Consider the following 57,104-nt stretch of genomic DNA (forward strand, 5'->3'; position numbering starts at 1 on the left):
GGGGGGCGGGCCGCCCGCCGCTGCCCCCCCGGCGCGGGCGGGCGGGGCCCCGCCCGGGGTGAGAGGGGGGGGGGCCGGGGCGGTCGGCGCCCGGGACCCTCGAAAGCACGCCCGTAGTTCCGAGGGGGATGCATGGCCACCGTTGAACTCCGCTTCAGCGCGCTGCCCGAGCATGTCCGTACCGCCCGTCTCGTGGCGGCCGCGGTGGCACGCAGGGCCGGAGTGGACGAGGCCGTCCTCGACGAGGTCAGGCTCGCCGTCGGCGAGGCCTGCACGCGGGCTGTGGGCCTGCATCAGCACGTCGGCATCACGGCGCCGGTCAAGGTGTCGCTGATCGAGGAGGAGAAGCAGTTCTCCATCGAGGTCGGCGACGAGGCGCCGCACGCGGTCCCCGGGGACCGGGCCTCGGGCGCCGGGGCCGACGACCCGGAGGCCGAGGAGGACGAGATGGGCCTCGCGGTCATCAGCGGACTCGTCGACGACGTGGAGGTCAAGGCAGGCGAGGACGGCGGACTGATCCGCATGACCTGGCCGACCGCGCCGGCGGTGCTGCCGCCGGTCTGACCGCCCCCGCATCACCCTCCCGTATCACCCGAAGGGCCCTACCTCGTAGGGCCCTTCGTCATGTGCGGATCTACAGTGGTGCCGTGCGGGCGCCAAGTGAATTCATTCACGATCAATGGCGTCAGAAATCGATCACAAGGGAAGTCTGGGAAGTTAATGGCGGAAGGGCATTACTACTCCTCGGCTCCTTGTGGTTGACAGGTTAATTCCTTTTGTCGTGCACTGTTTTGATCAGCTTCCGGTACCTACAATCCCGTCCACATCTTGAGCTCAGCCCAAGCGTCAAGGAGGACGAATGGCGGAGCTTTCCAACCCTCATCAGTTGGGCGACCCCTCGACCCTCGCGGCCGCCGTGCTCACCGACGGAAACCGTGTCCTGATCGCGGTCATCGCCGTCGTCGCACTGGCCGCGCTGGTGCTCGCGGGCATCCTGGTGCGCCAGGTGCTCGCGGCGGGCGAGGGCACCGAGAGCATGAAAGAGATCGCGGCGGCCGTCCAGGAAGGCGCGAACGCCTATCTGGCCAGGCAGCTTCGCACGCTCGGCGTATTCGCCGTCGTCGTGTTCTTTCTGCTCATGCTGCTGCCCGCGGACGACTGGAATCAACGAGCCGGGCGATCGATCTTCTTCCTGATCGGCGCGGCGTTCTCGGCGGCCACCGGCTATATCGGCATGTGGCTCGCCGTCCGCAGCAATGTGCGCGTCGCCGCGGCGGCGCGGGAAGCGACCCCGGCACCTGGCGAACCGGAAAAGGATCTCACTCTCGTCTCGCACAAGGCGACGAAGATCGCTTTTCGCACGGGCGGCGTGGTCGGCATGTTCACGGTGGGGCTCGGCCTGCTGGGCGCCTGCTGCGTGGTGCTGGTGTACGCGGCCGACGCGCCGAAGGTCCTGGAGGGCTTCGGCCTCGGTGCCGCGCTGATCGCGATGTTCATGCGAGTCGGCGGCGGCATCTTCACCAAGGCCGCCGACGTCGGTGCCGACCTGGTCGGCAAGGTCGAACAGGGCATTCCGGAGGACGATCCGCGCAATGCCGCGACCATCGCCGACAACGTGGGCGACAACGTCGGCGACTGCGCGGGCATGGCCGCCGACCTGTTCGAGTCCTACGCCGTCACGCTGGTGGCCGCACTGATCCTCGGCAAGGTGGCCTTCGGCGACTCCGGGCTGGCGTTCCCGCTGCTGGTGCCGGCGATCGGTGTCGTCACCGCCATGATCGGCATCTTCGCGGTGGCGCCCCGGCGGTCCGACCGCAGCGGCATGAGCGCGATCAACCGGGGCTTCTTCATCTCCGCGGTGATCTCGCTCGTCCTGGTCGCGGTGGCCGTCTTCGTCTACCTGCCCGGGAAGTACTCGGAGCTGGACGGCGTCACCGACGCGGCCATCGCGGGCAAGAGCGGCGACCCGCGGATCCTCGCGCTCGTCGCGGTCGCCATCGGCATCGTGCTCGCCGCCCTGATCCAGCAGCTCACCGGCTACTTCACCGAGACCACCAGACGCCCCGTCAAGGACATCGGCAAGACCTCGCTCACCGGTCCCGCCACCGTCGTCCTCGCCGGTATCTCCCTCGGTCTCGAATCCGCCGTCTACACCGCCCTGTTGATCGGCCTCGGCGTCTACGGGGCCTTCCTGCTCGGCGGCGCCTCGATCATGCTGGCGCTGTTCGCGGTGGCGCTGGCCGGCACCGGCCTGCTCACCACGGTCGGTGTGATCGTCGCCATGGACACCTTCGGTCCGGTCTCCGACAACGCGCAGGGCATCGCCGAGATGTCCGGCGACGTCGAGGGCGCCGGCGCCCAGGTGCTCACCGACCTGGACGCCGTCGGCAACACCACCAAGGCCATCACCAAGGGCATCGCCATCGCCACCGCGGTCCTCGCGGCGGCGGCCCTGTTCGGGTCGTACCGCGACGCCATCACCAGCGGTGCGGCGGACGTGGGCGAGAAACTCAGCGGTGAGGGCGCGCCGATGAGCCTGATGATGGACATCTCGCAGCCCAACAACCTCGTCGGGCTGATCGCGGGCGCGGCGGTCGTCTTCCTCTTCTCGGGGCTGGCGATCAACGCGGTGTCGCGGTCGGCGGGCGCGGTGGTCTACGAGGTGCGGCGGCAGTTCCGGGAACGGCCCGGAATCATGGACTACAGCGAGAAACCGCAGTACGGCAAGGTCGTCGACATCTGCACCAGGGACGCCCTGCGGGAACTCGCCACGCCCGGACTGCTCGCCGTGATGGCGCCGATCTTCATCGGGTTCACGCTCGGCGTGGGCGCGCTCGGCGCGTTCCTCGCGGGCGCCATCGGCGCGGGCACGCTGATGGCGGTGTTCCTCGCCAACTCCGGCGGCTCCTGGGACAACGCCAAGAAACTCGTCGAGGACGGTCACCACGGCGGCAAGGGCAGCGAGGCTCACGCCGCCACCGTGATCGGCGACACGGTCGGCGACCCGTTCAAGGACACCGCGGGACCGGCCATCAACCCGCTGCTGAAGGTCATGAACCTGGTGGCGCTGCTCATCGCGCCCGCCGTCATCAAGTTCTCCTACGGCGCCGACAAGAGCATCGGCGTACGGGTGATGGTCGCGGTCGTCTCGTTCCTCGTCATCGCGGGGGCGGTCTACGTGTCCAAGCGGCGCGGGATCGCCATGGGTGACGAAGAGAACGCCGGCCACGAGCCCAAGTCGGCCGATCCGGCGGTGGTTTCGTAGCGGGCGGCGCGGAGCCCTCGTAGGAGGCGCAGCTCAAGGGAGGGGCGGACGGCGCGCGTTGACGCGTCGTCCGCCCGCCTCGTGCCCGTGCGCTCCCTTCACCGTGACCCTTCTCTCTCTTGGTGCAAATGGCTGCAATACGGTCTTAACGGATGTTCGTCCGGCGGATGTCCCCCATCCGGCGTGTATGTTCCGGGGCCGAGAGCCATGGAAGGGACCAAACCGGTGAACAAGAAGCTCGCGGTCGCACTGTCCGGCGGTGCGGTACTGGCACTGGCGCTGACGGGATGCGGTGGCAGTGACGACAACGAGAAGCTGAACTCCTGGGCGAAGGACGTCTGCGACGGGGTGCAGCCGCAGGCCAAGAAGATCGAGGCGGCCAACGCGGCGATCCAGAAGGAGACCTCGGACAACAGCACTCCGGCGGAGGTCCAGAAGACCGACGCGAAGGCGTTCCAGGACATGTCCGACGCTTACAAGGCGATGGGCGCCACCGTCCAGAAGGCCGGTGCTCCGGACGTCGAGGACGGCGAGAAGAAGCAGAAGGACGCGGTCACCGAGCTGAACGGCCTCTCCACGTCGTACGCCTCCCTCAGGAAGCAGGTGGAGGACCTCGACACCAAGGACCAGGCGAAGTTCGCCGACGGCCTCAAGGACATCGCCACCGAGCTGAACAAGCTCAGCAAGAGCGGCAGCGACGCGCTGAAGACCCTGGAGGAGGGTGAGGTCGGCCAGGCGATGGCGAAGCAGGAGAGCTGCAAGGCGGCCTCCGTGACGCCGTCGGCCACGACGGGCTGACGTCCCCACGCGAACACGCGCACACGGGGCGGAGGGCGGAGAGCGGGGCCACAATGGGGGTGTGAGTAACGCCAGCCTCTCCCCCCTGCCCTCCGCCGACCGCCCTGACGTCACCGCCCGGCTGCGGGACGCCCTGCTCGGGGCCTCCTTCACCGCCGACGGACTGCTGGAGCTGCTCGGCGCCCCCGCCTACGCGGCGCTGTCGCGCAGCGAGACCGTGCCCGCGCTCCGGGCCACCCGCGGCGACACGCCGCTCGAACTGCTCGTCCGGCTGTTCCTGCTCCAGCAACCCGTGCCCCACGCGCGCGTGACGGACGTTCTGCCCGTCGACGCCTGCCTGGAGACCGGCTGGCTGGTCCGGGCGGACGACGAGGTGGCGGCCACCGTGGACGTACGGCCCTACGGCGGACCCGGCGGCGAGGACTGGTTCATCGTCTCCGACCTGGGCTGCGCGGTCGGCGGCGCCGGAGGCATCGGCAACCACGCCGAGGGCGTCGTCCTCGGCGTCGGCGGCGCCTCCACGACCCTCGCGGGCCTCACCGTGCGTACGCCCGTCTCCGCCGCCCTCGACCTCGGCACCGGCTCCGGCATCCAGGCGCTGCACGCCGCCGCGCACGCCACGCGCGTGACGGCGACCGACGTCAACCCGCGCGCGCTGCACATCACCGCGCTCACCCTCGCCCTGTCCGGGGCCCCGGCCGCCGAGCTGCGCGAGGGCTCGCTGTACGAGCCGGTCGACAAGGACGAGACGTACGACCTGATCGTCTCCAACCCGCCCTTCGTGATCTCGCCCGGCGCCCGCCTCACCTACCGCGACGGCGGCATGGGCGGGGACGATCTGTGCCGCCGGCTCGTTCAGGAGACGGGGGAGCGGCTGAACCCGGGCGGGTTCGCGCACTTCCTCGCCAACTGGCAGCACGTGGAGGGAGAGGACTGGACGGACCGGCTGCGCTCCTGGGTGCCGCGCGGCTGCGATGCCTGGATCGTGCAGCGCGAGGTGCAGGACATCACGCAGTACGCCGAGCTGTGGCTCAGGGACGCGGGCGACCACCGCGGTGACGCGGCCGAGTACCAGGCGCGGTACGACGCGTGGCTGGACGAGTTCGAGGCGCGCAAGGTCAGGGCCGTCGGCTTCGGCTGGATCACGCTGCGCCGGACCGGGGTCGCCGAGCCCTCGGTCGTGGCCGAGGAGTGGCCGCACCCGATCGAGCAGCCGCTCGGCGAGACGGTGCGCGCGCACTTCGACCGCGTCGACTACCTCCGCGCCCACGACGACGCCGCCCTGCTCGAAGCGCACTTCACGCTGGCCGGCGAGGTCGTCCAGGAGCAGGTCGGGCTGCCCGGCGCCGAGGACCCGGAGCACGTCGTCCTGCGCCAGAACCGCGGCATGCGCCGGGCCACCCGGGTCGACACGGTCGGCGCCGGATTCGCGGGCGTCTGCGACGGCACCATGAGCGCGGGCCGCATCCTGGACGCCATCGCCCAGCTGGTCGGTGAGGACCCGGTGGCGCTGCGCGACCGCACGCCGGCCCAGATCCGGCTGCTGGTGGAGCAGGGGTTCCTCGAACCGGCATAGAACGAACCGGCGTAGGACGAACCGGCGTAGGACGAACCGGCGTGGCACGAACCGGGTAGGACGAACCGGCGAGGAGGCCCGTAACGAGCCACGCGCGGCGGCCGCCCGCCCGTCGGCTCCCCGTTCACCTCGGGTTCGCCTGCCCGCCGCCCACGCGTGACAGCGTCCCGGATGCTGCACACGCGCGGGCTGGAGAAAAGGGGCACGGGGACCATGGAGAGCGGGCCGGCGATCTTCGCGGGATTGGTGTTCGCCCTGTTCGGGGCCGGTCTGCTGATGTGGACCACGACGCGGGTGCGGCACGGCCGGCCCGTCGCGCACGGTGTGAGCCCCGTCGCATCGGCGACCGTCGCGAGTGTCGCCGCCGTGGCCGCGCTGGCCCTCGGCGCATGGTGCCTGACGCACGTGTGAGAGGCCGGTTCCGGTCCCCTGCCGCACTCTCCCCCTGGTAATCGGGGAATCGCGCTCCGGATACCCGGATCAGGGCCGGTGACCACTCCGGGCGGCAGGAACAGGGTTCGTCGGGTTACCGTTCGAGTGGCCGTTGCGGGCTTTTCCCGTTTGACACGGGGGCGGGAGGTACCGTCACACTCCGCAGCGTCACGACCGAAACGCAGCACGACCCGACCCCGGGACCACGACCTGGGGAGGCCCAGCGTCGACCGGAGAGAAGAGCGAAGTTGTCCCCGACCAGCGAGACCGCGAACGGCGGCCGCCGACTCGTCATCGTCGAGTCGCCTGCCAAGGCGAAGACGATCAAGGGCTATCTCGGCCCTGGCTACGTCGTCGAGGCGAGCGTCGGGCACATTCGCGACCTTCCCAGCGGCGCCGCCGAGGTGCCCGAGAAGTACACCGGCGAGGTCCGCCGCCTCGGTGTGGACGTCGAACACGACTTCCAGCCGATCTATGTGGTCAACGCCGACAAAAAGGCACAGGTCAGGAAGCTCAAGGACCTGCTCAAGGACTCCGACGAGCTCTTCCTCGCCACCGATGAGGACCGCGAGGGCGAGGCCATCGCCTGGCACCTCCAGGAAGTCCTCAAGCCGAAGATCCCCGTCAAGCGCATGGTGTTCCACGAGATCACCAAGGACGCGATCCGGGCCGCCGTGGCCAACCCGCGCCAGCTCAACCAGAAGCTCGTCGACGCCCAGGAGACCCGCCGCATCCTCGACCGCCTCTACGGCTACGAGGTCTCGCCGGTCCTGTGGAAGAAGGTCATGCCGAAGCTGTCGGCGGGCCGCGTCCAGTCCGTCGCCACCCGCCTCGTCGTCGAGCGGGAACGCGAGCGCATCGCGTTCCGCTCCGCCGAGTACTGGGACCTCACCGGCACCTTCGCCACCGGCCGCGCGGGGGACCAGTCGGACCCGTCGTCGCTGGTCGCCCGCCTCCAGACGGTCGACGGCCGGCGTGTCGCGCAGGGCCGCGACTTCGACTCCCTGGGACAGCTCAAGGGCGCGAACACCCTCCACCTCGACGAGGCGAACGCCCGCGCGCTCGCCGCCGCCCTGGAGAACACGCGCTTCGCCGTCCGCTCGGTCGAGTCCAAGCCGTACCGCCGCTCGCCGTACGCCCCGTTCCGTACGACGACGCTCCAGCAGGAGGCGAGCCGCAAGCTCGGCTTCGGCGCCAAGGCGACCATGCAGGTCGCCCAGAAGCTGTACGAGAACGGCTACATCACCTACATGCGTACGGACTCGACGACCCTGAGCGACACGGCCGTCAGCGCCGCCCGCGCCCAGGTCACGCAGCTGTACGGCGCCGACTACCTGCCCGCGCAGCCGCGGACCTACGCCGGCAAGGTCAAGAACGCCCAGGAGGCGCACGAGGCGATCCGCCCCTCGGGTGATCGTTTCCGCACGCCCGCCGAGACCGGACTGACCGGCGACCAGTTCAAGCTCTACGAGTTGATCTGGAAGCGGACCGTCGCCTCCCAGATGAAGGACGCGACCGGCAACAGCGTCACCGTGAAGATCGGTGGCTCCGCGTCCGACGGCCGGGACGTCGAGTTCAGCGCCTCCGGCAAGACGATCACCTTCCACGGCTTCCTGAAGGCGTACGTCGAAGGCGCCGACGACCCGAACGCCGAGCTGGACGACCGCGAGCGCCGGCTGCCGCAGGTCGCCCAGGGCGACGCGCTGACGGCCGAGGAGATCACGGTCGACGGCCACGCCACCAAGCCCCCGGCCCGCTACACCGAGGCGTCGCTGGTCAAGGAGCTGGAAGAGCGCGAGATCGGCCGCCCGTCGACGTACGCGTCGATCATCGGCACCATCCTGGACCGCGGCTACGTCTTCAAGAAGGGCACGGCACTCGTCCCGTCCTTCCTCTCCTTCGCCGTCGTCAACCTCCTGGAGAAGCACTTCGGGCGGCTCGTCGACTACGACTTCACCGCCAAGATGGAGGACGACCTCGACGCCATCGCCCGCGGCGAGGCGCAGGCGGTGCCGTGGCTGCGGCGCTTCTACTTCGGTGAAACAGCATCCGACAGCGGCTCCGCCGCGGGCGGCCACGGCGCCGCGGCGGATGCCGGCAACGGCGACGGAGACCACCTCGGCGGCCTCAAGGAACTGGTCACCGACCTCGGCGCGATCGACGCGCGCGAGGTGTCGTCCTTCCCCGTCGGCAACGACATCGTGCTGCGCGTCGGGCGCTACGGCCCCTACATCGAGCGCGGCGAGAAGGACTCCGAGAACCACCAGCGCGCCGACGTCCCCGAGGACCTGGCACCGGACGAGCTGTCCGTCGAGCTGTCGGAGGAACTGCTCGCCAAGCCGAGCGGCGACTTCGAGCTCGGCGCCGACCCGGCCACCGGCCACACCATCGTCGCCAAGGACGGCCGCTACGGCCCGTACGTCACCGAGGTGCTCCCCGAGGGCACCCCGAAGACCGGCAAGAACGCCGTGAAGCCGCGGACGGCCTCGCTGTTCAAGTCGATGGCGCTGGACACCGTCACCCTGGACGACGCCCTGAAGCTCATGTCGCTGCCGCGCGTCGTCGGTGCCGACGCCGAGGGCGTCGAGATCACCGCGCAGAACGGCCGCTACGGGCCCTACCTGAAGAAGGGCACCGACTCGCGGTCGCTCCAGGCCGAGGAGCAGCTCTTCACGATCACGCTGGAAGAGGCGCTGGCGATCTACGCCCAACCCAAGCAGCGTGGCCGGGCCGCGGCCAAGCCGCCGCTGAAGGAGCTGGGCACCGACCCGGTCAGTGAGAAGCCGGTCGTGGTCAAGGACGGCCGCTTCGGCGCGTACGTCACCGACGGCGAGACCAACGCGACCCTGCGCTCCGGCGACAGCGTCGAGGAGATCACGCCGGAGCGCGGCTACGAACTGCTCGCCGAGAAGCGCGCCAAGGGGCCCGCCAAGAAGACGGCGAAGAAGGCCACCAAGAAGACGGCCACCAAGAAGACGGCCGCCAAGAAGGCCCCGGCCAAGAAGGCGGCGGCGACCAAGAAGACGGCCGCGGCGAAGACGACGGCCGCCAAGAAGACCACCGCCGCCAAGAGCACCGCGAAGAAGACGGTCACCAAGAAGGCGACCGCCTCGCGGGCGTCGGAGGACTGAGTCCGGCTCAGAACCGGGAGCAGACCCAGAGCGGACCGGTTGGGCCGCGCACACCTTCGCAAAACGAACGCCCCGGCATCATTCGGATGCCGGGGCGTGCGTACGTGCGGCCGGGCATGCCGGACTGTCGGCGGCGACCGATAGGCTGAACGCATGACGCGAGCCGAGCAACCAACGGCCCCTCACCCCGCCCCGGACGACGCCCTGGTCGCGGACTCCCGCGAGCGCGCCGTCCGCGCCCTGCTGCGCCGGCCGCAGCTGCGGCGTTTGTGGAGCGCACAGCTCGTGGGGGGTGTCGGCGACATCCTCGCCCTGCTGGTGCTGGTCCTCCTCGCCGTCCAGGCGGCGATCGGCGCGGGCTCGTTCGGCGGGGGCTACCGGGGCGTGGCGTTCGCGGTGGCGACCGTCTTCGGCGTCCGCATCCTGGCGACGCTGCTCTTCGGCGCCGTCCTGCTCGGACCCCTCACCTCACTCACTTCGCAGGACGGCCCGCTCGACCGCCGCTGGACCATGGTCGGCGCCGACGGGCTGCGGGCCGCCCTGCTGATCGTCGCCCCCCTGTGGATCGACTGGACGCCGGACGACGCTCTCGCCGTCCTCCTGGTGACCACCTTCGTCACCGGCGTCGCCGAGCGCTTCTGGACGGTGTGCCGCGAGAGCGCGGCCCCCGCGCTGCTGCCGGCGCCGCCCCCGGAGGGCGCGACGGTACGGCCGCTGCCCGACCACATGGACACGCTGCGCCGCCTGTCGCTGCGTACGGGCTTCGTCGCGATCCCCCTCGCCGCCGCCGTACTGGTCGTCGCGGGGCTGGTGAACAACCTGCTGGGCGCCGGCATCGACTGGTTCGCCGAGCACCAGGCGGCGCTCGCCTCGTACGTTGCGGCCGGTCTCTTCGCCGCGTCCCTGTCCGTGGTGACCTTCCTGGAGCTGCCCGGCGTCCGCACCCCGCGCGCGCGGTCGCCGCTGGAGGGCCTGCGCCGCCCCAAGAGCGGCACCGGCGTCGACAAGGGTCGCACCGGCGTCCTGCCCCTGCTGGTGTTCGCCTGCGCGGCGGTCGCCGCCGTCGTGGCCGCCGCGGTCGCCGTGGCGGTGCTGCACGCCAAGGACCTGGGCGGCGGACCCGTGCTGTACGGGCTGATGGTGGGTGCGCTCACCGGCGGAGTCGTCGTCGGCATCCGTACGGCCCCGGCCCTGCTGCCCTCCCTGTCGCGCCGCCGTCTGCTCGCGCTGGCGATCGCCTTCGCAGGCGTCGCCCTGCTGGCCGCCGGGCTCGTCCCGGACGACACCACCGTGCTGCTGCTCCTCGTGCTGGCCGGTGTCGGCGCGGGCGTGACCGCGAACACCGGACACGCGCTGCTCGACCAGGAGACCGAGGACGGCCGCCGGGCCCGCACGACCGAGCACCTGCACGCGGTCGTCCGGGTCTACGTGGCGCTGGGCGCGGTCGTCGCGCCCGTGGTGGCGGCGGCGATCGGGCCGCACCGGCTGGAGAGCGGCAAGTTCGTCTTCGCGCACGGCGGCGCCGCGTTCGTCCTGATGCTGGTCGGCGCGCTGCTGCTGCCGGTGGCCGCGCTGGTGCTGGCCAAGGTCGACGACCGGTCCGGCGTACCGCTGCGGCACGACCTGCGGGACGCGCTGCTCGGCGGCGACGACCCGGTGCCGACGCCCGCGACGGGCGGCTTCTTCATCGCCCTGGAGGGCGGCGACGGCGCCGGGAAGTCCACCCAGGCCGAGGCCCTCGCCGAGTGGATCCGGGGCAAGGGGCACGAAGTCGTGCTCACGCGTGAGCCGGGGGCGACCCCGGTGGGCAAGCGCCTGCGCTCCATCCTGCTGGACGTCTCCAGCGCCGGTCTGTCGCACCGCGCGGAGGCGCTGCTGTACGCCGCCGACCGCGCGGAGCACGTCGACACCGTGGTCCGGCCCGCGCTGGAGCGCGGCGCCGTGGTCATCTCCGACCGGTACATCGACTCCTCGGTCGCCTACCAGGGCGCCGGCCGCGATCTGTCGCCGACCGAGATCGCCCGCATCAACCGCTGGGCCACCAACGGGCTCGTACCGCATCTGACCGTCCTGCTGGACGTCTCCCCGGAGACCGCGCGCGAGCGGTTCACCGAGGCGCCGGACCGGCTGGAGTCGGAGCCCGCCGAGTTCCACGCGCGTGTGCGCTCCGGTTTCCTCACCCTGGCCGCGGCCGACCCCGGGCGCTACCTCGTCGTCGACGCGGGCCAGGAGCCCGAGGCCGTCGGCACCGTTGTACGCCACCGGCTCGACCAGGTGCTGCCGCTGTCCGAGGCCGAGATCAAGGCCCGGGAGGAGGCGCGCCGCAAGGCCGAGGAGGAAGCCCGCCGCAAGGCCGAGGAAGAGGCCGCGCGCAAGGCGGAGGAGGAGCGCCTGGAGCGTGAGCGCCTCGAACAGCTGGAGCGGCTGCGCGCCGAGGAGGAGGAGCGCAAGCGGCGCGAGCTGGAGGAGGCGCAGCGGCGCGAGGCCGAGCGGCAGGCCGAGGAGGCCCGGCTCCGGGCCGAGGAAGCGAGCCGGAAGGCCGAGGAGGAGCGGGTACGGCTCCTCGCCGAGGAGAAGGCTCGGGCCGAGGAGGAGGCGCGGCTGCGGGCCGAGGAGGAGCGCCGCCGCAAGCAGGCCGAGGAGGAGGCCCGGCTGCACGCCGAGGCCGAGGCCCGGCGTCTGGAGAAGCAGCACAAGGCCGAAGAGGCCCTGCTGCGCGCCGAGGAGGCGCGCCGGGCGGCGGAGCAGGCGGCGGCAGCGGCCGCCGCGGGCCCGAGGACGACGGCGCCGCCCGCGGCGGACGCGCCCCGGCCGAAGCCGGCCGCGGCCCCTTCGGACGCGGCGACCGTGGCGACGCCGGTGGTGACTCCGACGAACGCCTCCGGTGGCCCCGTGGAGGACACGGCCGTCCTGCGTCCGGTGCGGGACACGCGGGACGGCGACGCCGAGGACGGATCCGGGGACGATGGGGCGTCCGGGGCATCTGGTTCCCGGGAGTCCGAGTCCGAGGTGACGACCGAGCTGCCCAAGCCGCCCGAGCCGGCCGGCTCGGCGGACGAGACGACGGTGCTGCCGGCCGTGGAGCCGCGGGACGTCGACGAGACGGCGGTCCTGCCGCCGGTGACGCCGGGCGCCGCCGACGACACGGCGGTGCTGCCCCCCGTACGCGATGACGACCCCGCCGACCGGGTCCCGCCGGGCTACTTCCGGGAGGAGGGCCCCGGCGACGGTGCCGACGACCGGACCCGCGACGGCCGGGACCGTACGCGCGAGCTGCCCCGGATCGACCCCGACCAGGCGCCACCCCGCCGGCGCCGTTCCGACTGGGCCGAGGAGACGCCGCTCGACGACCTGCCGACCCTGGCGGACGAACTGCTCGGGCCGCGCGACGACGAGGACGGCCGGGGCGACGAGGGCCGGGACGGCCGCGGTGGCGACGGTGGCCGCCGGGGCAAGGGCCGAGGGCGCCGCTGAGCACCGGGCCCCGGTCCGGGGCCCGGCCTCGTTGTCAGTGCCGCCCCGCACAATGGAAGGCGCGACGCGGACAGGTGCGGCGCGGTGCGACGGCGGAGCGTGACGGAAGGACGGCGTGACCCATGACCGTGTGGGACGACCTCGTCGGGCAGGAGAAGGTGGGCGAGCAGCTCACCACCGCTGCCCGGGACGCCGACGCCTTCGTCACCGCCGCCGCGGCCGAGGGCCCGCTGCCGGAGGCGTCGAGCATGACGCACGCCTGGCTGTTCACCGGCCCGCCCGGCGCGGGGGTGACACGGACGGCGCGGGCCTTCGCCGCCGCGCTCCAGTGCGTGAGCCCCGACCGCGCCCTCGGGGGCGTCCCCGGCTGCGGCTTCTGCGACGGCTGCCACACGGCGCTCCTCGGCACCCACGCCGACGTCAGCACGGTGTCCGCCGTGGGCGCCGAGATCCTCGTGCGCGACATGCGGGACACGGTCCGCAAGTCGTTCACCTCGCCGGCGAACGGCCGCTGGCAGATCATCCTCGTCGAGGACGCCGAGCGGTTGAACGAGAAGTCGGCCAACGCCGTCCTCAAGGCCGTCGAGGAGCCCGCCCCGCGCACGGTCTGGATGCTGTGCGCCCCGTCCATCGAGGATGTGCTGCCCACGATCCGCTCCCGCTGCCGCCATCTGAACCTGCGCACACCGTCGGTCGAGGCCGTCGCCGACATGCTGGTACGCCGCGAGGGCATCGAGCCGGACGTCGCCGCGTCGGCGGCCCGCGCCACCCAGGGCCACGTCGACCGGGCCCGTCGCCTGGCCACCGACCAGTCCGCCCGGGACCGCCGCGCCGCCGTGCTGAAGCTGCCCCTGCGGATCGAGGACGTCGGCGGCGCGCTCAGGGCCGCGCAGGAACTGGTCGACGCGGCGGCGGAGGACGCCAAGCAGCTCGCCGAGGGGATGGACAGCAAGGAGGCCGAGGAGCTGAAGGCGGCCCTGGGAGCGGCCCAGGGCGGCAGACTGCCGCGCGGCACGGCGGGCGTGATGAAGGATCTGGAGGACAAGCAGAAGCGCCGCAGAACGCGTACGCAGCGTGACAGCCTCGACCTCGCCCTGACCGACCTCACCGCCTTCTACCGCGACGTCCTCGCCCTCCAGCTCGGCTCCCGTGTGGCGATCGCCAACGCCGACGCGCAGGACGCCCTGGACCGGCTGGCCCACGGCAGCTCACCCGAAGCGACCCTCCGCCGCATCGAGGCGATCGCCGCCTGCGGTGAGGCCCTGGACCGCAATGTGCCGCCGCTGCTGGCGGTGGAGGCGATGACGATGGCGCTCCGATCGGGCTGAGCCGGCGTCCGTCTCGGCGCGGCATCCGGTTGACGGCGTAACACGAACGAGCCACACGGACCACGCACCGCATCTACTCCATCGCGGAGAGTTACGCTCGCTGAATGCACACAAGGCGCACTCACCGCAGGACCCGCATCGGCGGCACCCGGATCCGAGTCACGCTCCTCGCCGCCGCGCTGCTCGCCACCGCCTGCTCGGCAGGGGGCGCGCCGACGTCCGGTGGTTCGGCGGCGGAGGCGGCAGGCGCGACGGAGGCGGCAGGCGCGACGGAGGCGGCGACGGCGTCCCTGGCGCCGCTGCCGAAGGCCACGCCCGCCGAGCTGTCGCCGTACTACGAGCAGAAGCTCGGCTGGCGCGACTGCGGTGTCCCCGGCTTCCAGTGCGCCACCATGAAGGCCCCGCTCGACTACGCGAAACCGGCCGAGGGCGACGTTCGCCTCGCCGTGGCCCGCAAGAAGGCCACCGGCCCCGGCAAGCGGCTCGGCTCGCTCCTCGTCAACCCGGGCGGACCGGGCGGCTCGGCCGTCGGCTACCTCCAGCAGTACGCGGGCATCGGCTACCCGGAGAAGGTCCGCGCCCAGTACGACATGGTGGCGGTCGATCCGCGCGGTGTGGCCCGCAGCGAGCCCATCGAGTGCCTGGACGGCCGCGAGATGGACGCGTACACGCGGACCGACGTCACCCCGGACGACCAGGGCGAGACGGACGGGCTGGTCGACGCGTACAAGGAGTTCGCCGAGGGCTGCGGTGCGGACGCGCCGAGACTGCTGCGCCACGTCTCGACGGTCGAGGCGGCCCGCGACATGGACGTCCTGCGCGCGGTGCTGGGCGACGACAAGCTGACCTATGTCGGAGCCTCGTACGGCACCTTCCTCGGGGCGACGTACGCCGGACTCTTCCCGGACCGGGCCGGGCGCCTGGTCCTGGACGGCGCGATGGACCCGTCCCTGCCCGCACGCCGGCTGAACCTGGAACAGACGGCGGGCTTCGAGACCGCCTTCCAGTCCTTCGCGAAGGACTGCGTACGCCGCGCCGACTGCCCCCTGGGCGACAAGAGCACCACCCCCACCCAGGTAGGCAAGAACCTGAAGGCGTTCTTCGGCGACCTGGACGCCAAGCCGATCCCCACCGGCGACGCGGACGGCCGCAAGCTCACCGAGTCCCTGGCCACCACCGGCGTGATCGCGGCGATGTACGACGAGGGCGCCTGGCAGCGGCTGCGCGAGTCGCTGGCCTCGGCGATGAAGGAGAACGACGGTGCCGGCCTGCTGGTCCTGTCCGACAGCTACTACGAGCGCGAGGCCGACGGCGGCTACAGCAACCTGATGTTCGCGAACGCCGCGGTGAACTGCCTCGACCTCCCCGCGGCCTTCTCCTCGCCCGACGAGGTGCGCGATGCCCTCCCCGACTTCGAGAAGGCATCCCCCGTCTTCGGCGAGGGCCTCGCCTGGGCCTCGCTGAACTGCGCGTACTGGCCGGTGCGGGCCTCGGGCGAGCCGCACCGCATCGAGGCCGCCGGCGCCACCCCGATCGTCGTGGTCGGCACCACCCGCGACCCGGCCACCCCGTACCGCTGGGCCGAGACCCTGGCCGAACAGCTCTCCTCCGGCCGCCTCCTCACCTACGAGGGCGACGGCCACACCGCGTACGGCCGCGGCAGCACCTGCGTCGACTCCGCGATCGGCACGTACCTGCTCCGCGGCACCGCCCCGGAGGACGGCAAGCGCTGCTCGTAGCGGCCCCTCACCCACCCGTACCCGCCTCCGGGGCGGGTACGAAGCACCCCCGGAAACTGTGTAGACTTACCGACGTTGCTGATCGCACCATGGTGCCCAGCGCGCGCCGCCTTAGCTCAGATGGCCAGAGCAACGCACTCGTAATGCGTAGGTCTCGGGTTCGAATCCCGAAGGCGGCTCGGATCAACCCCAGGACCCACTCGCCGTGGCCTGGGGTTTTTTCATGCCCGGGGCGTTCTGCCTCCGAGGGCGGCGCCTCCGTTCGTGCCAGGAAATCCAAGGGGAGCGCAAGGGGAGCGCGCGAGCGCAAAGAGAGTGCCGGGGGTGCGCGGAGCGAGGAGCAGCGACGCGAGCCGAATGGACCCTGGCGGTTTCCCGACCGTAGCTTCGGTTTTGTGGAGATGCTCCAAGCCGTCCTTCTAGGGTGGACGTCGTGGCAGAGCCGATGGACACACTCCCCTTCAAGACCCTGGTGGCGCAGACGAGCGCCGTACTGCTGACGCACGGCGTCGAGGTCGAGACCACGTCGGTGCACGGCGTTGCGGCGCACTGCGTGGAGGTCATGGCCGGGCAAGTGGGCGTGGACCTTGAGGATGCCGTCCATCTGGTCACACCAGAGGCCGTGGCCGAACTCATCATGGCGGCGGCAGCGGAGGAGCACGGGGTCTCCCGTCCGCACGCCATGCGCCCGGTACGAGTCGACGACCGCACCGTCGGCGTCCCCGTCGAAGCTGTGGGGCACTTGGTCATGGCCGCGTCGCAGGCCGGCAAGTACGCCGGGGCCAACGGCGACGGAGCAGCCTCGGAGCACCTGCTGGACCTCGCCACCGAGTTCGGTGCCGCGCTGGTGACGGATCACACCGACGGTGCTGCCGAGATCCCGGTAGGGGTGCTCGACGAGGCGGCCGAACTGGTGGACACCGTCGCCGGCCGAATCGAATCCCGTGAGTGGAGCCTGTGCCCTTGTGGCGAGGACCACGGCCAAGGAGACGTGGACGCGGGCACTGTCCCGGTGATGCGCCACCACGCAGCCTTGGCCCGAAGTCTTCGCGCAAAGGCGTGCGGATAGCGGGCAGTTCGCATCCATGGGTGAACCTCCTCGCTAGCCGCCGGAAGCTCGATCGCGGCGCTGATACCGCTGGCCGAACCACACCCAGCCGAGACAGCTGCACGATTCGCGCGACACGCGGAAGTACTTGTGGAAGAAGTTCGACATCAACTAAAGTGCCCATCGTAACGGAATGCTCCAATGCGAAGTTCGACCTCAGGAGTCGCCCGCGTGAGTACATCCCTGTCGCCTTGGGCGACCGAAGTGTTCGGCGAACAGGCGCAGCCAGTACGCACATTGCTCGGGCAGGCGTTGCGAAACATGCAGGCCAACGCCCAGGCGGCGCATGCCCAGGCCGAATCCCGCACCAACCACACCTTCGGAACGTCCCGATGGCAGAACCAGTTCGAACGCCTCCAGGACGAGCTGATGGACCTGCCGGGCGCCACCCCCGTCAAGCCGTTCGGATTTCCTTTCGAGCTCATGCTCGTCCGCGGTGGGCTGCTTTTCCCCTTCCTCTACTCGAAGACCAAGGCCGACGTACGCAAGGCCCGAATCCCCAGCGAGTCCTTGCTGGTGAAGGAGCTGTTCACGTTCGCTCCCGAACCGCAGCACGTACAGGGCGAGTTCGATCTCGACCTCGGGGTGGCTGCCGACGTCGTGGAGCCTCGCGGTGGTCTAGCCACCCTGCCTGAAGGCACTCGCCTCGTCCTGGTGCCCTTCGCCTGTAATACGTCCGAGCTGCTCGAGGCGCATTGGGGTATCGCATCGCTGGGAGAGAACCGCCGTCTGATGTGGGCGACGGAACCGGAGACCCTTGAGCTGCCACAGAGCGTCACTCCCCACAGGACGCGGCTGACCGGCATCCCGGAGCAGGCTGGCGCCTCCGAACTCCAGGGCACCACCTTCGCCGACGGGAGCGAGCCCACGCTTACGCTGTCCTCGCGCGCTGCCTCGGACCGGCACAGGGCCGTTCCGCCGCAAACCGAAGCAGAACCAGTCGAGGACCAGACCAGCGAAGACGATGCGACCCACTAGGCAAGACCTCATCCCGGGACTGGAAGAGCGCGGAACGACCCCCCGCGCGATCGCCGATGGGTTCGATCCCTCTCGGCTGACACAAGCACGCCGGTTGGCGGAGATGACCAAGAAGGAGGTCGCAGGAAGGATCGGGGTGACTCCAGCTGCTGTCGGGCAGTACGAGACAGGGGTCTCACGTCCACGCCCAGACCTGATTCCCCGACTCGCGGAAACACTAGGTGTACCGGCTACCTTCTTCCTGCTCGGACGGCCGGCTAATCGCCTCGATGCCTCGATGGCCCACTTTCGAAGCCTGCGCAGCACCCCGAAATCTCAGAGGGAACGGGCACTTGCTCTCGCTGAGCAAGTCTGGGAGCTCACGTATGCACTGGAGCAGCGGATCCAACTGCCCTTCGTCGACCTACCCGGGTTTGCCGGTGGGGAGGTACATCCAGGGGCGGAACTTTCCACCGATCCGGCTTCTGCGGCTCGTGAGTTGCGGCAGCGTTGGGGGGTGGGGCACGGGCCGGTGACTCATCTGGTGAGACGTATGGAAGCCCATGGCATCGTCGTGGTCATGCCTTCTGCGGCTGATCCTTCGGCGGCCTCAGTGGATGCGTTCTCGACCCGCGCCGCCCGCCCACTGGTGATCCTCACTGCTAACCGCGCGGACGATGTCTACAGGCATCGGTTCACGGCTGCGCACGAGCTGGGGCACCTGGTACTCCACGGCGATGCCACGGGCGACAGCAGGCAGGAGAAGGAAGCCGACGCCTTCGCTGCCGAGTTCCTGACCCCGCAGAGCAGCATCTTGCCGCTGCTGCCGAAGCGGATGGACTTCGCCAGGCTCGCCGAACTAAGGCAAGTCTGGGGTGTGTCCATCCACTCTCTTATCTACCGATGCCGCGAGTTGGGACTGACGTCTGACGCCACTACCAGCCGTACGTATCAACGCCTCCGAGCATTGGAAGGCCAGCCCGGGTTCATGGCGGAGTCGGTGTCCAATTTCCCCGGCGAGCGACCTTCGCTCCTACAGCAAGCCTTTGCCATGGCAGTTGAAGAGGCAGGGCTGTCAGTAGCCGAGTTGGCTCGTGAACTGGCGTGGACGACGCCCCGTGTCCGTGAGCTGCTTGGGGTCCAGGAGCAGCGACCCGTGCTTCGCCTGGTGCCGTAAAGGGGCCTGGGGTAACACGAGCACGGAACTCGCAAGGCTGCCCCTATTGCGCCTGCGAGGGACGGGGGATCGCACCACAAGAGCACGTACAGGTGCACTCAGGAGCAGACCCCACGGCTACGGAGCGCACGGCCCGTTCCTCGATCACCGAGCGGATGGCGTGTGGAGCCCGAGGTACGAGTTTGACCACGGCTTCGGCGGCCGCGCGGGAGAGGTCGTCGAGGACGGCCTGGTAGACGTCCCGTGTGATGCGGGTGTCGCTGTGGCCCAGGGTTTCGGAGATCACCTTGATGTCGACGCCTGCGGCGAGCATCAGGGTCGCGGCGCCGTGGCGCAGGTCGTGCAGGCGGATGGGCGGGAGGCCGGCCTCGGTGGTCAGTCGGTCGAAGAGATCGGAGATCTTGCCGGGGTGCAGCAGGGCCCCGTCCTCCTCGGTGAAGATGCGGCCCGTGTCCTTCCAGGCATCACCCCACTCGCGTTTCTCGTCCTCCTGGAGGCGCCGGCGCACCTCGACCAAGTCGACGGTCTCCTCGTCGAGTGCCACGGAGCGGATGCCGCTGTTGGTCTTGGGGAGCCCTTCGAGTATTTCCCAGCCGTCCTGGACGAGCTGTGTGGCGATCTCCAGTGACCGGCTCTTCTTCGAGAAGTCGATCCAGCGCGGTGCGCATCCTTCCCCACGTCGCAGGCCGCGGAAGGCGATCAGGCGCCACATGGCCTCCAGGCGGTGGCCGGTGACGTGGTCCAAGAAGATGCCGGTCTGTTCCGGCGTCCAGACCATCACCGGACTGGGCTTCTCGCCGGTGGCAAGCCAGCGGGCGACGCGCGCCTCGGTCCAGATGAGGGCCTTGGGCTTGGTGCCGGGCCGCAGCTCGACGTGTTCGGCCGGGTTGTAGTTGGGGACGATGCGCTGCGCGATGGCCGTATTGAGCGCGGCGCGCAGGGTGGCCCTGATGTGGTGCTGCGTGTTGACGCTCGTGACCCGACGGAACGGCGGCATCTCGTCGATAGCTGCCTTCACCCACTTGCGGCGGGCCCGGTTCTCCGTCCCCTTCCATGGGATGGCCTTCAACTCCGCAACTGCCGACTGCCGTTGAGCGTTCTGTTCCTGAATCTCAATGTTCGCCTCGTTGATGGCATCGAACATGCGGTCCAGGTGCGGCACGTTGAGCTTGTCGAGACGTATCTGGCCCAGGTGGGGCTTGAGGTGGATGCGGACGTCGACCTCGTAGCGGGCGTAGCCGCCGGCGCGGAGCCGCTTCTTGCCGCCGAGCCAGAGGTCCAGCCACTCGGACACTGTCATCTTGGGGTTGAGGGCCTGCCCGGCGGCCAGACGGCGACGGGTCTCGTCGTAGTCGGGCAGGGGCTCCTTCGCCGTGGCGCACTTCTCCAGCATGTCGCTGATCGCGAGGTGGCCTGCCGGGTCGTCCTCGTCGGGGATGGCGAGCAGTGCGCGGACCGCTGCCAGTTCCTTGGTTGCCTCGGTGGACGAGGTGAAGCCGCTGCGGCGGAACTCACGCCTGGTGCCATCGGCGCGGTTGGCGAGTTCGTGGCGTAGGGACCAGCCGCCGTGACGACGGTTGGACAGCTTCGGACAGGACTGGCCGAAGTTCTTGCCGGTCTTGGGGTCACGGCAGGAGCAGCGACGATGGGTGGAGCCCTTCAAAGATCGTTCTCCTCGGAGGTGTCGGGATCTCTCCCGGACGATTCGGTTGCGGTGACCACGTCGGGCCAGAGGGGCGGGGGTGTGACGTCCTCTTTTTGGATGAATGCCCGGACTCTGCGCAGGCGGCTCATGGCTTCCTCGGCCGCCTCGGCGGCGCGCGCCTGGGCGCGCAGGGCGTCCGCCTTCCGATCCGTGTTCGGGGCGGTCCTGGCCTGATAGCGGGCATGCTCCTCGTCTTGTTGTGCGCGGCGCAGTCGATCTTGGGCCGCCTGGTGGGCGCGGAAGTAGCGGAGCATGTCGTCGTCCGTGCCGAGAACGGTCTCCTCCCCAGTGAACCGCTGTAGCGCGTCCAGGGTGGAGGTGGGGTCTTGCAGCGGGAGTCGCTGCACGTCCTCGACGTAGCCGACGGGGTAGAGCAGGCAGACGGGCGAGGTGTTCAGCGCCTCGGCCAGCACGATGACGTCGACCAAAGGCAGGGTGGAACGGCGTCCGGACTCCATGTTGGCGATGACGTTGCGGGGGATCGGGTGGCCGATCACCTCGCACTTGTCCGCCAAGTCCTGCGCACTCCAACCGAGTTCCCTCCGTCGTCTGCAGACCTCGCTGGCCACGGTGGCCATGACCTGGTCCACCCACTCCGGGAAGTCGCCCTCATCGTCGGCGTTCTTCTCTCTAGGGTGACTCCGGCGTTGTGTCATATAGACACAGTAGCTCGCCTAGCGTTGATTCCAAGACCTGGAGACGGACGCGGTGGTCGCGTTCGCCGTGGGCTCAGTCATGGATGGAGTACGCATGCGCGAGAACGCAGTCGCCGGCTGGGCGAAGGGCATGACCCGAGACGAGCTTCTGGAACTCCCTGCAGCCGTTGACCTTGAGACTGGCAATCGTGCGCTGGGGCTAGGCCGGAGCAAGGGGTACGACCTGGCCAAGCGCGGCCAGTACCCGTGCAAGGTGCTCCGGCTCGGTAACGCCTACCGGGTGGTGACCGCAGACCTGTTGGCCCTTCTGGGCTTGGCGGCATGAGTCACCCGATGCGCTCCGCGCACTTCTGCGCTGAGCTGACACAGAAACCCTGGACTGTTGACCGGGCGTGGACGTACTGTCCGTGGTCGCTCGCGGTGTCGAAGCCCCCGCGAGAAAGGGGAGAGCCTCCGGCGGTGCAACGCCGGAGGCCCAGAGGCTCCCCAGCAATCCCGTGAGATCCAACCCGGCGGCAGGGGCGTGCAAGCCCGAACACCGCCAGACGAGGAGCCGCCCAATGCAACCCGAGAACCCCGACTTCTATTCCGCGCCCGCCCGGGTGCCCTGGCCCGCCACAGCCATACCCGGCCAACCCGACGCCCACTTGTACGACGCGGTCGACGAGAGCGCAGAGGTCGAAGCTGAGGACCAACCTGCCAGCTCTGCTGACCCTCTGGTGCCGAATTGCCCCGCGGATACGGGGACCGAGGAGCCTCTGGCCGAGGGAGCTCAGATCCTGGACGCCCTTCGGGCACAGATCAAGCGATACGTGGCGATGCCGAGCGAGGAGGCCGTCACGGCGGTGGCGCTGTGGGTCGCGGCGACGCATCTGCAGGGTGCGTGGCAGCACGCGCCGCGTCTGGCGATCGTCGCGCCGGAAAAGCGGTGTGGGAAGTCCAGGCTGCTGGATGTGGTGACCGAGACCGTGCACAAGCGCCTGATCACGGTCAACGCCAGCGCGGCGGCGATTTTCCGGTCGATCGACGGGGACGACCCGCCGACGCTCCTGGTCGACGAGGCCGACACTATGTTCGCCACCGGCAAGGCGGCGGAAAAGAACGAGGAGGTGCGTGGCCTGATCAACGCCGGGCACCAGCGTGGCCGGCCGACGCTGCGGGTGTCCGGGCCCGAGCACCAGGTGCAGGAATTCGCGACCTTCGCCATGGCCGCGCTCGCCGGGATCGGCGACCTGCCCGACACGATCATGGACCGTGCGGTGGTCATCCGGATGCGCCGTCGCGCGGCGGGCGAGAAGGTGGCGTCCTTCCGCACCAGCCGGGACACCCCCGCCCTGCACGCGATCCGCGTCCGTCTCGGTGCCTGGCTCCAGCCGCTCTATCCGCAGGCCCTGGAGATGGAGCCGCCGATACCGGTCGAGGACCGTGCTGCGGACACCTGGGAGCCGCTAGTCGTCGTCGCCGATCTTGCGGGAGGCGACTGGCCGGTGCTGGCCCGCTCCGCTTGTCGCTCCATGACCGACTACGAGGCGGGCCAAGACCAGGAGGGCGGTCTGCGCACCCGCCTCCTGCTCGACATCCGCAGCGCCTTCACGGCCGTCGGAGATCCTGCCTTGCTGAGCACGAGGCACCTGCTGGAAGCGCTGAACGCGGACAAAGAGGCGCCGTGGGCGGAGTACACGGACAAAGGCTTGACTCCGCGTGGCCTGCAGCTGCTCCTGAAGCCCTACGGCATCAACGCGACCAACCGCCGCTTCCCTGGCGGCACCCAGGCCAGGGGCTACGCGCGCACCCAATTCCTCGACACCTGGGCCCGGTACTGCCCCGAGCCAAAGCCTGCCGCCGAACCGGTCCAATCGGCGGAAGACGCGCTGCCCGACACCGCAGCCTGACCCGTCTCCACTCGCATCACCCGTCCCTGCGCAGGTCAGCGCAGGGACGGGTGAGTGGCCCGCAACGAGTCGTCTCGACATCACCACGCCACCCGTACCTGCTCTGAGCAGGCATGCGACGGGTGTTACGAGTCCCAGCACCCCACGGCGGCCACGCCATGCTCTGCCCTTGTCTGCGCCGTGGCCGCCGCCCCAAGCCATCTGGAGCGCCCCCGCTTGTCCGCACGCATCGCCGCCCTACGCGGAACCGACCTGATCCGCCTCGGCATTGCCCTGCTCGCCGTGTTCGCCTTCGCCCTCTCCTACGATGCCCTGCGGCAGATGGGCGTCGCCATCCACATCCGTGGCCTTCTGACCTACGCCTTCCCGCTCGTGATCGACGGGTTCATCGCCGTCGGCGTCGGCGCCCTGCTCATGCTGCGCACCGCCCCCTGGTACTCCCGGCTGTACGTGTGGCTGCTCGTCGGCGTGGCCACCATGACGAGCATCTGGGCCAACGCCGTACACGCCGTCCGCCTCAACCAGCAGGCCCGCCAGGGCAATGGGCTCCGTCTTGACGACATCACCGTCGGCGGCCTGTCCGCCATCGCCCCGCTCGCCTTGGCCGGCGCGGTCCACCTCTACATCGTCGTCCACCACCACCCCACAACCGGTCCGTCCGATCCCGGAGCCGCCGAAGGCTCGGAGGCGGCCACCCCTCAGCGCGCCGACCTGGAACGGGTCATAGCGGGCGTCCCCCGCGGTGCGCACCTTGACGTAAGGGAGCCAACTGGCGTCGATGTGGCTCACCAATCGAACGATGTGGCTTCGGCGACGGACGTTGTGGCGCGCTCCGCCGAGCCACAGCATCACGAGCCTGTCGATGTCGACCCCGAACGGCTCGCCCTCGCTCGCACCGCACCCCTCGGGCGCAACGACCGGGCCTCCCGACGCCACATCGAAGACACCTTTCGAGACCGTCAGCTCACCATCGGCCGGAAGGAAGCGGATCGGCTGAAGGACCTCGTCCAAGCCGAGTTGGACGCCGCTGAGCCACAGGAAGACCCCACGGTTAGCGCCGACGCCGCCTGAGCCCACAGCCCCCGCGTCCTCGCGCACAGCAACGCGAGGACACGGGGCTCGCAGGCAACCCATGTCACCAGCACGCCCGGAGACCCAAAGCATGCACGATCGTCACAGCGAACTCACCACCACGCAGCAGCAGATGACTACCCACCTAAACAGCGCAGCAAGTTGTCGGGTAAGGAGTCCTTACCCGGCCTCCGCCCAGGAGGCGGCGGAGGCATCCGGCGCCGAGGCGGCACCGGAGTCGGTCGGCCCGGGGGAGCCGTCCGAGACTGGGGGCAGCAAGCCGTCGTCGAGCGTGCCGCAGCAGCCTTCGCCGCGTCGCCGTCTACGCGACAAGCAGCTGCGCGAGCGCCGAGTCCACCCCCGCTACAACGAAGCCGAGTTCGCCCTCGTCAAGAATGCGGCCGCCCTGAGTCGCATGGCGCTCGGCGGCTACGTGGCTGAGTGCTCGCTTGCCGCCGCCCGCGCCGACGACCCTACGGCGGCCGTCGCCGACTACCGCGCCATGGTCAAATCGCTGATGGCAGCCAACGGGCAGCTCGGCAAGATCGGCAGCAACCTCAACCAGCTCGCCCACCACCTCAACAAGGACGGCACCTGGCCCCACCCCGCCACCATCCAAAGCCTCCTGGAGCGAGTCGAGGCGGCCATCGCCTCAGCAGACACCGCCATCGCTCAGGTCACTGAAGGGCGGTAAGCAGGTGATACCCAAGATCATCCTCAGCTCGGGCCCCGCTGCCACGCGACGCACGATCGGCTACCTCTACGGCAAAGGCCGGGCCAACGAACACATCGACCCGCATCTGGTGGCCTCCTGGAACGGCTTCGCCCCCGACCCTGGCCGCAGCCCCCACCGCGATCCGAAGGACGCGATGGCCCAGCTCGTCGCGCAGCTCGACCAGCCCGTGAAGATGCTGGGCGACAAGGCGCCCAAGGACACCGTGTGGCACTGCCCCGTCCGTGCCGCGCCCGAAGATCCGATCCTCACGGACGCCCAGTGGGCGGACATCGCCCGCCGCATGGTGGCCGCCGCCGGTATCGCCCCCGACGGTGACGAGGAAGCCTGCCGCTGGGTCGCCGTCCGCCACGCCGAAGACCACATCCACATCGCAGCCACCCTCGTACGCCAGGACGGCCGCCGCCCCGAGCGCGGCTACGACCAGCGCGCCGTCCAGAAGGAGGCCCGCCAGATCGAAGTCGACTACGGGCTCCGGCGGTTGAAGCAGGGCGACGGAACCGGCGCCAAGCGCCCCACCAGCAAGGAACACTTCAAGGCCAAGCGCCTGGGCCAGGACACCGCCACCCGCGAAGTACTGCGCCTGCGGGTACGGCGCGCGGTCGCCGCCGCATCCGACGAGGCCGAGTTCTTCGCCCTGCTTGAGGCAACGGGCGTGACCGTGCGCTTCAAGCGCGGACCCTCCGGCGACGCGCTCGGCTGCAACTTCGCCCTGCCCGACGACACCAACGACAAGGGTGAGCCGGTCTTCTACGCGGGCTCCACGCTCGCCCCCGACCTGTCCCTGCCCAAGATCCGCAGGAGCCTCGCCACCATCAGCCCGGAACCGGTCCCCGTCCGGCCGGGTGACCCGTGGCACGAGGCCACCGCCGCCACGGAACGTATCCCCCACCACCTCACTCACGGCGAAGACCCGACCGCCCAGGGACAGCTGGTCGCTCTCGGCACGGTGATGGACCTGCTCCCTATCAACGCACCGGCCGCGGTGAGGGCCGAACTCGAACAGGCCACCGCTGCCTTCGAGCGCGCCACCCGCTCCCGCGTCACGGCCGACCTCGACAGCACCCGCGCTCTGCGCCGCAGCGTTCAAGCCATCTGGCGCGTACGGCCCTTGGACAGTGACGGGTCAGGGTTCGCGATGCTCCTGGACACCGTGCTCACCGCGGTGGCGTTCGCCGCACACTGGCACCGCACCCACCAGCACGCCCAGCAGGAAGCGGCAGCCGAACAGGCGCTCGTTCACCTGCAGGTCGTCTACGCGCAGATCGCCGAGCCGGTCCTGACGGGCCTCGCGCAACGCGCCCCCAGCCCTCAGATGAAGCACCGCTTCGCCCGCCACCTCCAGCAGGCCGCTCCCGAATACGCCGAGCGCATCCTCAACGATGCCGCCTGGGACGCACTCGCCACCGTGCTCGCCGAAGCAGAAACTGCCGGACACAACGCGGCCACTGTCCTCGACCAAGCACTCGGCCAGCGCACCCTGGACGACGCCCACAGCCCCGCCCGCACCCTGACCTGGCGCATCCGCCGCCTCGGCGAGCGCCACGCCCCCAGCCCTCGAGCACAGGCAGCCCGGGCCCGCAGCGCCGCGCAACGCTCCGCTCCCTCGACTCCCCCGGCCGCACCCATTCCGCCGCCGCAGGCCGCCCCAGTACGACGGCGCTGATCAGGCCGGTGCGGACAGCTTGGGAGTGAGCAGCTCCAGCGCTTCCTCCCAGCGGAAGCGATCGGCACCGCCGCCGGCCTTCGGCTTGTGGGGCTCGTACGAACCGATCAGGACGCCCATCCCGCGCAGCCGCTCCAGGCTCTGGCCGTATGCGGGATGGGCCGCCATGGCGGAGTTGAGATACGGGAGGACCGCCGTCGGGATACCGAAGCCGTACGCCTCGCACAGAATGCCCAACGCCAGGGTGTCGGAGATCCCAGCTGCCCATTTGTTGATCGTGTTGAAGCTGGCTGGGGCCACGGCGATGGCGTCGGCGGGCGGCAGCGGGCGAGGGTCGCCGGGCGAGCGCCAGGCTGAGCGGATCGGGTAGCCGGTCTGTGCCTCGACCGCCTCGGCGTCCAGGAAGCCGAGGCCCTGCGGAGTGGCGATGACGCCCACGTCCCAGTTCGCCTCCTGGGCTGCGGTGATCAGCTTGCCGACGTCGCCGGCGATGCCGCAGGCGCACACGACGACGTACAGGAAGGGCTTCTTGGCCTGCTGGTCGGGCTGATCGCTCACGCGGGGACTCCCAGTTGACGACTGAAGCGGTGCAGTTCAGGCAGCGTACGACGGCGGTCGCGGGCCGCCATGTCGGCCACCAGCTCGCGCACGGCCGGGCGCCGGATGTCCTGGGCAGCGCAGCTCTCGGCGATGCGGAGGGCCTGGTACCCGTCCGCCAGGCGGCCCTGCTGGCTGTAGGCGCGGCCTGCCTCGATCCACAGCGCGGCACGGCGCTCGGGGACGGGGATGTGGCGGCGCATGAGAGGCCGGGCAGTGTCCAGGGCGACGCCCGCGTCACCGAAGACGACAGCCGCGCTGAGGCCGTGCAGGGCGACGTTGGTCGGGCTGAAGTTGGCCCAGGCGTCGGGGCTGTCGAGCGCGACGTAGCGGGCCACGTCCTTCGCCTCGGTGAGGAAGTCCTGGGTGGCGGAACGGTCGCCGCCGCTGCTGGCCGCTGTGACACCGCGCAGAAGCAGCAGGCCGAGTGCCGCGAGGTACCTCGGGGAGCGTTGATCGTACGAGCCCGTGAGCTGGTCGGCCGTGTGCCGGACAAGGGTGACGGCCTGAGCGGTGTGGCTGTCGCGAGCCAAGGCGTGAGCGTGCACGCGGACACTGGAGGCGAGGACGACGGGGTCGCCCGAGCGTTCGGCCTCGGACATGGCGCGTCCGACGGCGAGCCACGCGTTGCCCTGGTCGCTCTGCTTGAGCAGCAGGCTCGCCGAGGTCTGGTAGGCCGTGGCGAGGAGACCGGACAGGTCGGTCGAGCCGGGGCTTTCGCTGATGGCTTGCCGCAACTGCCCGATCAGGACGGGCAGCGTGCCCTCCAGCTTCATGTAGTCGCAGGTGCAGAAGAGACGGCGCACGCCTGCGATCTGATCTCGCAGGCTCTGGAGATCCGGCATCGGTTCGGCTGTCAGGCGGGCTGCGCCAGGCAGCAGAGACTGGACCAGGTCCTGATGGGCGGTGCCAGGGACGGTCGGGGCCGCGAGCGCGGCGATGCCGGCGGCGAGAACGGTACGGCGGCGCATGTCCTCTGTCTCGGGTTCGGAGGGGCTGATGTCCGAGGCCACGGCGAGGCCGAGGCGGTGTGGCGGAATGGCCAGCACTTGCGCGACTGCGCGCAGCATGCGGACGTCGTCCGTGCCCCTGCCGTTCTCCAGGCGACTCACCTTGGACTGGTGATAGCCCAGGGCGGAGGCGACGTCCTTCTGCGAGCGCCGCTGTAACACGCGTGCCTGACGGATCACTTCACCGATCCGTCTCGCTTCGCTTTGCGCTTCGGCCATCTGTGCCACGGCTCCCTCTGCCGCCGCCGATCCTGCCTGCTCAACCGAGCCTAATGGACGGGCAGTTCACCGTGATGCAGCTCCTGCATAGACGATGCAGCTCCAGCACACGTCCTGGTGTAAGAGGCCCGGGTGGCGATTGCGTGGAGTAGCCGAACCAATCAGGAGGCCGCTCATGGAAGCGCATCACATCCGGATTCCCGTCTTCGGCACGTCTGCGGGTGCCGCGTCCGCGCGCCGGCAGATCGCGGAGGAGATACGGGACTGGGGTGCCGCTCTCGGGCCTGAACTCCTGAATGCAGCTGAGTTGGTGGCCTCAGAGCTGATCACCAACGCGGTGCGGCACGCGCACGAAGGCTCGATCACAGCCGAGGCAGACCTGAACGGCAAGGCACTGCGGGTCGCGGTGATCGACACCAGCTCCGCAATCCCCGAAGTCAGGCTGCCGGATGCGGACGCGGAAGACGGGCGCGGCCTGTTCCTCGTCGCCGCGCTCGCCGACCGCCACGGATTCGATGTGCTGCCCTCCGGCAAGCGCTGCTGGGCCGAATTCGAGTTCAGCGCCCGACTCCCAATCGCCACAACACAGGCGCCCCAGATGAGGAGTTGACCGTTGCCAGTCGTACGAATTTCCCCAGTCGCAGCCGAAGTGGTCGCCGTGCGACCGAGCGTTCCGCTTGCCGGGGCGGTGACCGTCGACGGGTCGAAGAACGCGGCCCTGCCCCTACTGGCCGCCGCGGCCGCCCTTCACCGCCCGGTGCACCTGAGCAATGTCCCGGCGAACACGGACGTCGAGACGATGCTCACCCTCCTCCAGCAGGCGGGCTGGCACGCTGCCCGCCCGGTCAGCGATCCGCACACCACGCTGATCCTGCCGAGCGACAAGCCGCAGCCGGATGCGGATTCCGAGGTCGCTGCCCGGATCCGGGCCTCGTACTACCTGGTCCCAGCGCTGCTCGGCGCCTACGGACGGGCCCGCCTGCCGTGGCCGGGCGGCTGCGCCATCGGGGAACGCGGGATGGACCTGCACTTCAAGGTGTACGAGCGGTTCGGCGACCGCTCGACCGTCGATGACCACGGCTACCTCGTGGAGGCGGCCACCGGTGGACGCGGGACGGTCTCGATCATGCTCCCCTTCCGGTCCCGCGGGGCGAGCATCGCCGCTGTCCTGCGCGCGGTCGTCGCCGGACGTCCGCTGCGTCTGGGGCAGCCCAATCTGTCGCCCGAAGTGCTGTGCGTCGTAGAGGCGTTGAAAATGACTGGATGGCAGTGCCGGGTAAGCGAGACCGTTCTCGTGCTCCAGCCGCCTGCGTCCGCCTCCGGTGGAGAGATCGCGTGGAGGGTGCCTGGCGACAAGATCGAGGCAGGCACCCTGGCATGTGCCGTCGCGGTGACCGGCGGCAACGCCCAGATCCTCGGCGTACGTCGCGACGACATCGCCCCTCTGGTCAACGCGCTGCGCTGGCTCGGCGCACCCGCCGACGCCGAGGACGGCACCCTCGCCGTCCAGGCTCAGGACGCCCAGCCCACCGGTCGACCACTGCGGGCCATTGCCTCGCTTTCCCCCGGCGGCCTGGACGCGGACTTCGAGCCGGCGCTGATAGCCCTGGCTCTCACCTTGCCCGGCATCCACCTGTTCGCCGACGAGATCAACCCCGGCCGCCACGGCAACCTGCTGCCCCAGCTCGTCCGTCTCGGAGCCACGATCGATGAGCTTTCGCCCACGCAGTGCCGCTTCGCCGGGCCGCAGCAGTTGACGGGTGCCGGAGTTGAAGCCACCGACATCCGCACGGGCTCCGCCCTGCTCATCGCCGGACTCACCGCTCGCGGCGTGACCACCCTCGGCGGCCTCGAACAGCTCCGGCGGGGCCACGCCGACCTGCCCGTCAAGCTGCACGCCCTCGGAGCAGACATCTGCGAGGTGACCCCGTGAACCGGCAGCTCCGCCAGATCATCGCCACGACCGACGTCCACTCCACCTTCGACTCGGCCACCCCGATGCTCGCTCACCTGCACGCAGCCAGGCCCGACAGCCTGATCGTGGACTGCGGCGACTTCTTCGAGGGCAGCGGCTACTACCGCCTCGGCCAGGGGCGCATCGAGCGGGAGCTCCTCACCACCCTCTACGACCTGCTCGCACCCGGAAACCACGGCTGGCCGCACTACTTCGAGCCGCAGCTGCACCGGATGACGGTGTGCGCGAACACAACCGACGACGGCGGCCAGCCGCTCTTTGACCGCCTACGCATCCAGGACATCGGAGGGCGGCGAGTCGCCGTCACCGCGGTGATGGGCCCGCAGGCGTTCAACGCCATCCCACTTCACCAGCGTGCCGGTCATCACGTCAGCGACCCGGCTCAGGCTCTGCGCGAAGTGATGCTGGAGCACCATCACCGCGCCGACGCCTGGATGGTGCTGTCCCACTCCGGCTTCGCGGAGGACCTGAAACTGGCCGCCGCATGCCCGTCCGCCGACGTCATCTTCGCCGGGCACTGCCACAGCGACAGCTTCGGTCCCGTGCGCGTCGGCGACACCCTCGTGGTCAAGGCGCGCGAACTCGGCGTCGGATACGCCGCCGCCGAGCCCGTCGGCAGCGGCTGGGCAGCCCGCACCAGCGCCTTCCCCGGCTCCTCTGGCGCGCCTCACCAACTCGCCTCACTGATGGATGAGATCTCGGCCCTCGGGCTCCAGCTGAGGAGCCCCCTCGGCGCAGTGAACGAGCGCCTTCGCAATACGCTGTTGGACCGCCGCGAACTGCTCGAAGAGATCGCCGGCCGACTGCACTCCGGCCTCGGCGCCGACGCGGTCGTCCTCAACGAGACCGCCCTGCGTCCCGTACAACTCGGCACCACCCTGACCCTCGGCGACCTGCTGGCCATCGAGCCCTTCGGCAACCAGCTCGTGCACGCCTTCGTCCCCGAGCCGCACGTCCAGGACCACGACAAGCTGCTCGACCACCTCACCGAACTCGTCGGACCCCTGGTCCTCGCCCCTGCTCCCCTGCCCCCAGCAATCCGCACCGTACTGACCACCGACTACCTCGCCGACAGCTACCTGGGCGGGCGAACTCACCAAGCAGGCATACAGCTCGGGCAGGCCGTGTGCCGCGTCCTGACCACCTCAGTCCCCACCTCCGACCAGTCCCCAGAAGGCGGCGAGCAATGATCCTCACCGGGCCCGAGATCAAAGCCGCCGTGGCCGACGGGCGCTTACGCATCACCCCCTTCGCCCCGGACCAGACCAACCCCAACAGCTACAACGTCCGCCTCGGTCCGACCCTGCTGATGTACACCGCCGAGGTGATCGACGCCCACCACGCCAACCCCACACGCTCGGCCCTTATCGGCAACGACGGATACGTCCTCCAGCCCGGCGAGCTGTACCTCGGGCACACCATCGAGGAGGTCGGGTCGGACGTCTTCGTCCCCCTGCTCTTCGGCCGCTCATCGGTCGGCCGCCTCGGCCTGTTCGTCGAGATCACCGCACCGATCGGCGACATCGGCTTCCACGGCCAGTGGACCCTGATGCTCTCGCCCATCCGCCCACTGCGGGTGTACGCGGGCATGAAGATCGGGCAGATCATGTTCTTCGTCTCCACCGGTGACGTCGACCTGTACCGAGGCAAGTACCAGGGCGCCGCCGGTCCGCAGCCCTCCCGCTACTGGCTCGACACGGCACGCGTCGAGGCGGTGGCCTCATGATCCTTACGGGGCACGCCATTGCCGCCGCCATCAGCGCGGGAGAGATCACCATCTCCCCCTACGAGCCCGCGCGGCTCTCGCCCAACGCCTACGACTGGCGCCTGGGCGACACGATCCGCGCCTGCGAGGCCGACCTGGACGCCGCCGCCCCCACCGCGTACACCGAACACCCCATCCCTGCAGCTGGCTTGGTCCTGGAGCCCGGAGTGCTCTACCTGGGCGTCACCCTGGAGAAGACCAGCTCGGAAACGTACGCACAACTGCTCAACGGGGACCGCACCATCGGAGCCCTCGGCATCTGGGTCCACGTCTCCGCCCCACTCGGCCACCAGGGCCACGCGATCCGCTGGACGTTGGAGATCCGTGTCGCCAGGCCCACCCGCGTCTATCCAGGGATGACCTTCGGGAAGCTGGTCTTCCTCACCACCCTCGGCAGCCCGGCCAGCTATCAGCAGGCGTACGCCAAGTACGCGGCGACGAAGGGCATCGGCATCTCCCGCCTGTACGAAGAGATCCGTCAAGGAGGACTGTGACTCCCCCCGTCGTACGCCCCGCCGCGGGTTCGCTGGCCGCCACGTTCCTGGACCTCCCGGCCGGAAGCCCGGGCGGCAGCGTCGAACTCTTCCTCGACCTGTATACCGGCGACAGACCACTCATCCCCGCGCGGGCCTTCATGCTGGCCCCCACCGGTCCCCGACCGACTCTGCCGCCCGGGCTCGACTTGTTGGCGGTATCCGGGAAGTGCCTGGAAGGCGTCGGCTTCAGTCGCTACGTCGCAGCCCTACGCCGGGCCCTGGCGACCGCCATCGGTCCGGCACAGATCGGCGTACTGCACCTGCAACACCTCACATTCGGCGCCACTCCAGCCTTGCTCCGAGCGCTGCCGGCGCACCCCAGGATCGCCTTGGTCCACGGCACCGACCTGATCTTCGCCGAGGCCCACCGCGAACAGCTTCAGGTCCTACGCGAGACCGCGAGGGCCGCTGACGCCATCGTGGTCCCCACTAGCGCGATGGCCGATCACCTGCTCAAACTCGCCCCACGAGTCGACCGACGAAAGGTCGTCCGCATCCCATGGGGCATCCCGGACCGCCTTCTCACGGATCCGCCGACCCGGCCCGTCCGGACCTCGACCAGCCATCTGAGGGTGCTGTACGCGGGTCGCCTGACAGCCGAGAAGGGTGTCGAGCGACTGGTCACAAGCCTGGCGCCCATTCCAGGCGTCGAGCTGAGCATCGCCGCCCCCAGAGCCCAGTTCCACGCCTTGGCCCCGCTCCTTCAGCGGACTGGACTGCGGGCCCAATACCTCGGCTGGCTGCGCCGTCCACAGCTGTGGAAAGCCTTCGCCGAGCACGACGTACTTGCCATACCGTCCACCACCCTGGAGGCCATGGGACTGGTGGCGCTGGAGGCCCAAGCCTGCGGCCTGCCCGTCCTGTACCAGCCCGTGCCCGGTCTCAGCGAAGTCCTCGCCACGTCCGGAGTATCCACCGACTTCACCCACCCCGCCGCGCTCGGCCGCGACCTGGATCGGCTGCGGACCGCTCCGGGCCTGCTGCTCGCGCTTCGTCAGTCGGGCTACGCGAACGCAGCCCGCTACCCCCTCTCAGCGGCAGCTCAGGCCCTGACCGAACTTGGCGAGCAGTTCACCTGATGCCGTGCGGACGCCACCCGCGGCTGAAGCGGCCAGCATTCCTCGTCCCTCACACCCAGATCACTACGCTGGCCAACGGGATACCCACGGCGAACAGGGAGACCATGACGTACGCAATCGAGCGCATCGAGCAGCTGCTGGGTGAAGGCGTCCGCGACAAGGTCTACCCGGGCGCGGTCTGGGCAGTTGGCGACGCCGAGGGCATCCGCGCATCGGGCACCACAGGCGTCCTCGACCCCGACGAGCCGGAGGCGTCGATGCGCCCCGACACCGTCTTCGACGCCGCCAGCCTGACCAAGATCCTCGCGGTCTGGTCCTCGATCGGTGCTCTCTGGGAGGAAGGCAAGCTCGAACTGGACGTCGCTGTCGGCAGCTTCTGGCCGGAGGTCGCAGGCCACCCACTCGGAGCGGTGACCGCCCGACAGTTGCTGACCCACACCGCCGGTGCCCCCCTGCGGGCCCAGCTGAAGAACCTCTACGGCACCGACGCCCAGGACATTCGTGACGGCGTCCTGCACGAGGCCCTTCACCGCCGACCCGGCGAGGCAGTCGAGTACACCGACCGAGCCGCGCTCATCCTCGGCTACCTTGCCGAATACCTATCTGGCCAGAGCCTCAACCATGTCGCCGAGGAGCGGACTTGGCAGCCCCTCGGCATGGACGCCACCCGCTTCGGACCCCTGCCCGCCGAGATCGCCGCCCGATGCGCACCGACGGAACTCGACCAGGACACCGATACGCACCTCAAGGGCATCGCCCACGACTTCTCCGCCCGGCTTCTTGGTGGAGTGTGCGGAATCGCCGGTGCCTTCACGGTCCTCGACGACCTCACCGTCTTCCTTCGCTACATGCTGGACAGTGCCACCGCCCCAGCACGGACCGGGTTCGGGCCGGACTGGGTCGCGGAGTCACTGACCGTCCAGACCGGTGGCCTCGAACCCGTACGCGGACTGTTCTGGCACCCCGCCCCCGGCGCAGCCCCAGCCGAAGACGTCTGGGTTCACTACGGGTTCACCGGCACCGGCATGTGGATCTCACCCGGGCAGCGGCGGTGGGCGATCCTGCTGACCAACAAGCTCTACTACACCCGCGACCGCCGACCCCTCACGGACATCCGCAACTCCTTTCGTGGCCTTGCCTTCGACTGATGTAGCTGCCGCACACCCGAACGGGCTCGTCGATCGCCGCTTGCGTGACGAGGCCGCACTGCCCGCTGGCGGGTTTGGGCCACAAGTTCGCCTAAAAGAAGAGCAGTAGAGGACAAACTGGAACAGACCGTTGCTGCCCTTGGGCGAGGCCAACAGGGTCACCCTGTTTGATCGTTCGCAATATAAGACTGTTGGTACACCCTTAGAGTGATCACACCCCGTTTGGGTGTCTGTGCTGACGAAGAAACGTTGTTGCCTTCGTGGAACCACGTGAACTTTGGGAGCGCAATACTCTGCTGGCCGAGGCGTTTTGCAGCACGGACGATCAGGTGCGTGAGACACAGGCGGTTCTGGATGAAGCCTTGGCCAGCCGGACGAGGGCATTGGCCGCCTTTGCCGTGACCGTGGGAAGCGACGGAGCTGTGGCCGACCTGTTGGGGTTGAGCGAACGGGAGGTCCGCGTCGCCCGCCGAACGGTGGGCAAGGATGACGCCCGTACCGTCGCCGAGCAGCTGCTCAGCCCGCCACCCGAAGCGATTCCCGAGCAGCCTCCGGTCCCACCTGCTCCACCAGCACCACCGGCCCCGCTTCAAGAAGAGAGGCCACCCAAGGATGCAGTCAGCACCACCATCCCTCTTCCACGCTCCGAAGTAGGACCTCCTGCCCAGCCGCCGATGGTCGAGAGCGGGACTCCGGATGTCGCGGTGACCTGGACGGCTGGGATGGACTCCGTATTGCAGTGGAGCTGGCAATCCGGCTTGGACCTTCAGGCGGTTGCGGAAGAGCTGGGCCTGAGTCCCAAGGCTCTGCTCGTGCGGGCCCAGACCCTCGCCACAGAGGGGCGACTGTCCCCGAAGGTCGCGTCGTACGAGGTGAACCAGGCCGGCCGGCACCGCCGACACGAATCCCTGCAGTACAGCTTCGTGCCCGACAGCCCCGAGCACCTGTACGAAAGGGCGGGCCACGCCGTCTGAGCCATCACGAGATCATCGTTCGGCGACGATTTTCCGGTCCAGGGTGAGGGTGGAGACACGCCACGGCTCGGACGTCACTTGAGTCGACCTGTCTAAAGTGCACATACATCGCTTTCCAGTCATCCTGAGTTTGAATGGCAGACCGGTGCTCCACTGGCCTGCTCGACGTCCCCTGGGAAGGCGAAGAACGATGACGGACACCTCTCAGCGCGGTGACTCCGGGATCTCGGCCGGGTCATCTGCAGCCAGTAAGCGGCAGAGCTTCGGGGGTCGGGATCAGTCAGCGGGCCAGGGGCGCACGGTCATCGCGGACGTCGTGGTGCTGAAGATCGCCGCGATGGCGACCCGCGAGGTCAGCGGAGTCCACGCGATGGGCAACGTCTTCCGCCGCGCCGCGGGCGCAGTGCGGGATGCCACCCCCGGCGCGGGGAGCGCGTCCATCACCCGGGGCGTGAAGGCCGAGGTCGGCGAGCGGCAAGCGGCGATCGATCTGGCGATCGTGGCCGAGTACGACGTGCGGATCGGCGACGTGGCCGGGGAAGTACGCGAGAACGTGATCTCCGCCGTGGAGCGTATGACGGGGCTGGAAGTCGTGGAAGTGAACATCTACATCAGCGACGTCCGCCTCCCCGATGAGGAAGACGAGCCGGACACTGAGCGGCGCATCCGGTAGCAGCGACCCGACGACCTGCGCGAAGGAGCGCTCATGAATATGGCTGTGGTCGGCCTCATGGTCGGCATGGCGTTGGCCTTCGCCGGATGGTTCGGCGGGTTCGGTGCTTTCCTGCTGGTCGCGGGACTCGGCGCGCTCGGCTTCGTGGCGGGGCGGTTCGCGGCCGGCGACTGGGAGGCCGGCGACTTCATCCGGTCCCGTTCCGGTAGAGGCGAACGGCTCGGGCCCCGGTGACTCAGGTGGAGCACGCCGCCGAAGCGGCCGGGCGAGGGGTGACCCGCATGGCTGACCGCGTCGTCGCCAAGATCGCAGCCCGGGCCGCCCTAGAGGCGCTGCGCACCGGGTCCGGCGCGGACGTCCTGCCCCGGGACACAAGTGCCCGCCCGCGTGCCTCGGTCCGGGTACGCGAGCCTTCCGGGCGCGGCGAGAACCGGGGGGAGGCCCGCGTCTCCCTCGACATCGAGCTCGGCTATCCCAGCGACATCGGGGGGCAATGTGGGGAGGTGCGCCGACACGTGACGAACCGCGTGAGCGCGTTGGCGGACATGGACGTTCCCGAAGTAGCCGTGCGAGTACGCCGGTTGCACGCGCCGCACCTGGATGACGCGTCGACGGGCGGGGGACTGCGGTGAACAGCGACACCTCCGCACATGCAGACGAGGACGGCACCACCCAGCGCCTGCCCACCCTCGACAAGCAGGCCCCGGGGTCGCAGGATGCCCCCTCTGGAGCCCCTGCCGAATCCGAGGGGCCCACGCGTCGCTTCTGGTCACTTCGCCGGGTCGCCGCCCTGCTCCTGTCTGCGCTCCTCCTTGCCGGGCTGGCACTGCTCCTTTACGACGTGGTCTCAGTCCGGCTGGATCGCCCGGGCATGACCTGGCGCCGCGCCCTGGCGGACGAGCTGGCAACCCGGCAGCTGCGGGATGTCTGGATCCGGGTGGGGGCCATCGCCGCCGCCGTCCTCGGGCTGTGGCTGCTGATCCACGCCTTCACGCCCGGGATGCGCCGCCTGCTCCCGATGCGCCCACAAGACCCGCACACACGGGCCGCACTGGAACGGTCCGCGGTCGGGCTCGTCCTGCGCGACCGGGCCATGGCGGTTCCCGGTGTGCAGTCGGCACGCGTGAAGGTGAAGCGGCGCAAGGCAAAGGTCAGGGCAGTGACCCACTTCCGCGATCTGCAGGACGTACGCGCTGATCTGAATGCCGCCCTCCAGAGCGGCATCGACTCCCTCGGGCTCGCCCATCCCCTCGGTGTCTCCCTGCGTGTGGGGCGACCGAACCGCCGTCCGTCGAAGAAGTGAGAGACCGACATGCTGCGGGCCACGAACCGGACACTGCTGACACTGGCCGGGCTGGTGCTCCTCGCGCTCGGTCTGGCCGTGCTCGTGGGCAGCTTCAATCTGCAGCAGCGTTGGGGCTTCAGCCTGAGCTCCGCATGGCCGTTCACCGGACCTGACGACGTCCTGCTCACCAAACGGGACCGGACGCGCTGGAGAGACGAAGGCTGGTGGTGGCCGGTCGTCATTGCCGCGCTGAGCATTCTGGTGCTGCTCGCGTTGTGGTGGCTGATCTCCCAGCTCCGTCGGCGACGGTTGGCAGAGGTGCTCGTCGACAGCGGCGATGGGGAAGGTGCACGGCTCCGCGCCCGCACCCTGGAGAAGGCCCTTACCGCGGAGGCGGAATCGCTGGAGGGCGTCGCGCAGGCGCGTGCTGTACTCCGCGGCAGCGGCACTCAGCCGCGCGTACTCCTGACCGTCACGCTCGACCCACATGCCGACCCGGCTCACACCCTGGCCCTGCTGCGCACCGAGGCACTAGAACACACCCGCCTTTCAGCGGGGTTGGACGAACTGCCCGCTCAGGTCCACCTCCGGCCTGCTCGTCACGATGCGAAGCGCGTGACGTGACCTCAGAGCGACGCGTGGCAGCAGCCGAATTGCGTGACGTGTGGGGATGCGTGTCGTTTAGCCGGTCGCACGGAAATGGGCACCTTCCCTCGGAAAGAGTACGTACGTGAAGAACAAGACCCCCTACCTCATCCTCCCCGCCTGCCTGGCGGCCGGCGTCAGTCTCGTCGGCGCATCGGCGGCTGTGGCGGACAGCGGAGCGCAGGGCGTGGCTGGGGGCTCGCCTGGAGTCATCTCGGGGAACCTCGCCCAGGTACCGGTGCACGTGCCGGTGAACCTCTGCGGCAACACCGTCGATGTCGTGGGCCTGCTCAACCCGGTCTTCGGGAATCAGTGTGCAAATGGCGGCGGCACTGGTGACCGTCAGGATGACCGCGGCGATCACGGCCCGGGCGGCAAGTCCCACGGGCAGGACGGCTCGTCCTCCTCGCAGGGGCCCGGCCACCAGGGGCCCGGCAACGGCGACGGCTCTCATCAGGAAGGCGGCGCGCCTAAGGGGTCGGCGCCAGAAACGGCCCCGGTCCAGAAGTCGCCGGTAACTCCCCACCAGGCCGACTCGGCGGATCACGAGAAGGGCTCTGGGTCGCAGAAGCACTCACCTTCACAGCGGGACGAAGCCAGTGACCAGACTGAGCACGGACGTGAGAAGGAGAGCCGGACTGCGGACGCCGGTGCTCAGGGTCCGAGTGAGGCCGGCAGCGTAGGGGCCGGCCATTCGGGCCACCTCGACGCGAGCGTCAGTGGACGGTCTTCGGGTGGCTTCGCCCCCGTCGGCGCGTCAGAGGTCGGACCGAGCCTGGCGGAGGCTACCGGGCCCGCCCAGTCCGCTCCGAGCGAGCCGGCACTCGCTCACACGGGTGCGAACGACCAGATGGGTCTGCTCGCGATGGGCGCCGCCGCACTGATCGGCACCGGTGTCATGGCGCTTCGCCGCACGCGGTCCAGCAACAGCTGAGCATCAGGCACGCCCAGGAGCAGCGCAGCTCCGGGAGCGGTGTCGCACTGTCGGCGCGATGACGAGAAGCCTGCACAGGAGTTCCTGTGCAGGCTTCTCGTTGTCGGTCAATCAGCGGGAGTTGGGGATCCTGCCGTTGGCGGGGATGTTGATGTCCTTGTCGGTTCGCATCCACACGGTCCGCTGCGGGAAGGGGATGTCGATGCCGGCGGCTTCGAGCGCGTCCTTGGTGCGGCGGCGCAGTTCGCGGGTGACGCCCCACTGCTTGAGCGGGACGGTCTTGACGGCGACGCGGACGACGACGCCGTCGGCGTCGAGGGACTGCACGCCCCAGACGGCCGGGTCCTCCAGCAGCACACCGTCGAACTGCGGATCCTGGCGCATGTCGTGGCCGGTCTTCTCCAGCACGCTGTAAACGGTGTCGAGGTTGGACTCGTAGGCGACGGAGACGTCCAGGACGGCGCGGGCCCATTCCTGGCTGTCGTTGCGCACGCGCATGATCTCGCCGTTGCGGATGTGCCACAGCCCGCCGTTGAGGTCGCGTACCTGGGTGAGCCGCAGGCCGACGTGTTCGACTGTTCCGACGGCCTCTCCGAGGTCGACGGAGTCGCCGACGCCGTACTGGTCCTCGACCATGATCAGCATGCCGCACAGGTAGTCGGCGACCAGGCTCTGCGCGCCGAAGCCGATTGCCAGGCCGACGACGCCCGCGCTGGCGAGCAGCGGGCCCAGTGCGATCCCGATCTGGTCGAGGATCATCGCCAGGCCCATCACGGCGATGACGATGGTGACGATGCTGCTGAGCACCGAGCCGATCGTGCTGGCCCGCTGCTGGCGGCGTTCGTTGGCACGGCTGCGGTCACGCTGCAGGACCGCCGGTCCGCGAGTCGTACGGCGCGGCTCGCTCCCGGCGCTCTCGTCGGCGGGCTGGAGGATGCGCTTCACGACGCGGGTGATGGCGCGCTTGGCCAGTACGCGGACGAGCGCGGCCACGATGACGATGAGCAGGATGCGCAGGGGTACGCCGATCAGCGTGTCTGCGTGATCCAGAAGCCAGTCGGGCGCGTCCGTGGGTGACACAGGGTGACTCTCCGCTCTCTATTGCTGGGCAGGGCATCGGGATCCGGGGGACGCTACACACCGTGCTCGAAGTGGGTCAAAAGATGTCGAGAGGGTGTGTGAGTGAGGTGACGTCGTAGTGGTCGCCGCTCGGGCACTTCGGCGGTCAGGGCTTGGCCGCAAGGACATCTGCGGGCTCGGGCCCGGTGGTGGCGGACTCGCTGTGGTTCTCCTCGTCCGACGGTGCGGCTTGTTCCGCCTCGGTCGCGGTCCAGGCCGAGCAGACCAACAGCAGCTTAGCCATGAAGCTCATCCACACCAGCAGGGCTACCGGTACGCCGAAGGCGCCGTACATGCTCTTGGCCGCGATGCCCTGGATGTATCCGCTGAGGAGCATCTTCAGCAGTTCGAAGCCGACAGCGCCGATGAGGGAGGCGATCACCACCGCTCGCCGGGTGGGGCGCACCTGGGGCAGGCGGGTGAGGAGGTAGGCCAGGAGTACGAAGTTCGCTCCGACGGCGACGGCCAGGCCCGCGAGGAAGAGCAGAACGGTGCCGATACCGCCTTCCTTCAGCCCGATCAGCTCGGCCACCCGGCCCACGGCGCTGCTGGCGAAGGCGGACCCGCCCATGGCAAGGGCTCCGAGCAGTCCAAGGCCGAACAGTGCGCCGGCGTCCTTGGCCTTGAGGAGCAGGGGGCTTCCGGGATCCTCCTCCTTCTGCCACACCGCCCGCAGGCACTCGCGCAGGGAGGACACCCAGCTGATGCCGGTGAACAGCAGCAAGGCTCCAGCGATCAGGCCGACCGTTCCGGCGTTGTCGACCAGGGCCTTCAGGTCGAGCTGCTCGGCAAGGACGGGGACCTGCTGACTGAGCAGGTCCTGCAGCTGGTTCAGCTGACTCTCCGGAAGAAGCGCGGCACCGACGGCGGCCGCGACGGTGATCAACGGGAAGACGGCGAGGAAGCTGAGGAAGGTGATCGCGGCGGCGAGCCGGGCCCAGTGGACGGTCTCCAGCCGCTCGTAGACGCGCCACGCGTGCGTGCGCATCAAACGTTCCATCAGCGGTCCGACAACGGGCAGTTTGACAAGCCAGTCCACAGCCAGTGCCCTCCTTTCCCAGCTCCCGGGCCTCAGACGTGCGGGCCCAGCCAGGGAGGCAGGCTTCGCATGGGCGAAGTCCACACCCCTGAGGAATTACGTGGTTGATGTGCAGGAGCCGCCGTGCAGCGGATGCCACATCGGGTGGTCTTCTGCCCCGCCCCCGCCTTGGCAAAAACGTGGGAAATGTGTGGACAGTGCGCCGCTTTGCTGCTGGCACGGCTGAAGCACCGCCGGTGACGAGCATGCTCTTCGGCAGTCCACCAGCTTGCCATTACTCCCCTTGCTCTCCTTCACGCCGGGGCGCAGCCGCGCCGGTCACGGGAGTGCTCGGTATGTCTACGGGTACGCGGTAGACACGTATCTACACGGCACGTATCCACACGAGGAGACGCTCATGTTCGAAGCCACCGATCTGCGCGAATGGCTGGGCCAGAACGTCGTCGACGCCTCCGGTGACAAAATCGGCTCCATGGAGGCGATCTACGTCGACACCGCCTCCGACCAGCCCGCCTTCGCTACGGTGAAGGTCGGCCTGCCCACCCGCCAGCGCCTGGCCTTCGTACCGCTGGCAGAAGCGCGCGTCGGACCCGGTTACGTCAAGGTCACCGCCGACAAGAAGCAGGTCAAGGACGCCCCGTCCATCGACACCAACGGAGTACTGCCCGCCGAGGACGAGCCCGCCATCTACCGCCACTACGAGCTCGACTACCAGCCCGGCGCCAGCGGAGAACGCCGCCTCGCCCGACGCTGAGCAGACGATGCCAAAGGGTCACGCCCAAGCTCTCCAACGAGAGGACCGCCCGTGGTCGTCTTTCTCCTGCTCCTGCTCGCCGCCGTTGTCCTCGGTTTCATCGGAGCCCTCGTCAAAGGTCTCCTCTACCTGCTGATCATCGGCATTGTGCTGGCCATCGCCGCGTTCCTCTACCTTGGTCTGCGCATGGGCCGCGGCTCTCGGCGCACGCCCCGCTGACAATGCATGCAGACCCGCCACAGCCGCCAACGCTTCCGTCAAGATCGCCCAATGAGAGTGGACCCGGCACCATCGGGTAGGCGGCGCGCAACGACAGCACGGCCTTGTCCGTGCGAGGAAGGCACGTCATCACGATGAACAAGCCGCCGGAAGAACCCAACCCCACCGCCACCGAAGACTCGGTGGGTGAACTGGTCAAACACGCATCGGAGCAGCTCTCGCAACTGGTGCGCCAGGAACTGGCCCTGGGCCAAGCGGAGATGAAGGAGAAGGCGAAGCGATTCGGCTTCGGTGGCGGGCTGTTCGGCGGAGCCGGGCTCGTCGGCTTCCTCGCGCTGCAAGCCCTCGTGGTCACCGCGATCGCTGCCTTGGACCTGGTGTGGCCGCTATGGGCCGCTGCCCTTGCCGTCACGGCCCTCCTCTTCGCGGTCGCCGGCACGCTGGCCGTCACCGGCAAAAAGCAGATCGGTCATGCAACCCCGGCTTCCCCGCAGCAGACCATCGAGAGCGTCAAGACAGACGTCGCCGCTATCAAGGAGAGTGCACACCGATGAGCGACAACAGCAACAACTCCGCACCTACGCCGGCAGATCTCCGCGAGCAGGTGGAGAGGACACGGGAGGAACTGAGCGGCACCGTGGAAGCGCTCGCCGCCAAGGCGGACGTCAAGGCACAGGTGCAGCAGACTGCGGCAAGGGTCCAGGCCCAGGCCCAAGAGACAGCGGAGAAGGTCAAGGAGCAGTTCCAGGACAAGACCACCCGCGCCCGGCAGATGGCACAGGAGAAGACGCCCGACGAGGTAATCGACAAGGCCGGCCAGGTGGCGGAGGCGACACGCACGCACCGCGGCGCGATCCTGGCGGTCGGCGCGGCAGCAGCACTCGCCACGGTCATCCTGATTCGTCGCCGCAAGCGTTGAGGGCCCGGGCCCGGCAGGTCTAGAGATGTGGCTCCCTGAGCTGTACGGCTACGCCATGGCCGCAACGAATGACCACATGGCCACAGCCTTGGACTGCATCAGTCTGCCGCGCGTGTTGCGCGAGAACCGTCAAGGCGCCCCCTCACACCCCGACTGCCCTCCCGCGTCTCCATAAAGCCTTCCGGTCATTCCGAAGATAAAATGGACACACATGAACCGCCAAGCGGCTGTCGAAGTTCCGTTCACTCTTCGGCCCCGCGCACCGCGCGAAAACCTCGGAGTGTTCAACCGATAGCTCGCCAGCACTCAGCCCTGGGTTGTGCTTGCGATCCGAGAGCCCCCGCCCGCTGCTGCTTATTTACGCGAGTGCCCGGCACTTGTAGGGGTCCCCGGGCAACTCACGCATCTTCAAAGGAGACGCCCATGTTCGAGGCTACGGATCTTCGGGAGTGGCAGGGCGAAACCGTCGTCGACGCCTCTGGCGACAAGATCGGCTCTATGGAGGCGATCTACGTCGACACCGCCTCCGACCAGCCGCTCTTCTGCACAGTCGAAATCGGCATGCCCACCCGCAAGCGCCTCGCCTTCGTACCGCTGGATCAGGCACGCGTGGGCCCCGGCTACGTCAAGGTCACCGTCGACAAGAAGCAGGTCAAAGACGCACCGTCCATCGACACCGACGGCGCACTGCCCGCAGAGGACGAGCCCGCCATCTACAGCCACTACGGCCTCGACTACCAGACCGGCGGCAGCGGCGAACGCCGCCTCGCCCGACGCTGAACCGGGGCGCAGATCGCCACGGCCCCCAGCGCCCCAACGAGAGGACCTCTCGTGATCGTCTTTCTCCTCCTGCTGCTGGTCGCCGTGGTCCTGGGCTTCATCGGAGTCCTAGCCGAGGGCCTCATCTATCTGCTGATCATCGGCATCGTGGTGGCCATCGCCGCATTCCTCTACCTCGGCCGGCGCATGGGCCGCCGCTCCGGTCCCGCACCCCGCTGAACACGCGGAGACGCGCCGCCATCGTGGAGAACCACGTCTGCGGTCGGCAAGCAGAGCTCCTGCCGCTCGAGCGGCTATGCCTGGGAGCCGATTGGGAGCCGACTTGCTCCCGCGCCCCTTCCGCACCCCGCGAGGCCGATAGAGACCAAGCCTCTGATCAGGCAAAACGCAATCCGCGCAGGCAAGATCGCCACCCGAACCTCTTTCGGGACGAAGAGGTCGTGGGTGCAGATCCCGTTACTCCGAGCGCAACACCTTCCACACCACGGGTCAGGGGCCCCTGGTATGCAGATGGACGGCTGAAGAGCGTGTCGGAGATCCTGCCCTTATCGGAAGTGAACAAGAGGCAGCTGGAACCGCGATGGCGGAGGCTGCCTGGCTTGCCGACCCCACGAAGCGCACTCGGGGGAGCGCAAGGGGAGCGCGGACGCCTCTGGACCCTGCGGCACCACGATGCACAGCGAGACGGTCACGTGCTTTCTGACCTGCGGAAACGGGATCTGCCGCCATCACGCGTCACAGCCCACCATGATCGCTAGCGTGCTCGTAATGCGTAGGTCTCGGGTTCGAATCCCGAAGGCGGCTCAGGAAAGCCCAGGTCAGGGGCCAAAAGGCCCTCCATGAAGATCATGGAGGGCCTTTTCTATGCCCTGATGGGAACATTCTGGGAACGCCATCTCTTCGATAAGTCCCCTGTGTCCATAATTATTGATCTTCGGGACCATTTTGGGGGATCTGGCGTGGGCCGGGTTATCGGTACTCGGTGTTGCCAGCCAAGGGCTTGGGTGTGCATACGTGGTGCTGCGGCGTTGTTTGGGGCCTCGAGTTCTGGCGCCGGCGGGACTCATGTGAGTGAGCTCGAGGGCGAAGTGACGTCCCAGCGGTCGACGTGGCCGTGTGGGCCTACAGCCCGTAGTTCTTAGTTAGCGGAAGTAGCGGTACAACGCCACGACCCGTGAGCGGGCTATCGATCGGTCCGGGCGGTCGGCGCAGTGTCACGGCTCGTCGCCGGCGTCCGGGTCGCGTAGCCGGCGCAGGGCTCTGTGCGGCCGGTCCGGACGGCCGCCGCGGCGGCGGATGAGCCGGTGGCGCTCCTACGCGGGCATGTCAGGGGCGTGTGCTCTTGGCCGCGGGGCGGCGGCCGCGGCGGGTCTTGCCCCAGGGCTTGTAGATGGACAGTGTCGTCGCCGTGACCAGCAGCACCAGGGCGATGCTCATGACGATCACCAGCTGCAGGCTGAGGGATTCAGGGGCCTTGCCCACCTCTGCCTGTTCGCGTAGCCAGTGCTGGAGGAAGAAGTGGCCGTTCAGCATCAGGATGATGTTGATGACGAGCTTGGTCACGATCCAGTAGTGCTTCAGCAGGCCCCACTGCGTCGCCGTCGCGAGGAGCAGGCCGGTCAGCAGGGTCGTCCAGGCGATGATGGCGATCAGTTCGATCCCGAGGACCTCCATGACGACGCGGGTTGCGCTGACGAGTCCGGCGTCGTCGGTGGTGAGGCCGACCAGCCCGAGGAGGAGCTGGGCGATCTCGATTCCCACCCAGCCGACCGCCACCGTCACGTGGAGGGTGAGGATCGCCTTGCGCCATCGCTGAGGTAGGCGTCGACCCCTTCCCGCGGCGAGCGGTGTTCGGGGGTGGGGTGCCGGGCGGGCTGCCGGACCGGGGGCAGTGCCCTCTGCTGCCGCGCTGCCCGCGCTCGCGCTCGCGACGGTCCCGGGGTGCTTCCTGCTCGCGGTCTGGGTCATGTGTCATGCCTCCGGTCGTCGTCGTCCAGGCCGGCGGCGAGGGCGGCGCGGTGCGAGCCATGGGTGGGTTCCCGGTTGCCGGGCCTGGTGGAACCGCGGTTCTCACGTACGCCCGGCGATACGCCGAACGCCAGGAACGCCAACGCGGGGGCCACCGTGACGCACGCGCTCACCACGGCTGTGGTGGCCGGGGAGGCGAAGGTGAGGCCGACCGCGGCCGCGGCGGTGACCAGCACGACGACGGCGCCGTACGCGGCGACGGTGAGGCGGATCAGGCGTAGCCGCTCCGCCTCCGGTCGTCGGGTACGGCTCAGAAGCCAGGCCAGGGAGGGCAGCAGCAGGACGGCATGCATGGTGACGGCATGGGCGGGGCGCAGGAAGCCCGCCGCCTGGTAGGCCTCGGCCGCGCGGCCCGCGCCCTCCAGCGTCAGCCCGTAGGCGATCATCACCGCTCCGGCCGCCATGGAGCCAGTGAGCGCCACCAGTCCGGCGCGGAGCGCGAGCCTCATGCTGGGGGCGGCTGTCGGGCGGGGGCGCAGTGCGGCGACAGTGAGTGCGACGACGACCGCGATGAGGGTGACGCCGCCGGCCGCGAGGGCGCGCGTGACGAAGGTGTCGAAGGTGGTCTCGGTGTTGAAGTGCGAGGGGACACCGCGCCATGCCTGCAGGGTGATCAGACCGGTCTCCAGCAGGGACGCCGCGGTGAACGCGCCCAGGAGGAGAGTGCGGGTGCGCGCGGCGAGCGGGAGGAGCCGGCAGATCCAGGTGACGGTCAGCACGCTGACACCGAAGGACAGCCCGAAGGTGATCGGCTTCCGCCAGGAGACGGGGCCGTCCCACGGGCCGCCGGCGAGCAGGAGGACGACCGTGTGGAAGGCGGCGGACGCGAGCAGTAGAAGGGCCGCGCCGACGGGGGTCTGCCAGGCCGAGCGCGATCGTACGGGCGAGGTGACGGTGATGCGTTCGTCCGCGGTCATGTGCTCGCCTGCGGTCATGCGTTCGTCCGCGGTGCGTTCGGGCGCGCGCGGAACAGTGCGAACGCGGCCCACACCAGCCATGCCGTGCCACCGAAGCGGACGACGGGCAGCAGGTAGCCGAAGTCGAGGGCGAGGAGCGTGAGGGTGGCGGCCAGTCCGGCGGCGGCGATGACCAGCCCGGTGGTGGCGCAGGCGCGCGGCAGGAGCCCACTCTCGCGGGCTGCCAGGCAGGTGCCTGCCGCCAGGAGAGCGAAGGACACGGCGTATCCGACACCGCCGGCGAGGAAGGACAGGTCTGCCAGGGCACGGGCCAGGGGTGCGGGTGCGTCTTCCTGAAGCCGGCTGAGGGTCCAGGTGAGCGCGGCACTGGAGGCCAGTGCGCCACTGGCCAGGAGTCCGCCGGCGAGGACTGTCACCGCCGCGGCGCCCTGGTCCTGTCCCTGCCCCCGCCGCACCAGCCGGGCCAGGGTGGCGGCCACGGGCACCAGGAGAACGGCGGCGATGAGCAGCAGGAAGGCGCCCAGGTCGATCGCTGTGCCGTGGTCGCGTACGTGGCTCAGGATGTCGCGCCCGGAGGCGTCGGGCTGCGGGGTGGCGCGGTTGGTGACGACGTACGCGGCGGTGAGTGCGGCGTAGGAGAGCGAGACGGTGAGCAGCGCAACGGCACCGCGCGGGCGCGGGACCGCGCCCCGGAGCGAGGCCGCGTGGGACTGTTGTGCTGATGTGAGCATGACATCTCCTGGATTATCGGTGAAGGGATTCGGCGTGGGTCCCCGGCGGGCGGTGTGGGCGTGCAACCCCGGTGCGCGACAGCCAGAATGCCGCTGCGGGGGCACCATGGTCGTCCCGCAGCGGGAGGTGGTGCCGCTACTCCGCGGGGAGTAGCCGCACCGGGGTGTCTCCACAACGCGGCGGGTACGGTGCCGGGCGGCGCGGGTCACGCAGGATCCGGAAGAGGCGGCCTGGCGGCCGGCGCACCCGCGGGCCGCCGCTCCCGGGACGCCCGCTCGTCGGCATCCGCGAGCCAGAACCAGGTCAGCGGGAAGACCAACTCGATCACGGTCAGCGCCACCTGGAACCAGTGCGGCCACCCGTGCACCGCCAGGGACAGCAGCCGCCCCACGCCGCCCAGCAGGAACACCGCCGCGAGCCACCGCACCACCTTCGCCGGGACGGGGTCCTGCCGGGCTGCCCACAGCCAGGCCAGCCCGTACCCGGCGAAGATCGCGCCGAAGAACCGGCCCAGGCTGTCCAGAGTGGGGCTTGCCCCGGGTGAAGGGGCAGGACGTCATTCTCATCCCAATGCAGATGCGAAGCTCCCCAGATCAGCCCCGCACTGCAACCAGCGACGCTGCCGTTCAGCACGGTCCTGGGGCCGGAATACGGGAACGGATGGGAACCTGGTGGGAACGGAAGGACCAGGGACGATGCGGCAAGGCTCAGCGAGGGCGGGCGCCCGCACCCGCTCTGACCTGCAACTTTCCCTAGAATCAGGTCATGCTGATCAGGATCGGGATGATCATGTGCTGACTCGTAATGCGCAGGCCTCGGGTTCGAATCCCGAAGGCGGCTCCATGGTGAGCCCCAGGTCATGTCCCTGACCTGGGGTTTCTTGTTTTCGTTGACCTTGGAATTCGGGCGGATGGGGCACTTGTGCCCTGTGCATCGCAATGCGTAGGTCGTAGGTTGACTCCTTGCAGTCGACGGGCAATGGTAGGGCTCTGACCAGCTGTTTTGGCGCACTTGATCCTTCGGTTGCGTATGCGGGCGGAGGCTCCGGTGGGCTGTCGGTGGACAAGCGTGTGTGACGGTGCCTCAGGGTCGTCTCGTAGGCCGTGGTGCCGAGGGTTCCGGTGTCGCGGGCAGAATGGTGGTGGGCGGCGTAGGCGTTGTGGTGTTCCTACAGTCTGAGGGAACAACTTGGCTGCACAGGGTGATGTCACTGGTGAAGTTGCCGTCGTGGCGTCGCCCACGGACATGCCCCCCTTTCGTGGGAGGATCGGCAGGTGGCCGGAGCGCGGCGGAGGTGACGTCGTTGGTGGCGGACGAGGCTATGGCGCGGCGCCTGCTGGGTTGGCTGGTGCCCGACGGTGACCCGCTCGTCGTGCTCTCTGCGGCCGAGGTCGAACGGTTCTGCTGGTACGAGCTGCCTCACAAGTGGCACGCGGACGTCCGTGAGCAGCGGCGGGCTGTCGCCGTCCTGGCCGACCTGCTGACCGGGCCGGCCGCGTTCGGGCGGCCGCGGTGTGCACCAGCGGGACCACCGCGGCGGTGCTGGCGGCCTGGCAGTGCTCCGAGGAGGCGGGCTTCGCGGCCTACCGCAAGGCCGAGGCCGCTTCGCCCACGACCCCGCCAGACGTATCCGAGCTGAGCTGGGGGCAGGTCATGGGTATCCAGGAAGCGCTGGCCCGTGCCGACCTCGAACGCCGGCTGGAGCACGCCCTGGGGGAGGGCGAGCTCGACCCGGACGCGCGTACGTTCCCGGCTGCGCGCCGGCGTCTCGTCCAGCACTGGATCACCACCGCGCAGGCGTGCTCGAGGGGCGCACCCCGCTGGAGGCCGTCCGCCGCGAACGGCGCCGACGTGTGGGCCGCGGCGCCCCCACATGAGCGTCGCGCGCTGCTCGCCGCCGTCCTGCCGGCCCTGGAGGAGCCGGCCGCGGCCCCTGCGGACACCGCTGAGCCGCTGCTGTGGCTGCTGGAGCAGATCGGTGACGGCGTCACCCTGACCCAGGCCGGTTACCTGCCGCGCGAACTGGTGGCAGCCGCGTTCGCCCGCTACCCGCAGTGGTACCCGATCGGCAAGGGGCCGCGCTCCGAGGCGGACCTGTACCAGCTGGCCCACCTGCACGAACTCGCCCGCATCCACCGACTGGTGACCAAGCGCCTTCGTACGCTCAAACTCTCGGCCGCCGGCCGTGCTCAGCTGACGGACCACCAGCTGCGCCAGCACACGGCCGCGCTGGCCTGGCTCGGCACCACCGCGGCGGATCGGCAGGTGGCCGAGTGCGCCCTGGGCGCGTTGTGGGCGGCGCCCCGGCTCCGCGAGGACCTGCGCGATGCCGTCCATCCGGTGCTTGCCGCGGGCTTCACCCACGGCGACGGCACCGGGATGGAGGTGAGGGACACCGAGCGGCTGCTGTGGAGGTTCTGGCACACCGGCCGCGAACTCGGCTACCTCGACGAGCGTGAACGGCCCGTCGACGCCCCGGTCTCCCTGTCCGCCACCGGCCGCCCGGCCGCCCTCGCCGCGCTCCGCATCCTGGCCGAGGGGCCGCGCGACCACATCTGAACGCGCCTCAGTGGGCCGTCAGGCCGTCAGGCCGGCGTTGGTGAAGCGCCGCGTCAGCGAGGGCTTGCCGCGGTGCTGTTCACGCAGGTCGTGCAGGCGCCGGGCGAATTCCTCGGGGGTGCCCGCCCGGTCGTGGACCTCGCGGAGATCCTTCAAGAGGGTGACGGCGATGTCGTAGGGGCCGGGCTGCTTCTTCCCGATCAGATGGGTGATGTCCTCCCAGGCTTGCCCGGAGTTCTCGGCCAGGTGGTCCAGGTGGCTCTCACGAGCTGCCTGTTCGGCCCGGCGAGCCCGGGCGCGGGCCTGTTCCTGCTGCCGGATGTGCTCGCCGCGCACCTCGTGGGCGGCGTCCAGGAGCTCGGCGGCGGAGCGGCGTGGGGCGGCGGTGGACGGTTCGGCTGTACCGCGGGACGCGGCGCGGTGGCGGGCCAGCAGAGTGGGGCCCGGTTGCGGGGCGGTGCCCAGCGCGGCGTCCAGCAGCAGAGTGTCCTTCTCGTGGGGTGGCAGGGCGCTGATCCAGGCGGCGAGCGCGTCCTTGTCGATCGTCCGGGAAGGAGCGGAACCACTGGCGCGGGCAGCCGCGGTGAGCAGATGCGGGTCGACACGAAGGAAGTCGGCCAAGGCCTGCTGCGGGCCGGTGAGCCGGCCAAGGCCGGCCGGTACGGGCGGCTCGAGGGTGGAGGTGTACTCGCCCTCGTCGACGTCCTCCTCCAGTTCCCAGCGGGTGAGCGCGGAGAGCCAGGCCAGATAGAGGGGACGCAGGTCGCCCGCGGCGAGTTCGGTGCGCAGGGCGGTGAAGGAGGCGAGGGTGCAGGAGGTCTCGAAGTCCCACTCGCCGCCGTCCTCGGCCTCGTAGGAGAAGTCGAGCAGCAGGTGCCCCTTCCTGGTCCAGCAGGTCAGGGCGTCTTCCACGCGGAACGGTTCGACGGCGTGAGCGGGCAGCAGTGTGGTGGGCAGGCGCAGCAGCAGGCGCCGCGAGCCCCAGTTGGCGAAGTACAGGTGGGCGTCGTAGAACCGCTCCGTCAGTTTGCGCTCGTCGCCGCGGAAGTTGCCGTAGTGGTACTCGTTGACGAAGTGCGTCGCGCTGATCCGGGCCCGGCTCGACAGGGCCCGTACCTTTTCGAGCTCGTCCTTCGTCAACGGCCGGTCGATGGCCTGGAACTCGTAGTACTGGTACTCGCTCACGGCCGTGCAGCCTACCGACAGGCACTTCGGCGCGTTTCGCGAGGCCTGGACTGTCCCTCTTTCGGGTGAGACCAAGGTTACGGCTCTGGCGACGCCGTCGGTAGGCTGGGCCGGCCGGGTGACGGAATGTGCCCGTTGCCGTCCGCACGCCGTTCCCCGAGCGAGGTCGCTTGAGTACCGCCGCCACCCGCCCTGCCGCCGTGGACAGCTCGGCCCCGCGGCCCGAAGGGCTGCCCGACGCGTTCGCGATGCTGTTGGCCCAGCTGGGCGCGGCTCCGGTGGATCCGGTCAACTCGGTGCTGGTGGACGCGGCGGTGGCGGTATGGCGCAGGCCCGGTTTCGACTCCTTCCTGTCGCTGCCGCAGCTGTCGTTCGTGCCGTTCGGGTACCAGATGCAGACCGCTCGGACGGTGCTGCGGCGGATGCGAGGCCGGGCGATCCTGGCCGACGAGGTGGGCCTGGGCAAGACCATCGAGGCGGGCCTGGTGCTGTCCGAGCTGCGGATGCGCGGGTTGGCGGATCGGACGCTGGTGCTCACTCCGGCCGGGTTGGTCGAGCAGTGGCGCGAGGAGTTGGAGCGCAAGTTCGGCCTGCCGACGGTGATCGCCCGGGGCCGCGACGGGTACTGGGCGGAGGTGGACGCGGAACGGCCGGTGGTGCTGGCCTCGATCGCCTCCGCGCGCCGGGAGCCGCTGAAGTCCCGGCTGACCGCAGGGCAGTGGGACGTGGTGGTGGCGGACGAGGCGCACCGGTTGCGCAATCCGCGCAGCGCCTCGGGGAAGCTCGTTCGGGCCCTGCGTGCCCGCTACCTGCTGCTGCTCACCGCGACTCCGGTGGAGAACCGGTTGCAGGACCTGTACGAGCTGGTGAGCCTGGTCGCGCCCGGGTTGCTGGGTACGCCCGCGCAGTTCCGCCAGCGGCACGCCGGGGCCGGGGCGGATCCTTCGGCGCCACGGAACCTCGACGCGCTGCGGGCCCGCACCCGTGAGGTGATGGTCCGTCACCGGCGCAGCGAGGTCGAGGTGCTGCTGCCGCAGCGACTGGCCGAGACGGTACTGGTGGCACCCTCGCCCAAGGAGGCGGAGCTGTATGCGGGGATCGCGGCCAGAATCAGGGCCGAGGCCAGGGGCGCGTCCCCGGCGCGACTGCTGACCCTGCGCGGGCTGACCCGGCTCGCCGGGTCGAGCCCCCAGGCTGCCGTGCCGACCCTGGCCAAGGCCGGCTGGCCGGACCTGGCGGCGCTGGCCCGGGAGATCGAGGGGTCCACCAAGGCCGATCTCCTGCTGGAGCGGCTGCGCCGACACAACGGACAGGGGGAGAAGGTGCTGGTGTTCACCGCCTTCCGGCAGACGCTGGACGCGCTCGCCGCGAGGCTGAAGCGCGAGGGCGTACAGGCGGCGGTCTACCACGGCAGCCTCTCGCGCCGGGACAAGGAGGCGGCGGTGGCGGCCTTCCGCGATTCCGCGCCGGTACTGCTGTCCACGGAGTCCGCCGGAGAAGGCCGCAATCTGCAGTTCTGCCATGTGATGGCCAACGTGGACCTGCCGTGGAACCCCATGCAGATCGAGCAGCGCCTGGGCCGACTGCACCGCGTGGGGCAGGAGCACGACGTGGTGCTGACCAATCTGGTCGCCCGGGGCACCATCGAGCAACGGATCCTCCACGTCCTCGAATCCAAGATCAATCTGTTCGAGCTGGTCGTCGGTGAACTCGACATGATCCTGGGCCGGGTGGACGAGGACTTCGACTTCGAAGCCTCTGTCTTCGACGCCTTTGCCACCGCGGAGGACGACGTGGAGTTCGCCGAGCGCCTGGAGTGCCTGGGCGAGCAGCTGGTCAGTGCCCGCACGGACTACCTGGACAGCCGCGGCGCGGTCGACGCGCTGGTCGGCGGCGACGACGAGCCGGAGGCGGGCCGGTGATCCGGAAAGAGGCCGGGCTGACCTTCTGGCTGGACTGGGTCGCCCACCGCGGCGGGCTGTGGGAGGACGCCGGGGACACCGCCCTGGCACTCCTGCCCGCTGCCCTGGCGGGCGAACTGGAGCTGCCGGAGGAGACCGCGATCACCGCCGACCCCGATGTCGCCCGCGAAGACGGCGCCCTGCTGCTGGTGACCGGGCACCCGGTGGTCGCCAGGGCCGCCGAGAGCGTCCTGGCCGGGGGAGACACCGGCACCCTCACCCTGGCCGCGCCGCGCTCCGTGCCGCCCGACGCAGCCACGCTGCTGGCCAAGGCCCGAGAGTATCTGCCGGTCGACCACGGGCGCCTGGATCCGCGTGCCGACGCCACGCCCGAGCGGGTCCTGCGGCCGGTGCTCCGCGTGGGCGCCCTGGTGGGCTACGAGCTCTCCGCGGAGGACCACTTCCAGGAACAGGCCGAGGTGTTCGTCGACGTACCCAGCCGCCTGCGGGTGCCGGCGAGGGTCAGCGAGCGTTTCGCCGGCACCGGCCATGACCCCCTCGCCGGGACCGCACCGCCTGCCGGGCTCGCCGCGGCCGTGGACTACGCCTCCACCAGCCGGCCGGACCTGGCGGCGGCCCTCGCCGAGGCCCACCGGTTGCTGGAGGCGGCCGCCGTGCTGCGCCGCGACGGGCTGGCCGGGCAGATCGGCGACGCGTACGCCAAGGAGCGCACCCGCGCCGAGGAGTACTACGCCGCCGCCGTGGACTCCCTCCAGCGTCGTGCCGCCACCGCGCCCGAGGACCGCGCGGCACTGCTGCATGCCCGTATCGACAGCACCCGCGAAGAGCGGGCCCGCCGCCTGGCCGAGATCACCGAGAAATACCGTGCCCGCCACACGCTCACTCCCTACCGGTTGCACCTGCTGAGAGTGCCGGCGCTGCGCCTCGCACTGGACGTCCGCAGGGGCGAGCGGCGCTACCCGCTGGACCTGGACTGGCTGCTGCCCGCCGGAGAGTTCGCCCCACTGCGCTGCCCGGCCTGCGCCCAGAGCGGTGCGCCGCTGTTCGCGGCCAAGACACACCTGGGCTGCGCCCGATGCCTGGCCCGCAAGCGTCCCACCCCACATCCGGCCCCGGAGTCCGTACCGCCGCCCCGCGACGGCGCCGCCCCACACGCGACGGCATCCGCGGCATCCGCGGCATCCGCGGCAGGCGCGGCGGCGCCGGTGCGCGCGGACGCCTCCGTCGCCGTGGGGCCGCCGGCCGCGCGAAACGCCCAGGCCGCGGCCGGCGGCTCCGCGCCGCGGAGCAGAGGCGAGGCGAAGGCCGGGCGAAGCGCCGAGACGTCACCGGTGCGCTCCTCCTCCCGGTCCGGCTCCCGGCCCGCCGCACCCGGCCGTGCCCCGTCCCCGCCGCAGCGCCGGTCTTCCGATCCCAAGACCCTGAACAAGCGGGCCGTCACCTTCTGGGAGCACGCCGCGGCAGGCGACCGCCGAAAGCTGGAGCGGCTGTGTGCCCCGGACTCGCCGGCCGCCGCCCTGCTGCGGCTGTACGGCGCGGCCGGGCCGCTGTACGGGATCGGCGTCGGCTCCCGGGAACGGGTGGAGTCCTGCAGCGCCGTGGCCTTCCCCGCCGAGGGACGACGCGGCTGGGACGGTGCCGGAGGCGAGGTCCACACCGACCGGGGAGACCATGACTACCTGCTGCGCTGGTCCCCCGGGCCCGCCCCTCTGATCGCCGAGGTCCTGCCCCACCAGACCCCCTACGCGATGAATGCCGGCATCATGATGGCGCGCTACCGCTCCGGTGGTACCGAGTCGGCGGCCACCCGCCTCCCGCACACCGGTGCCGAACTGGACCCGGTCGCCCGCCTGCTGTGGCAGCACACGCCTGCCCGGCGCGGGGCACACCTGGCCGCACGGGCCCTGGCCTCCTGGTGGCGACTGACCGACCCGCAGGCATTGCGGGAGCACTACCCGGCTGTGGTCCTCGCTGCCGCCGCCGAACGGTCCGCCTGCTACTGGAGCGGCGTCAGCGCAGGCGGCTACGGAGACGCGGCACGGCTGTGGCAGGTCCCTGAGGCCAACCTGCGCAAGGCCGGCACGCACCTGCAGCGCCTGCTGAAACTGACCCAGGACCAGCCCTGGTAGTCGAGCCGCCCGGAACGCACTGACGAAAGCCGGAGTGGATGAGCAAGCTCCGTCTCAAGGGCCTGGGTCTTCGAAAAGAGGCGCTTGCCGACAGCCTCGACCTCGATCACCGTGGCGACGTCGGTCATCGGGCGACGGTGGTCCTGTGGTCAGCTCCGAGGGCGGCCTCACCTCCCCCCGCGGCGCGGCTCCCGTGTCTGGTTGCGGATCGAGGCGTCGCCGGTGTCGCTGACGGACACCGCAGCGACCGGCGGACAGCGCTCGGGCAGGGGCACACTGGGCGTATGGAGTCACGGGTTCGGTACGCGGAGATCCGGCCCTGCACGGTTCCGGAGACGCTGGAGGAGCCGGCCGGTCCGGCAGCCGGGGTGGTGGTTCTACCGACCGTGCCGGACGACACCGAACGCCGCCTCGACAAGGTCCGCGACACCGGCCCGGTCCACCTCATCGAGTGCGCCGACGAAGCCCTGGCTACGCTTCTTGCGGGCGACCGCCGCCTGCGTGCCCTCTGCACCCGCCTCGACGAGCGGCAGCCGGCCGTCCCCGCTGAAAAGCTCCCCGCGTTCCGCAAAGCCCTGCTCGCCCAGGGCTACCCACTGGCCTGACCCGGACGGATCCGCTCCGGCTCGGCAAGGGGGAGCGCCGGAACCTGATCGGGGCGCGGCGGACGCCAGGGCCAGACCCAGCAGACCCAGTGCGGCGACAGCTATGAACCCCGCAGACCGTTCATGGGTTGTGGGGAACCCTGCACGTTGGTGCTGTTGGGGTCAGGTGCTGGACGCCTCGAAGGTCTCGATCGTGCAGCGTGCTGCGCCGCTGCGCTCGATCCTGGCGTCGCTGGTGATCAGCGGAATACCGAAGCTCTCGGCGAGGGCCACGTAATGCGCGTCGTAGACGGAGAGGTTGTTCGACAGCTCGCGTACGCGCTGCCACAAGACCAGCGTTGGGTGCAGGTCGAGAGCGAGGGCCTGGTAGTCGGTGATCGCCTTCACTGCCTCCTTTTCCGTGATCTTCGGCTTGCCCCCTCGCCGGCCGCGGGCCAACCCGAAGGCGGCCGAGGTGATCTCGTAGTCCAGCAGGCCTGGCGCTGCGAGGGTATCGGCGCGGCCCACCCGCTCACGGATCGCGGTTCCGGTCTTGCCGTGGTCGAGGAGGAAGTGCACAAGGCTGGAGCAGTCAATGACGATCAACGTCGGTGCCGCCCGTCCTCGATGGCGTCGAGGATGTCGGTCGTATCGAGCTCGGTGCGGGTTT

53 protein-coding genes, 1 tRNA gene and 1 pseudogene (1 of these 55 only partly in view) are annotated in these 57,104 nt (G+C 69.9%); 42 read left to right on the forward strand and 13 right to left on the reverse strand.

Features of this window, described 5'->3' with window-relative positions:
- Window positions 1–132: 132 nt before the first annotated feature.
- The 13 genes from ACFWR9_RS02045 to ACFWR9_RS02105 all read left to right on the forward strand — a co-directional run bounded on the left by ACFWR9_RS02045 (window position 133) and on the right by ACFWR9_RS02105 (window position 18,985).
- Window positions 133–564, forward strand: coding sequence for an ATP-binding protein (locus tag ACFWR9_RS02045; RefSeq protein WP_383834046.1), 432 nt, complete (start codon window positions 133–135; stop codon window positions 562–564).
- 295 nt (window positions 565–859) lie between these two features.
- Entirely contained in the window at window positions 860–3,265 is a 2,406-nt protein-coding gene (locus ACFWR9_RS02050) for a sodium-translocating pyrophosphatase (RefSeq protein WP_383834049.1), read from the forward strand.
- Window positions 3,266–3,472: 207 nt separating this feature from the next.
- Complete coding sequence (locus ACFWR9_RS02055) at window positions 3,473–4,063, forward strand: small secreted protein (protein ID WP_161331965.1); 591 nt, start codon at window positions 3,473–3,475, stop codon at window positions 4,061–4,063.
- Between the two features lie 61 nt (window positions 4,064–4,124).
- On the forward strand, window positions 4,125–5,639 hold the full coding sequence (locus tag ACFWR9_RS02060) for a methyltransferase (protein ID WP_383834054.1): 1,515 nt from the start codon (window positions 4,125–4,127) through the stop codon (window positions 5,637–5,639).
- Window positions 5,640–5,852: 213 nt separating this feature from the next.
- On the forward strand, window positions 5,853–6,050 hold the full coding sequence (locus ACFWR9_RS02065; protein WP_383834534.1) for a hypothetical protein: 198 nt from the start codon (window positions 5,853–5,855) through the stop codon (window positions 6,048–6,050).
- Window positions 6,051–6,319: 269 nt separating this feature from the next.
- Complete coding sequence (topA, locus tag ACFWR9_RS02070) at window positions 6,320–9,202, forward strand: type I DNA topoisomerase (protein WP_383834057.1); 2,883 nt, start codon at window positions 6,320–6,322, stop codon at window positions 9,200–9,202.
- Window positions 9,203–9,355: 153 nt separating this feature from the next.
- Window positions 9,356–12,676, forward strand: a complete 3,321-nt coding sequence (gene tmk / locus ACFWR9_RS02075) for a dTMP kinase (RefSeq protein ID WP_383834060.1) — start codon at window positions 9,356–9,358, stop codon at window positions 12,674–12,676.
- Between the two features lie 122 nt (window positions 12,677–12,798).
- Window positions 12,799–14,004 carry a DNA polymerase III subunit delta' gene (locus ACFWR9_RS02080; protein WP_383834062.1) on the forward strand — a complete coding sequence of 402 codons (1,206 nt, stop codon included), beginning with the start codon at window positions 12,799–12,801 and terminating at the stop codon, window positions 14,002–14,004.
- A 104-nt stretch (window positions 14,005–14,108) separates the two neighbouring features.
- Window positions 14,109–15,743, forward strand: a complete 1,635-nt coding sequence (locus ACFWR9_RS02085; protein ID WP_383834064.1) for an alpha/beta hydrolase — start codon at window positions 14,109–14,111, stop codon at window positions 15,741–15,743.
- A 105-nt stretch (window positions 15,744–15,848) separates the two neighbouring features.
- Window positions 15,849–15,922: transfer RNA gene (locus ACFWR9_RS02090), tRNA-Thr, on the forward strand.
- A gap of 254 nt (window positions 15,923–16,176) precedes the next feature.
- Window positions 16,177–16,812, forward strand: coding sequence for a hypothetical protein (locus ACFWR9_RS02095; RefSeq protein ID WP_383834067.1), 636 nt, complete (start codon window positions 16,177–16,179; stop codon window positions 16,810–16,812).
- Between the two features lie 210 nt (window positions 16,813–17,022).
- Window positions 17,023–17,829, forward strand: a complete 807-nt coding sequence (locus tag ACFWR9_RS02100) for a hypothetical protein (protein ID WP_383834070.1) — start codon at window positions 17,023–17,025, stop codon at window positions 17,827–17,829.
- Window positions 17,816–18,985 (forward strand): XRE family transcriptional regulator, encoded by a 1,170-nt coding sequence (locus tag ACFWR9_RS02105; RefSeq protein WP_383834072.1) that lies wholly within the window; start codon window positions 17,816–17,818, stop codon window positions 18,983–18,985. Before ACFWR9_RS02100 ends, ACFWR9_RS02105 begins: the two co-directional genes overlap by 14 nt.
- A gap of 43 nt (window positions 18,986–19,028) precedes the next feature.
- On the opposite strand, the gene ACFWR9_RS02110 is transcribed toward ACFWR9_RS02105, so the two are convergent.
- Window positions 19,029–20,648 (reverse strand): tyrosine-type recombinase/integrase, encoded by a 1,620-nt coding sequence (locus ACFWR9_RS02110; RefSeq protein ID WP_383834075.1) that lies wholly within the window; start codon window positions 20,646–20,648, stop codon window positions 19,029–19,031.
- A complete protein-coding gene (locus tag ACFWR9_RS02115) occupies window positions 20,645–21,346 on the reverse strand; it encodes a helix-turn-helix domain-containing protein (protein WP_383834077.1) in 702 nt (233 codons plus the stop codon). Before ACFWR9_RS02115 ends, ACFWR9_RS02110 begins: the two co-directional genes overlap by 4 nt.
- Window positions 21,347–21,440: 94 nt before the next feature.
- On the opposite strand from ACFWR9_RS02115, the gene ACFWR9_RS02120 reads away from it, so the two are divergent.
- From ACFWR9_RS02120 to ACFWR9_RS02140, 5 genes are all read left to right on the forward strand, one after another.
- Window positions 21,441–21,671, forward strand: coding sequence for a hypothetical protein (locus ACFWR9_RS02120; protein WP_383834080.1), 231 nt, complete (start codon window positions 21,441–21,443; stop codon window positions 21,669–21,671).
- A gap of 235 nt (window positions 21,672–21,906) precedes the next feature.
- Window positions 21,907–23,238, forward strand: coding sequence for a DUF3631 domain-containing protein (locus tag ACFWR9_RS02125; protein ID WP_383834083.1), 1,332 nt, complete (start codon window positions 21,907–21,909; stop codon window positions 23,236–23,238).
- Window positions 23,239–23,454: 216 nt separating this feature from the next.
- Window positions 23,455–24,309, forward strand: coding sequence for a DUF2637 domain-containing protein (locus ACFWR9_RS02130; protein ID WP_383834537.1), 855 nt, complete (start codon window positions 23,455–23,457; stop codon window positions 24,307–24,309).
- A 133-nt stretch (window positions 24,310–24,442) separates the two neighbouring features.
- Window positions 24,443–25,003, forward strand: coding sequence for a plasmid mobilization protein (locus ACFWR9_RS02135; RefSeq protein WP_383834086.1), 561 nt, complete (start codon window positions 24,443–24,445; stop codon window positions 25,001–25,003).
- A gap of 4 nt (window positions 25,004–25,007) precedes the next feature.
- Entirely contained in the window at window positions 25,008–26,708 is a 1,701-nt protein-coding gene (locus tag ACFWR9_RS02140; protein ID WP_383834089.1) for a mobilization protein, read from the forward strand.
- Here the strand turns inward: ACFWR9_RS02140 and ACFWR9_RS02145 are convergent, their stop codons facing one another.
- Both ACFWR9_RS02145 and ACFWR9_RS02150 read right to left on the reverse strand, forming a co-directional pair.
- Complete coding sequence (locus ACFWR9_RS02145; RefSeq protein ID WP_383834091.1) at window positions 26,709–27,266, reverse strand: flavoprotein; 558 nt, start codon at window positions 27,264–27,266, stop codon at window positions 26,709–26,711.
- Entirely contained in the window at window positions 27,263–28,534 is a 1,272-nt protein-coding gene (locus tag ACFWR9_RS02150) for a helix-turn-helix domain-containing protein (protein ID WP_383834094.1), read from the reverse strand. Before ACFWR9_RS02150 ends, ACFWR9_RS02145 begins: the two co-directional genes overlap by 4 nt.
- A gap of 175 nt (window positions 28,535–28,709) precedes the next feature.
- Here ACFWR9_RS02150 and ACFWR9_RS02155 point away from each other — a divergent pair, with 175 nt between their 5' ends.
- The 14 genes from ACFWR9_RS02155 (at window position 28,710) to ACFWR9_RS02220 (ending at window position 39,548) form a co-directional block, all read left to right on the forward strand.
- Window positions 28,710–29,144 carry an ATP-binding protein gene (locus ACFWR9_RS02155; protein ID WP_383834097.1) on the forward strand — a complete coding sequence of 145 codons (435 nt, stop codon included), beginning with the start codon at window positions 28,710–28,712 and terminating at the stop codon, window positions 29,142–29,144.
- 39 nt (window positions 29,145–29,183) lie between these two features.
- Window positions 29,184–30,467, forward strand: coding sequence for a UDP-N-acetylglucosamine 1-carboxyvinyltransferase (locus ACFWR9_RS02160; RefSeq protein ID WP_383834540.1), 1,284 nt, complete (start codon window positions 29,184–29,186; stop codon window positions 30,465–30,467).
- A complete protein-coding gene (locus tag ACFWR9_RS02165) occupies window positions 30,464–31,699 on the forward strand; it encodes a metallophosphoesterase (RefSeq protein WP_383834100.1) in 1,236 nt (411 codons plus the stop codon). The genes ACFWR9_RS02160 and ACFWR9_RS02165 overlap by 4 nt, the downstream gene beginning before the upstream one ends.
- Window positions 31,696–32,235, forward strand: a complete 540-nt coding sequence (gene dcd / locus ACFWR9_RS02170; RefSeq protein ID WP_383834103.1) for a dCTP deaminase — start codon at window positions 31,696–31,698, stop codon at window positions 32,233–32,235. Before ACFWR9_RS02165 ends, dcd begins: the two co-directional genes overlap by 4 nt.
- Window positions 32,232–32,768 (forward strand): deoxycytidine triphosphate deaminase, encoded by a 537-nt coding sequence (locus ACFWR9_RS02175; protein WP_383834106.1) that lies wholly within the window; start codon window positions 32,232–32,234, stop codon window positions 32,766–32,768. The genes dcd and ACFWR9_RS02175 overlap by 4 nt, the downstream gene beginning before the upstream one ends.
- Complete coding sequence (locus ACFWR9_RS02180) at window positions 32,765–33,889, forward strand: glycosyltransferase family 4 protein (protein WP_383834109.1); 1,125 nt, start codon at window positions 32,765–32,767, stop codon at window positions 33,887–33,889. The genes ACFWR9_RS02175 and ACFWR9_RS02180 overlap by 4 nt, the downstream gene beginning before the upstream one ends.
- 104 nt (window positions 33,890–33,993) lie before the next feature.
- Window positions 33,994–35,037, forward strand: a complete 1,044-nt coding sequence (locus ACFWR9_RS02185; RefSeq protein ID WP_383834112.1) for a serine hydrolase domain-containing protein — start codon at window positions 33,994–33,996, stop codon at window positions 35,035–35,037.
- A 260-nt stretch (window positions 35,038–35,297) separates the two neighbouring features.
- Window positions 35,298–36,011, forward strand: coding sequence for a hypothetical protein (locus ACFWR9_RS02190; RefSeq protein ID WP_383834115.1), 714 nt, complete (start codon window positions 35,298–35,300; stop codon window positions 36,009–36,011).
- A 190-nt stretch (window positions 36,012–36,201) separates the two neighbouring features.
- Window positions 36,202–36,684, forward strand: a complete 483-nt coding sequence (locus ACFWR9_RS02195; RefSeq protein ID WP_383834118.1) for an Asp23/Gls24 family envelope stress response protein — start codon at window positions 36,202–36,204, stop codon at window positions 36,682–36,684.
- 33 nt (window positions 36,685–36,717) lie between these two features.
- Complete coding sequence (locus ACFWR9_RS02200; protein WP_383834121.1) at window positions 36,718–36,918, forward strand: hypothetical protein; 201 nt, start codon at window positions 36,718–36,720, stop codon at window positions 36,916–36,918.
- Window positions 36,919–36,965: 47 nt separating this feature from the next.
- The gene (locus ACFWR9_RS02205) at window positions 36,966–37,316 is read left to right on the forward strand and encodes a hypothetical protein (RefSeq protein WP_383834124.1); all 351 of its coding nucleotides are present in this window, start codon (window positions 36,966–36,968) and stop codon (window positions 37,314–37,316) included.
- Window positions 37,313–37,987 carry a DUF6286 domain-containing protein gene (locus ACFWR9_RS02210; protein ID WP_383834127.1) on the forward strand — a complete coding sequence of 225 codons (675 nt, stop codon included), beginning with the start codon at window positions 37,313–37,315 and terminating at the stop codon, window positions 37,985–37,987. Before ACFWR9_RS02205 ends, ACFWR9_RS02210 begins: the two co-directional genes overlap by 4 nt.
- 9 nt (window positions 37,988–37,996) lie before the next feature.
- Complete coding sequence (amaP, locus tag ACFWR9_RS02215; protein ID WP_383834130.1) at window positions 37,997–38,593, forward strand: alkaline shock response membrane anchor protein AmaP; 597 nt, start codon at window positions 37,997–37,999, stop codon at window positions 38,591–38,593.
- A 106-nt stretch (window positions 38,594–38,699) separates the two neighbouring features.
- Complete coding sequence (locus tag ACFWR9_RS02220) at window positions 38,700–39,548, forward strand: chaplin family protein (RefSeq protein ID WP_383834133.1); 849 nt, start codon at window positions 38,700–38,702, stop codon at window positions 39,546–39,548.
- A gap of 111 nt (window positions 39,549–39,659) precedes the next feature.
- On the opposite strand, the gene ACFWR9_RS02225 is transcribed toward ACFWR9_RS02220, so the two are convergent.
- Both ACFWR9_RS02225 and ACFWR9_RS02230 read right to left on the reverse strand, forming a co-directional pair.
- Window positions 39,660–40,628: a mechanosensitive ion channel family protein gene (locus tag ACFWR9_RS02225; RefSeq protein ID WP_383834136.1), complete on the reverse strand. Its 969-nt coding sequence runs from the start codon at window positions 40,626–40,628 to the stop codon at window positions 39,660–39,662.
- A gap of 145 nt (window positions 40,629–40,773) precedes the next feature.
- Window positions 40,774–41,706 carry a YihY/virulence factor BrkB family protein gene (locus ACFWR9_RS02230; protein ID WP_383834139.1) on the reverse strand — a complete coding sequence of 311 codons (933 nt, stop codon included), beginning with the start codon at window positions 41,704–41,706 and terminating at the stop codon, window positions 40,774–40,776.
- A 397-nt stretch (window positions 41,707–42,103) separates the two neighbouring features.
- Here ACFWR9_RS02230 and ACFWR9_RS02235 point away from each other — a divergent pair, with 397 nt between their 5' ends.
- The 6 genes from ACFWR9_RS02235 to ACFWR9_RS02260 all read left to right on the forward strand — a co-directional run bounded on the left by ACFWR9_RS02235 (window position 42,104) and on the right by ACFWR9_RS02260 (window position 44,597).
- The gene (locus tag ACFWR9_RS02235; RefSeq protein ID WP_383834142.1) at window positions 42,104–42,460 is read left to right on the forward strand and encodes a PRC-barrel domain-containing protein; all 357 of its coding nucleotides are present in this window, start codon (window positions 42,104–42,106) and stop codon (window positions 42,458–42,460) included.
- A 51-nt stretch (window positions 42,461–42,511) separates the two neighbouring features.
- Window positions 42,512–42,679 (forward strand): hypothetical protein, encoded by a 168-nt coding sequence (locus ACFWR9_RS02240; RefSeq protein ID WP_383834145.1) that lies wholly within the window; start codon window positions 42,512–42,514, stop codon window positions 42,677–42,679.
- 134 nt (window positions 42,680–42,813) lie between these two features.
- Complete coding sequence (locus ACFWR9_RS02245; protein WP_383834148.1) at window positions 42,814–43,233, forward strand: phage holin family protein; 420 nt, start codon at window positions 42,814–42,816, stop codon at window positions 43,231–43,233.
- A complete protein-coding gene (locus ACFWR9_RS02250; RefSeq protein WP_383834151.1) occupies window positions 43,230–43,598 on the forward strand; it encodes a DUF3618 domain-containing protein in 369 nt (122 codons plus the stop codon). The genes ACFWR9_RS02245 and ACFWR9_RS02250 overlap by 4 nt, the downstream gene beginning before the upstream one ends.
- Window positions 43,599–44,021: 423 nt before the next feature.
- Window positions 44,022–44,378 (forward strand): PRC-barrel domain-containing protein, encoded by a 357-nt coding sequence (locus ACFWR9_RS02255; protein ID WP_383834154.1) that lies wholly within the window; start codon window positions 44,022–44,024, stop codon window positions 44,376–44,378.
- 51 nt (window positions 44,379–44,429) lie between these two features.
- Complete coding sequence (locus ACFWR9_RS02260; protein ID WP_383834157.1) at window positions 44,430–44,597, forward strand: hypothetical protein; 168 nt, start codon at window positions 44,430–44,432, stop codon at window positions 44,595–44,597.
- A gap of 1,107 nt (window positions 44,598–45,704) precedes the next feature.
- Here the strand turns inward: ACFWR9_RS02260 and ACFWR9_RS02265 are convergent.
- The 4 genes and pseudogenes from ACFWR9_RS02265 to ACFWR9_RS02280 all read right to left on the reverse strand — a co-directional run.
- Window positions 45,705–46,160: a hypothetical protein gene (locus ACFWR9_RS02265; RefSeq protein ID WP_383834160.1), complete on the reverse strand. Its 456-nt coding sequence runs from the start codon at window positions 46,158–46,160 to the stop codon at window positions 45,705–45,707.
- Window positions 46,161–46,342: 182 nt separating this feature from the next.
- Window positions 46,343–47,341, reverse strand: coding sequence for a hypothetical protein (locus ACFWR9_RS02270; protein WP_383834163.1), 999 nt, complete (start codon window positions 47,339–47,341; stop codon window positions 46,343–46,345).
- On the reverse strand, window positions 47,338–48,054 hold the full coding sequence (locus ACFWR9_RS02275; protein ID WP_383834166.1) for a DUF4386 family protein: 717 nt from the start codon (window positions 48,052–48,054) through the stop codon (window positions 47,338–47,340). Before ACFWR9_RS02275 ends, ACFWR9_RS02270 begins: the two co-directional genes overlap by 4 nt.
- A 206-nt stretch (window positions 48,055–48,260) precedes the next feature.
- Window positions 48,261–48,590: pseudogene (locus ACFWR9_RS02280) on the reverse strand (DUF4345 domain-containing protein); the annotation flags it as partial.
- A gap of 977 nt (window positions 48,591–49,567) precedes the next feature.
- Between ACFWR9_RS02280 and ACFWR9_RS02285 the strand changes: the two are divergent.
- On the forward strand, window positions 49,568–50,614 hold the full coding sequence (locus ACFWR9_RS02285) for a hypothetical protein (protein ID WP_383834169.1): 1,047 nt from the start codon (window positions 49,568–49,570) through the stop codon (window positions 50,612–50,614).
- Window positions 50,615–50,632: 18 nt separating this feature from the next.
- Here ACFWR9_RS02285 and ACFWR9_RS02290 read toward each other — a convergent pair whose 3' ends face one another.
- Complete coding sequence (locus tag ACFWR9_RS02290) at window positions 50,633–51,799, reverse strand: hypothetical protein (RefSeq protein ID WP_383834172.1); 1,167 nt, start codon at window positions 51,797–51,799, stop codon at window positions 50,633–50,635.
- A gap of 170 nt (window positions 51,800–51,969) precedes the next feature.
- Between ACFWR9_RS02290 and ACFWR9_RS02295 the strand changes: the two genes are divergently transcribed.
- The 3 genes from ACFWR9_RS02295 (at window position 51,970) to ACFWR9_RS02305 (ending at window position 56,455) form a co-directional block, all read left to right on the forward strand.
- The gene (locus ACFWR9_RS02295; RefSeq protein ID WP_383834175.1) at window positions 51,970–53,721 is read left to right on the forward strand and encodes a DEAD/DEAH box helicase; all 1,752 of its coding nucleotides are present in this window, start codon (window positions 51,970–51,972) and stop codon (window positions 53,719–53,721) included.
- Window positions 53,718–55,850 (forward strand): hypothetical protein, encoded by a 2,133-nt coding sequence (locus ACFWR9_RS02300; RefSeq protein WP_383834178.1) that lies wholly within the window; start codon window positions 53,718–53,720, stop codon window positions 55,848–55,850. Before ACFWR9_RS02295 ends, ACFWR9_RS02300 begins: the two co-directional genes overlap by 4 nt.
- 284 nt (window positions 55,851–56,134) lie before the next feature.
- Window positions 56,135–56,455 (forward strand): hypothetical protein, encoded by a 321-nt coding sequence (locus ACFWR9_RS02305; RefSeq protein ID WP_383834181.1) that lies wholly within the window; start codon window positions 56,135–56,137, stop codon window positions 56,453–56,455.
- 162 nt (window positions 56,456–56,617) lie between these two features.
- On the opposite strand, the gene ACFWR9_RS02310 is transcribed toward ACFWR9_RS02305, so the two are convergent.
- Window positions 56,618–57,040, reverse strand: coding sequence for a type II toxin-antitoxin system VapC family toxin (locus tag ACFWR9_RS02310; protein ID WP_383834184.1), 423 nt, complete (start codon window positions 57,038–57,040; stop codon window positions 56,618–56,620).
- Window positions 57,037–57,104, reverse strand: partial view of an antitoxin gene (locus ACFWR9_RS02315; protein WP_383834187.1) — the end only. Its footprint extends 163 nt past the window's final position; 68 of the gene's 231 nt are visible here — the last part of the coding sequence; the start codon falls outside the window, past its right edge — the gene reads right to left on this strand; its stop codon occupies window positions 57,037–57,039. Before ACFWR9_RS02315 ends, ACFWR9_RS02310 begins: the two co-directional genes overlap by 4 nt.

The sequence above is a fragment of the Streptomyces sp. NPDC058534 genome (assembly GCF_042717365.1).
Lineage (GTDB): Bacteria > Actinomycetota > Actinomycetes > Streptomycetales > Streptomycetaceae > Streptomyces.

What these genes read in the sequence shown, in the direction of transcription:
- ACFWR9_RS02045 (WP_383834046.1), top strand. Translation starts at nt 133, where the DNA reads ATGGCCACCGTTGAACTCCGCTTCAGCGCGCTGCCCGAGCATGTCCGT.
- ACFWR9_RS02050 (WP_383834049.1), top strand. Translation starts at nt 860, where the DNA reads ATGGCGGAGCTTTCCAACCCTCATCAGTTGGGCGACCCCTCGACCCTC.
- ACFWR9_RS02055 (WP_161331965.1), top strand. Translation starts at nt 3,473, where the DNA reads ATGGAAGGGACCAAACCGGTGAACAAGAAGCTCGCGGTCGCACTGTCC.
- ACFWR9_RS02065 (WP_383834534.1), top strand. Translation starts at nt 5,853, where the DNA reads ATGGAGAGCGGGCCGGCGATCTTCGCGGGATTGGTGTTCGCCCTGTTC.
- tmk (WP_383834060.1), top strand. Translation starts at nt 9,356, where the DNA reads ATGACGCGAGCCGAGCAACCAACGGCCCCTCACCCCGCCCCGGACGAC.
- ACFWR9_RS02080 (WP_383834062.1), top strand. Translation starts at nt 12,799, where the DNA reads ATGACCGTGTGGGACGACCTCGTCGGGCAGGAGAAGGTGGGCGAGCAG.
- ACFWR9_RS02085 (WP_383834064.1), top strand. Translation starts at nt 14,109, where the DNA reads ATGCACACAAGGCGCACTCACCGCAGGACCCGCATCGGCGGCACCCGG.
- ACFWR9_RS02105 (WP_383834072.1), top strand. Translation starts at nt 17,816, where the DNA reads ATGCGACCCACTAGGCAAGACCTCATCCCGGGACTGGAAGAGCGCGGA.
- ACFWR9_RS02115 (WP_383834077.1), bottom strand. Translation starts at nt 21,346, where the DNA reads ATGACACAACGCCGGAGTCACCCTAGAGAGAAGAACGCCGACGATGAG.
- ACFWR9_RS02120 (WP_383834080.1), top strand. Translation starts at nt 21,441, where the DNA reads ATGCGCGAGAACGCAGTCGCCGGCTGGGCGAAGGGCATGACCCGAGAC.
- ACFWR9_RS02125 (WP_383834083.1), top strand. Translation starts at nt 21,907, where the DNA reads ATGCAACCCGAGAACCCCGACTTCTATTCCGCGCCCGCCCGGGTGCCC.
- ACFWR9_RS02135 (WP_383834086.1), top strand. Translation starts at nt 24,443, where the DNA reads ATGACTACCCACCTAAACAGCGCAGCAAGTTGTCGGGTAAGGAGTCCT.
- ACFWR9_RS02150 (WP_383834094.1), bottom strand. Translation starts at nt 28,534, where the DNA reads ATGGCCGAAGCGCAAAGCGAAGCGAGACGGATCGGTGAAGTGATCCGT.
- ACFWR9_RS02155 (WP_383834097.1), top strand. Translation starts at nt 28,710, where the DNA reads ATGGAAGCGCATCACATCCGGATTCCCGTCTTCGGCACGTCTGCGGGT.
- dcd (WP_383834103.1), top strand. Translation starts at nt 31,696, where the DNA reads ATGATCCTCACCGGGCCCGAGATCAAAGCCGCCGTGGCCGACGGGCGC.
- ACFWR9_RS02175 (WP_383834106.1), top strand. Translation starts at nt 32,232, where the DNA reads ATGATCCTTACGGGGCACGCCATTGCCGCCGCCATCAGCGCGGGAGAG.
- ACFWR9_RS02185 (WP_383834112.1), top strand. Translation starts at nt 33,994, where the DNA reads ATGACGTACGCAATCGAGCGCATCGAGCAGCTGCTGGGTGAAGGCGTC.
- ACFWR9_RS02195 (WP_383834118.1), top strand. Translation starts at nt 36,202, where the DNA reads ATGACGGACACCTCTCAGCGCGGTGACTCCGGGATCTCGGCCGGGTCA.
- ACFWR9_RS02200 (WP_383834121.1), top strand. Translation starts at nt 36,718, where the DNA reads ATGAATATGGCTGTGGTCGGCCTCATGGTCGGCATGGCGTTGGCCTTC.
- ACFWR9_RS02205 (WP_383834124.1), top strand. Translation starts at nt 36,966, where the DNA reads ATGGCTGACCGCGTCGTCGCCAAGATCGCAGCCCGGGCCGCCCTAGAG.
- amaP (WP_383834130.1), top strand. Translation starts at nt 37,997, where the DNA reads ATGCTGCGGGCCACGAACCGGACACTGCTGACACTGGCCGGGCTGGTG.
- ACFWR9_RS02235 (WP_383834142.1), top strand. Translation starts at nt 42,104, where the DNA reads ATGTTCGAAGCCACCGATCTGCGCGAATGGCTGGGCCAGAACGTCGTC.
- ACFWR9_RS02245 (WP_383834148.1), top strand. Translation starts at nt 42,814, where the DNA reads ATGAACAAGCCGCCGGAAGAACCCAACCCCACCGCCACCGAAGACTCG.
- ACFWR9_RS02250 (WP_383834151.1), top strand. Translation starts at nt 43,230, where the DNA reads ATGAGCGACAACAGCAACAACTCCGCACCTACGCCGGCAGATCTCCGC.
- ACFWR9_RS02255 (WP_383834154.1), top strand. Translation starts at nt 44,022, where the DNA reads ATGTTCGAGGCTACGGATCTTCGGGAGTGGCAGGGCGAAACCGTCGTC.
- ACFWR9_RS02270 (WP_383834163.1), bottom strand. Translation starts at nt 47,341, where the DNA reads ATGACCGCAGGCGAGCACATGACCGCGGACGAACGCATCACCGTCACC.
- ACFWR9_RS02275 (WP_383834166.1), bottom strand. Translation starts at nt 48,054, where the DNA reads ATGCTCACATCAGCACAACAGTCCCACGCGGCCTCGCTCCGGGGCGCG.
- ACFWR9_RS02305 (WP_383834181.1), top strand. Translation starts at nt 56,135, where the DNA reads ATGGAGTCACGGGTTCGGTACGCGGAGATCCGGCCCTGCACGGTTCCG.